Raw genomic sequence first — 57,671 nt, 5'->3', positions numbered from 1 at the left:
TTGTTGCACAAATTCACGCATATTTTTATGTATAATAGCACACAAAATTTCAATTTTCAAAGACTTTTTATGATAACACTGAAGCGATATGATATGTCAAATACTGCCCACAAAGTCGCGTGGAACGCCTTTAATGCGGGGGCTAAGAATGGAATCTTTATGTTTGATAGGGATTTTATGGACTATCATTCGCACAGATTTAAAGATAATTCACTTATGTTTTATGAAAATGAAAAGCTAATCGCCTTACTCCCTTTGAATCTAAAAATAGTTTCAAAAAGTAACAATATAGAATCTAGTATGAGTAAAAATGAAACTTTTATAGAATCTAAAAATGTTACAAATAGTAATAATATAGAATCTAATATGTATAAAAATGTAACACAAAATCTAAATAACTTAAAAGATTCTAAACTTTCAAAAGATATAACTTTACAAGGAGAAAAATTACAGAATCTAGATTCTAAAGATTCTATAAATTCTAAAGAAAATTCACAAGATTCACAGAATCTAGATTCTAAAAGAAATTTAGCACAGGAATCGCAAAAGACAACAAAGATTTTATACTCGCATGAGGGCTTGAGCTTTGGTGGTTTCATTATAGATTCTAATATGAGACAGGCTAAGATGCTTGAGTGTTTTACGCTTTTAAAAGAATATATGTTTAGCCAAAATATCGACAAATTAGTCTATAAAGCCCTGCCTTATATCTATCATAAAAGCCCTGCGGATGAGGATATTTACGCACTTTTTCGAAATGATGCTAGGGTTTTTCGTGTGGATTGTTCTAGTGTGATAGGGCTAGATTCTAAGTTTAAGATGAATGAGCTGCGAAAGCGATGTGTGAAAAAAGCTATAAAAAATGATATAAAAATTATAGAATCTAATGATTTTCCTAACTTTGTAAATTTGCTAAATGATGTCTTGCAAACGCGTCATAACACAAATGCCGTGCATAATGCAAGTGAGCTATCCTTGCTAAAGTCGCGTTTCGAGCGTAACATTCGCCTTTTTATTGCTACTTTTGGTAACACTATGATTGCTGCAACGTTACTTTTTGAGTATGAAAAAATGGTGCATACGCAGTATTTATGTGCGAATGCGGTGGGGCGCGAACTTGGTGGGCTTGATTTATTATTAAAAACGCTTATTGATTCTTATTTAGGTAGCAAAATGTATTTTGATTTTGGTATATCAAATGAGAATAATGGGCTGTTTTTAAACGAAGGTTTGATTGCCCAAAAAGAAAGCTTTGGTGGGCGAACTATCGCTTATAACACGTTTGAAATGCTAGTTAGCAATACATACGGGGGGGGGGGGGTAAAGCCCTTTTTTTATTATTTATTTTTATTTTTCTTACTACAAAAAGTTATAAATTTTATAATTTTATCTTACAAAAAGCTACATTTTATAGAATATATACAATTCACACAGGGAGAAAAATATGATTACCCTGCGTGAATATAAAGCTGAAAATAAAGCAACTTGGAATGCTTTTAATAAAGTGGCTAAGAATGGAATCTTTATGTTTGATAGGGATTTTATGGACTATCATTCGCACAAATTTGTTGATAATTCGCTTATGTTTTATGAAAATGAAAAGCTAATTGCTTTACTACCATTGAATCTAAAAATAGTTTCAAAAAGTAACAATATAGAATCTAATGTGAGTAAAAATGAAACAAAGATTCTAGATTCTAATTTTAAAGATTCTAAACTTTCGCAAACTTTACAGAATCTAAATTCTACCCAAAAGATTCTATACTCCCATGAGGGCTTAACCTTTGGTGGTTTTATCACTGATAAAAATATGAAACAGCACAAAATGCTTGAGTGTTTTGCACTTTTAAAAGAATATATGAAAGAGCAAAATATTGATAAACTAATCTACAAAGCCCTGCCCTACATTTATCATAGCATCCCGGCGGATGAGGATATTTACGCACTTTTTCGCAATAATGCGCGGATTTATCGCATAGATTGCACTAGCACGATTTTGTTATCGCAGACTTTACCACTTAGTAAGGGTAGAAAAGCGCAAATTTCTAGGGCAAAACAAAGTGGCATAAAGGTTACTAAAAGTAACGATTTAGAATCTTTTTGTAAGCTATTGTGTGAAGTTTTGAAACATTATCATAACGCTACGCCTACGCATTCTTTGGCTGAATTGCAGCTTTTATGCGGTCGTTTTGAAAATGAAATAGCTTTATATTCCGCGACTTTGCAAGGGCAGATGATTGCAGCAGCGCTAATTTTTAATTATAGCAATTTAGCTCATACGCAGTATTTGTGTGCGAATGCGATGGGGCGCGAGCTTGGTGGGCTTGATTTATTGCTAAAGAGCCTTATTGATTCTTATTTAGGTAGCAAAATGTATTTTGATTTTGGTATATCAAATGAGAATAATGGGCTGTTTTTAAACGAGGGTTTGATTGCTCAAAAGGAGAGTTTTGGGGCTCGAAGTGTAGCGCATTATTTTTATGAAATGTTACTAGATTCTACAAATGAAAATCATAGCGTTACTTATAGTAACAATCTAAGCAATACATACGGGGGGGGGGGTAAGCTCCCTTTTTATTTTTTACAAAGATTCTATATATCCGCCTTTTTTATGGAATCTAAATGTTTTATGGAAATTAAACAAACAAGATTCTACAAAGCCACTTTTATGGAATCTAAACAAACAAGATTCTATAAAAATACTTTTCTTTTTGAATCTAAAAAGCCAAGATTCTATAAATTCTCAAAAATCACAAAAAGTTCTAAATTTTATAACTTACAGATTTTCAAAAGTTCAACCATTACAGAATCTAGATTCTGCAAAATGGGCGGTGTAGCATGAAAAAAACTACGCTACTTAAAAGCCCTAAAAATATAGAATCAAAACTAGATTCTAAAAAATCTATTAATATAGAATCTAAGGCTAGAAATGATAAAAGCACAATTTTTATTCATAATCTAAGCGATGTGCAGAGTGAAAATATCGGTGAAAATACGCGTATATGGCAGTTTTGCGTTGTTTTAAAGGGGGCAAAAATAGGGAAAAATTGTAACATTTGCTCGCATTGTTTTATCGAAAATGATGTCAAAATCGGCAATAATGTAACGATAAAATGCGGTGTGCAGATTTGGGATAAAATTAGCATTGAGGACAATGTTTTTATCGGTCCAAATGTAACTTTTTGTAACGATAAGTATCCAAAATCTAAGCTACACGATGTCGATTTCCTAAAAATTACCATTAAAAAAGGTGCGTCCATCGGTGCAAATGCGACCATTTTACCAAATGTAACAATCGGTGAAAACGCAATGATAGCCGCTGGTAGCATTATCACAAAGGATGTAGCGCCAAACACAATTGTGAAAAATAAAGTAGAAATTATAGAATCTAAAAGTGAAAATCTTAATGTTTTAAGTGTGCGACAAAGTGAAACCTTAGAATCTAAATTCAGTAAAACTAGCAATTTAGATTCTAAAGAAAAAAATAAAAATAGCCTAAATCACACAGAATCTCGAGTGGAATCTAAAGGAAAAGATTCTATAAATAAAGTAAAAAATACTTTAAAAGATTCTAAAACCATGCAAAATGATTCTCACAATATTGATATAATAAGAAAAGACTTTACCCCCCCCCCCCCCCCGTTAGTATCACACTTGTTATTTTTTTATTATACCTTTATAGAATCCAAGTCGCTTTTTATAAACAAAAAAGCAAAAAGGTTGGCTTATGAATAATCTTTTTGCTAAAAAAGCTACTATTTTTAAAACTTTGCCGCTTCTGGGAAATAACATTATTATGCGTTTAGTAGAAACTAGCGATGCGGAGTTTATCTTAGAAATGCGGCTAGATTCTAAGAAAAATCGCTATATTTCAAAGGTTGAAAATGACTTGGAAAAGCAGATTTTATGGCTAAAAGAGTATAAAAAACGCGAGAGCAAATGCGAAGAATTTTACTTTATTATAGAATCTAAAAGTGCTGAAAATAGCGATAATAGCAAGGTTTCAAAGAGTGAAAATATAGAATCTAAAAATGCTAATCTTATACAAAAAGGTGAGATTTTTAACACTAACGCAGATTCTAAAAAAATTATGAATTTTGAAACTAGAGAAAAATTAGGGTTAGTTAGAATCTATGATTTTAAGCTCGATTCATTTTGCTGGGGGAGCTGGATTATTAAGGATAGCGCGCCCAAACTAGCCGCTATTGAATCTGCGATGCAGGTTTATATTTTTGCCTTTGAGATTTTGGGCTTTAAAAATTCTCACTTTGACGTGCGAAATGATAATATTTCGGTGATAAATTTTCACAAACGCCTGTTTAATGCGACCATCACGCATACTGACAGCCTAAATACATATTTTACTTTTAGTTATAATGATTTTTTGGAATCTAAGAAAAAATACGCTAGATTTTTACCAAAAGTAACACAAGAAGATTCTAAATGTATAGAATCTACACATTCTAATAATGCTAGTAATACAAATGGGGGGGGGGGGGTAAATACCCTAAGTAATAAAAATACCATAAAAGTTATAAATTTTGAAACTTTTGTAGAATCTAGATTCTATCCACTTATCAAAAAAGGGCGGTGGGTGGGCGATAGGCACTCACAAGACAAACTTATAGAATCTAGATTCAATATTTTAAGCCCAAAAGTTATAAATTTTGAAACTTTTGTAGAATCTAGATTCTTTATCCTATCGCCCAGCCAACACCCTATTTTAATAAAAAAATCTAACACAATGTCAAAGGAAATCGCATGATTAAACTTTGCATTGCTGGGAAAAATGACATTGCGGTAAATGCACTGCACCACATTTTAAAGCATTATTTTAACGCAAATGAAGTAGCAGTGGTTACAAATAAGAGTGATAATGGAGAAAATTCTTGGCAAAAATCGCTAAAGTTAGCTGCAAAAAATGCAAATGTGGCTGAAATTAATTTACAAGATAGTTATAAAATTCCTAACTTAATATTTATTTCCCTTGAATTTGATAAAATTATAAAAACTGAAAGTTTTAGTAGCAAAAAGTTATACAACATTCATTTTTCAAATCTCCCAAAATATAAAGGCGTTTTTACCTCAATTATGCCTATTTTATGCGGTGAAAGTGTGGCTGGGACGACCTTGCACAAGATTAATGATGGTATTGATACAGGCGAAATTATCGCGCAAAATCTTTTTAAAATCGATATAAATGACACGGCGCGTGATTTGTATTTTAAATATCTTACATATTCTTACGAACTTTTTAAAGAAAATATTAGTAATATCATAACTAATAATATTACAAGTTATCCACAAGATTCTATAAACTCTAGCTATTTTAGCAGAAAAGATATAGATTTAAGCAATATTACTATAAATTTTAATAAGACAAGTTTTGAAATTCATAACAATATTCGCGCCTTTATTTTTAAAGAGTATCAATTACCAGAACTTAATAACATAAAAATTATAGAATCTAGACTTACAAATGAATTTATCGGCTATAAAAAATTTATAGAATCTAAAACGCATTTTATAATCTCTGGCATCGATGGCTATAAGATTCTAGCCAAAAAGTTAAATGTAAGTCACTTTTCGTAACTTTTCATTAAAAAACAAACAAAATTCATAACACTTAAACTGCATTTTATCAAAATATGATTATAATAAGAAATTATACACAAAAGGGCGAAAATGGATTATATGGCGTTGCATCCGTATTTTGGGGCGTTTGTTATGTTTGTGCTGACACTTGTGGCGTTTGTGGCGACTTTTTGGCTGCAGCGATTTGTGTCGCGAAAGTTGGCGTTTAAGAAAAGCGACAAGCTAAAGGGCGCGCCTTATGAGTGCGGTCCTATCCCCATAAAACAGGCAAATAGGATTAGCCATCAGTTTTATGTGATTGCGGTGCTTTTTGTGCTTTTTGATGTGGAAATCATTTTTATGATTCCATGGGCGATTGAGTATCGAAATCTAGGGTTGCTGGGCTTTTTTGAGATGCTGACTTTTATTATTTTGCTTGTGGTTGGCTTCTTTTTTGCGTGGAAAAGAGGCGCGTTAAAATGGCAGGAAGTGAAAAGAAATACAAATTAATCTACACTTGAATAATCACAAAATTATTTAATTATGTTTGTTTAAAGTATCTAGGTATGTGTTTATCTAAAATTATTGTCCGCACGATAAATAATGTGGAATCAGGATTTTAAGTGTGGATAGAATCTAAAACCCAAAGATGTATTGAATTGTGACTATATGCGACGTGTTCTTTGGCTCATAGATTCCATTTGTGGTTGGGCTTATCACGCTATTTACACGTGCCGCAGGTGAGTCGCCTATACTCCAAAATTCATACACTAAACGAAGCGAATTTATAGAATCTGCCTTATTTTTATGCGTATAGCCAAGATATGCCTTTAGCCCGTAGCCTTGCCTTTGCAGCACATTTAAGTCGCCACTTAGCCCATAAGCATTCCCATAACTTAGATGATGCCCTAGCAAAAATAAATTATATGAAAACATAGAATCTATGCTCCATTTATCATTGATTTTGACTTGAGATTCTAAACTAAAAGGAATGGATAAATACCCTTGCAGTCGCTCTAAGGGCGTGCTATCCGTGCGTGATAGAAAGTAGCTAAAGCCACTTTGCAAAAATAAACTAGCATTTTGCACCCCAAATGCGCCCAAAATATCAAAACCCAAAGTAAGATTAAAATGATAATATGAGTTAAAAAATATGCTATAAACCCTTGTTTTATTATCACTTTCATAGAAATTCCCACCTGTGTAAAGCCCTAAAGCCACATTCGCATCAAGGCTAGATTCTATCTTTACATTATGCGTGATAAGTCCAAGCTCTCCATTTACATTAAAAAGTATAGAATCTATCCGCATGATAAAGGCGTCATTTTGCCAACTTTTAAACTCATTATAGTTGTAATATCCGCTGCCAACCCCGATACTTTTATAGAATCCACTCTTTAGTAGCGATTTAGATTCTATAACATTTGCAAAAAATAATATGATTAAAAATAAAGCCTTTTTCATCACGCAACCCCCTTAAAACCCAACGCCAAATTGCAATCCGCCATACACCATATTAAAGGCTGGATAACGCGCATTTGCCCTAGCATCAGGGATAATCACATCGCCATCAATCGCACTCGCATTCACTATCGGCGTATTTTTACTTTGCGAACTCATATAGCGATATGTAAAAATGCCCTTTATAAACGCATTAGCGCGCACTCCTAGCTTATATCGCGCCCCGATACTACCCCGCAGTAAAAAGCCATGAGTAGCATTGCTAAAATCAAATAGCTTTAATTTTGGCGTAGTGCTACCATTTAAGCCCATAAACTGCGTTGTGCCAAGCGTATAGCCAACCGCCGCGCTATACTCAAATCGCAGATTTTTATTCATTTTCTTACTACCTTCATATTCTAGGTAAAAATCAAGCATAGAGATAGCCGCACTAAAGGGTGCAATGCCACTTGCATGGATAAACATATCGCTATCTAAGCCAAGATTTATATACCTTGAATGCACATAGTTTTTATCAAACATTGAAAGATTTATCCCCACTTTTGATGTGCTAGGCACACGAATGGCAAGCGCGCGAGTAAATGTGAAATCTCGCGTCAAAGCATTATCAATGCCGATAGGATAGCTACCTTTTATATTTAAAGGAGTCGCGCCAAAACCTAGCCCAAACTCATATTTATACTCATCATCATAGATATAGCCAAGATTTAAAAAAAACATACTCTCAACGCCGCTTACATTACTCGTTTTTGTCGTGATAGTCGTGGTATTTCCTGTGTTATTTATGGTATTATGATTTATCGCGGTAACATTTATACTCATATCAACAAAAAAGCCATTTTTTCTGTCATCGTTATTTTCTTTTGCCGCATGAAGTGTTTGTAGATTTAGTAGTATTAAAAAAGATATCAAAATCTTTTCTAGCCTTAAATATTTTTTGAATTGTAAAGTCTTATTTAGTATTAGAATTTTATGTAATTGCCCACGTTTCATATTTCACCCCTTTTAAACGTCTTCATTATAAAATAAGATTATGAATTTATTTTGTAATTTATATCAAATTTATTATAATTACAAAACTTTTTAATCTTTAAAACTTAAGGCGAAAAATGGACTCTTATGAATACAGCGAATTACTAAAAGAGCTAAAAACAAAATGTGAAAACATTGAAAAGATTATAAATCCTGATGCGTTAAAGCAGAAATTACAGAATCTAGATTCTATAAGTAAGGGCGAAAACTTTTGGGAAAATAAGGACGCGGGTAAGATTCTAAAGCAAAAGCGAAGTATAGAATCTAGACTATCAAGCTTTAACAACGCTTTAAACGCACTAAACGACAGCGAAGAATTATTCGAAATGGCACAAAGCGAAAACGACAATGAATGTATAGAATCTTTATTTGCCGAAGCTGGTGTGCTAAAAAAAACCATCACAAAAGCCGAGCTAGAGGTAATGCTAAATGGTGAGAATGACGGCGCAAACGCTATTATTACCATTCAGCCAGGCGCTGGTGGAACTGAGAGCAATGACTGGGCTGGTATGCTATATCGAATGTATTTGCGTTGGAGTGAGCGGCGGGGCTTTAAGGTCGAGCTGCTTGACTTGCAAGATGGCGAGGAGGCAGGGCTAAAGGGCGCGGCGTTTATCATAAAGGGCGAGAATGCCTATGGTTACGCCAAGGTTGAGAGTGGCGTGCATCGCCTTGTGCGGATTTCGCCCTTTGATGCGAATGCCAAGCGGCACACGAGCTTTGCTAGCGTGCAGGTGAGCCCTGAGCTAGACGATGACATCGACATTAGCATTGATGAAAAGGACATCCGCATCGATACCTATCGCAGCAGTGGTGCGGGCGGGCAGCATGTCAATAAGACTGAATCTGCCATTCGCATAACGCACACGCCCACAGGCATAGTCGTGCAGTGTCAAAATGATAGAAGTCAGCATAAAAACAAAGCCACCGCGATGAAAATGCTGAAATCTAAGCTATATGAGTTAGAACGTTCTAAAATGGATGCGGCGGCTGCTAGTGCAGATTCTAAAACTCAAATCGGCTGGGGACATCAAATTCGAAGCTATGTGCTTGCACCATATCAGCAGGTAAAAGACTTGCGAAGCAATTACGCTAGTAGCGATACTAGCGGGATTTTAGATGGCGACTTAGATTCTATGATAGAATCTGTGATGATTTGGCAGGGTAGTAGAGAGTAGGGCAGATTATAAATGTGTTTGATGTATTGCGATAAGTTTAGTTTTCAATATCTTTTAGTGATTTCAACTCGATCATTATACATTTATTTTCTACTACTAAGATATTGTTAGATTCTAGAATCTCTTTTGCGTGATTATTTTCTATGCCTAGTTGCATCCAAAAAATCCTTATTTTGTGTTTAGATTTTAGAATCTCTTTTGCAATGTCAATGCAGTATTGCGATTTGCGAAATACCACTACGCAATCTATTTGTTTAGATTCTAAAAGTGTGCTTAAAGTATGAAAAATAGGCACTTTTCCTATGCTTTTACCCTTTGGATAAATCGCAAAAACATTAAATCCATGATTAAAAAGATACATCCCAACCTTATGGCTATCTTTTGTAGAATCCGGGCTAAAACCTACAACAGCAATATTTTTTATCTCATTGTTAAGAAATAAGTTTTTTATTTTTTTATTCATTTTTTTATTTATCTCACAAATAATCTTACTAAAAACTATTCAACACTAATATTTTCTATGCTAAAATTTAGGCTTTTTTCGCCCAAAAATACAGCAATTTTTTCACTATCACAAGGGATAGAATCCCCGAACGTGCAAGGTTTTGCCACCATTTTTACACTCTTTTTAAAGGGCAGATTAATATCATAAATTTTCATCGCATTATCGCTTATAAATTTTTGTAGATTTTCTAGCCGATTATGCTTTGCAAAAAGGGTGCAAAGCCCTTGCAGCAGGGTCGGGGCGGAGAAAATCCCAGCCGCACCAGCAAGTTTTGCACTAATCGTGTGCGGCGCAGAGTCCGAGCCAAAGCTAAATTTCTCGCTCCCACTTAGCGCGGTTTTCAAAATCGCATCGCGGTCAAGTGCCGTTTTTACCACAGGTTTGCAAAAATTAAACGCATTTAGCTTGCCACCGATAACATCATCAAGGGTCAAAAGCATGTGGTGCAGGGTAATCGTGCCATACAAATTCGCATAAGAGCCCACCGCCTCGATACTTCGCCTATCGCTCAAATGCTCGATTATGATTTTAAGGCGCGGAAAAGTGCGCGCAAGGTGCGTAAAAATCTTTAAAAACTCTTTTTCGCGGTTTAAACTAAAGCCATTGCTCTCGCCATGAATACTTAGGATAAGGCTAAGTTTTTCCGCAGATTCTAACAATTTTAAGAACTTTTGACTTAGAATCTCGCTTAAGCCATCTTTGGAATTTGTAGTTGAACCTTTTGGATAAAGTTTTAGAATCTTAATGCCATTTTTTTTGGCTTCTATTAGCGTTTTAGAATCTAAATTATCGCTAATGTAAAGGCTCATTAGCGGGGTAAAGGGAGTTATTTTTTTATTTTTAGAATCTGTATTTAGTGGGTGTTTAGAATCTTTTTTGTGTTGAAAATTCGCAGGGGAATTCTGCCTTAAATATTCATTTGAATCTAATGGAGAATTTCCCTGCGAATTTTTAGATTCTATATTTTGTAATTTTTTATTATCTTTAGTTATAGAAATAGTAGTTTTTAACCCATTTTCCCCATTTAGATTCCACGTTTTACTTTTAAAATAAGAATCACTTAAATCTAAAATCTCATTTTGATAATCAATTACAGAATCGATATTGAAAAGCGGCGGATTAAGATTTGGCATAGCAAGAGCCGCACTAAAAGGCAAGGCAGTGTAAGGCAGCACGGCATTAAGCATAGAATCTTGCCGCAAATGCAGGTGCATATCAAGCGGATTAATAAGCGTAATTTCATCCATAAAAAGTCCTAAAATAAAGCAAAAATAAAAAAAATTATAGCATAAAATAACGCATTCTGCTTGAAAGATTCTAAATCATAGAATAATCTAAGAGACCATATAAATCATTTTATCATACTTTTATGTCGCATAAAACCTATCATAATGATAGCGCATATTAAAGTGCAATTTTGCGGGGCGATAACAAAAAGCGCCCTTATAAAACCTGTCACAAAATGCACGATATACGCGTAATACTCCCTATATTTATCCCAACTATTATTGCTTTTCTCATCAAATAAATCCTTAACAAAATTACCATACACACATGAAAAATTTATCTCAAACCACCTTAATATACTATCGCTTAAAATCGCGCCAATTCCAGCATTTACCCTGTGATAATCCTTTCGCTGCAAGCCCTTTTTTATATCTCCACTGATATTAAAAATGTGTGTTATAAAATTTAGATTCCCTTCAAAAATATTGTTATTCTTAAATACGCTCAAGCGATAAAATATAGCCCAAATATGAACGTTCATTTATTAAAGTATCATTAGTAATAAACATTAAATCTTTATCATTTTGTGCATTATTTAGAGAATCAAGGTCATACATATTTTATCCTTATATTGTGTAAAATTTAGATTCTATCACAGCACAAAAAAACCATTAGTTTAAATCTATCATAGAATCTAAAACGCCCTATTTCTAAGCCTTTAATTAGATTCTAAAAATATATGCAAAAATGTTGTTGTTTTTCGTAAGATTATTATTTAAATGTAAGAAATTCGCTTAAAACAAAAAACAAAAGGGAAAATCCCCTATGCTTTAAAGGAAGATAATGTGAAAGAATGTTCTTAAAACTTAACCCAAACTTACCAAAGGAAATTTAACTAACCTTTGTAATTAAGAACAATAATCATGTAAATGATTACGAATAAAATTCTACCACAACAAACCTTAAACTAACTTTAAATTTAATAATAATTCTTAGAAATTTTAAAAAAGACAAATTATATGTTTTATCATACAGCAACGAACTTCAACCATTGACATCTCTACTATATAGTCATAAAGTTTAAATAAAATAAGTTCAAATGAAGTTTATTTCACCTTTTCAATATACTCGCCGGTTTCGGTATTTATGCGGATTGTTTCGCCCTCTAATACGTGGAAAGGAATCTGCACTACCGCGCCTGTCTCTAAAGTCGCTGGTTTCTTGCCACTGCTTGAAGTATCGCCCTTAAAGTTTGGCGGTGTTTCAGTGATTTTCAGCTCGACAATTTGCGGCACATTCACACTTATCGCCTTGTCATTGTGAAAAAGCACATTCACATTCATAGAATCTAATAGCCACTTTGCCGCGTCACCCACTTGATTTTCATCCAAGCCCACTTGCTCATAACTCTCATTATCCATAAATTGATAAAACTCGCCGTCATTATAAAGGTATTGCATTCCCTTTTCCACGATATTTGGTGTCTCGCATTTATCACCAGCATGGAAAGTTTTCTCAATCACTTTTCCATCCAAAAAACTCTTTATTTTCACACGCACAAACGCCGGTCCCTTGCCAGGTTTGACATGCTGATACTCTGTGATTCTATAAGGAATGCCATCAATTTCAATCTTTAAGCCCTTTTTCAAATCGCCCATCTCAATCGTCATAAAAATCCTTAAAATATATAAAAGTGGCGCGCCCGAAAGGATTCGAACCTTTGACCTACGGCTTAGAAGGCCGTTGCTCTATCCAGCTGAGCTACGAGCGCAAAAGTCTTGCTAAGTTTTAATTATAAAATTCAAAAGTAGATTCTATAAAATGGCGCGCCCGAGAGGACTTGAACCCCTAACCCTCAGATCCGAAGTCTGATGCTCTATCCAATTGAGCTACAAACGCAAAATTACAAATATCATAACTTTTAGAATCTAAAATTATAGAATCTAGAATGGGGTGGATGATGGGTCTCGAACCCACGACCCTCAGAGCCACAACCTGATGCTCTAACCAACTGAGCTACACCCACCAAAAAATAAAAAACTTTTGCGATAATAACGCATTTAAAATGGTCGGGGCGAAAGGATTCGAACCTTCGACCCCTTGGTCCCAAACCAAGTACTCTAACCAGACTGAGCTACGCCCCGACACAAAAATTTAAAAAAGATTGAATTATAGCTTAAAAAAAAAATTATGTCAATAAAAACAAACCTAATCACCTACACGAGCGCGTTAAATCGCTTGTAGGTAGCAAGTTATTCGCCACGACACCGCAGATAAATTTCCGCACTTCATCGCTGCTGATTACGACATTTTTACGCTTTGGCTCATAGGTGGTGTAAAGGAAGCCCACAAACGCCCCGCTTGAGTTAAAAAGCGGCATTCCATGCACGGCGCTGTGCTGCTGAATCTTAGCAATACTAGAACTTCTATACGCTAAAGTATTATTTTCCGTAACATAAGGGAAAAGCACAGAATCATTTCGCCCCAAAATCGTCCCCTTTAAAGTGCCAAGCCGAATGGGCGTGAAATAATGCAGATTAATGCGCTGATGATAGAAGCTCTCAGGACGCGTGTTGCAATAAATATCGGTGTAATTTTCCGCCCTTAAAAGCGAGAGCTTGTTATCGGTCGCACGCAGCCGCAACATCGCAAAACACATCAAAGATGGCGAAGTATCATCCTGCATTTTCGCGGTCACACTCCGCAGATATGCGCCCTCTTCAGTCATCAAGTCCGCCGCAGCAAGCGTGTAGCCATCCTTAATCAAGATTCCATAGCCCTGCTTTTGCACGCCATTATCAAAAAGCGCGGTAAGCAGCACAATCGAGTAAAGGAAACTGCCCTTTTTACGAGAAAAATTCCCACTTGGCAGGAAAGCATTTTGCGCCTTTACACTCTCATTATCCGTGCTTTTATTTATATCGCTAAAGGTGCTTACATTACCCTGATTTGTAGGCTTTGTAGCGTTTGTGTTACCTTTTGAAACACCAGAATTTATACCACTATTTATTCCGCTAGAAATACCGCCTGTAACGCCTTTAGAATCTCCGCTAGATTCTATCTTAGCAGGATTACTAGGGATATTGCAATTCCCATACAAATCATTGCAGTCAAAGTCCGTTGTATCCGCACTTGCGACATTCAAAAGCGAGTAAAAAAATAGCATAAAAATAAGTAAAAATCTCATAAAATCAACCTATAAAATAAAACCAAAATTATATCATTTAATATTGAAAAAATGGCTTAATTTTGTTAGAATCTACATTTTTTTAAGCACAAATTAAGGGGCAAAAATGGAAGAATTAAAGACTTTTAGCTTACCAGAAAGCGAACTAGAAAAGCTAAAATACGCGGTAATCACGACAAATAAAGGCGTAATCAACATTGAGCTATACCCAAAAGATGCGCCACAAGCGGTAAGCAACTTTGCAAGTTTGGCACAAAGCGGATTTTATAACGGCTTAAATTTCCACCGCGTAATCGCAGGATTTATGGCACAAGGCGGCGACCCAAAGGGCGATGGCACGGGCGGTCCGGGATATAGAATCAAGTGCGAAGTAGAAAATAATCCGCACAAACATCTGCGTGGCACACTCTCAATGGCACACGCAGGACGCGATACAGGTGGCTCGCAGTTTTTTATTTGTTTCGCCCCACAGCCGCACTTAGATGGGCAGCACACGGCGTTTGGACGCATTCCTGTGTGGGATAGGAATAGTTTGAAAGTGCTAGATTCCATAAAACAGGGCGATAAGATTGAAAAGATTGAGATAAAAGAAGAGATTGAGAGAAGTTAAGATGCTTCAAGTGTGTTTGCAAACGACTTTTTAAATTCCGTATTTTTATTTTCAATTTCTTGTAACTTTAAAAGCTTAAAATAATTTCTTTAATTTATAATGTAGCACTATTATGATAATTTATATTACTATAGATTAAATTATTGACTTTATAACACTACTTAGATAACATTACAAAGTTACAAAATTTAATATATTTCAAAAGGTAAGATTATGTTATTATTAATTTTAAGGAATTTTTTTTATAGTTTTTGTATGATTATGATTTTTGCTGGTTGCGGTAGTTTTTCTAGCGTAGCAAATAATGTCTCAAAAGATTCTAAACAAGCCTTAGATTCTATCAAAACAAAGCCATTTTCTATCACAAAAAATGATAAAAATTCGCAAGAAATTAGCTATGAAAATTTCATAAATGAGATTGCAAAGTATGATATTGTCGTGATTGGCGAGCAGCATGATAGCCTAAATCAGCACATAGCTCAAGCCAAAATCATAGAATCTTTGCAACAAAAACGCCACATAAATGTCGTGTATGAAATGATTAGCACTGAGAAGCAAGGAGTGCTAAATGCTGCGAAAAAAAATAAAAACCTGCCTAAAAACAAGCTAAAAAATGCCATTGAGTGGGACAAAAAATGGGATTATGATATGTATAAATATCCGCTTGAGGCGACTTTTTATAGCGATGCTGGGCTTTTTGGTGGGAATTTATCACGCGATGAAATCAATATGTTTTTTGCCCAAAATATTGCGCCGATTAGTGGCAAGGTTTCAAACACACAAAGTGTTAAAGAGCGGCTAAAAGAGCTCATAGCAAAGGCTCATGATACCGATATAAACGACCCAAAAAATAGCGAAATGCTTGATATTTTAGTCGAGATTCAGCAGTATAAGGATAGACGAATGGCTGATGTGCTAGTGCATGTATCAGGTAGCGATTTTGCGGAGTATTTGCAAAATAATAAAGTTATAGAATCTAGTAGTTTAGATAAAAAAGATTCTAAAAATAATAATATAGAATCTAGTGAAGTTACACAAGATTCTATGCTTATGTCCAATCCTGAGAGTGTGCTTTTGGCTGGGCAATATCACGCTTTTAAGACTTTGGGTGTGCCACTACACATAATTGATTTTAATAAAAATAAAAAAGTTGTGGTTGTGATTTTAAGCACAAAGGGCGATAAAGTCGCGAAAAAAGAATATGACTATCTAATAAACTTTGATACAAAGTGAAAATATACAAAAATAAAATTTATTGTGATTAAAAAAATATGAAATTATATTTTGACCCCTACAAACACCCCTTTGTGCTAGGCATTTTCACGCGTGGATTTACCGCTACAGCGCGTCTCAGTGCCAAAGCAAACGCCTTGAAACTCGCCTCAATTATATGGTGCAGATTTTTCCCTCGTTTTAACACCAAATGCACGCTAAAACCAGCATTTATCACAAGTGCGCGGAAAAACTCCTCGACTAGCTCCACATCAAAATCGCCCACTTTCCCACTAAAACCCCCCGCCGCCGCACTCATATCTTGCAGCAAAAACGCCCGATTACTAATGTCAATATCGCACTCCACATTCGCCTCATCCATCACCACCGCGCCATTGCCAAATCGCTCGATGCCGCCCACAGGGAAAATCGCCCTATGCAGCCCCTGCCCAATCACAATGCCGCAATCCTCGACACTATGATGAAAATCCACAAACAAATCGCCCTTGCAACTTAGCTCCATATCAATTAGCGCGTGCTTTGAAAACGCCTCAAGCATGTGATTAAAAAAGCCAATGCCTGTGTCAATGCGACTTTTGCCCTCGCCATAAAGATTTAGTTTCAAGCTAATTTGCGTCTCTTTCGTATCGCGCTCTATCGTTATTTCTTCCATTTTTCACCTTTAATTTAAAATATAATCAAAATAAATTTAGGTATTTTTGACTAATTCTAGCAAGATTAACTAAATCTTTGTTTTGATAAATACCATTTTGTTATTTAAATTTAAAAAAATACTCTTAAATATAATTAAAACAATAAATATTTAAAAAAGTGATATTGCTTAGAATTAATTTAATTTTTTATTTAAATTTATTATATTTTGTATAATGATTTTTGTGCCGTTTGGTTGGGAGTTTTCTATTAGATTCTGTGAGATAGATTCTATATTTAGGCTTAAGATTTGGGATAGAATCTGTTGGACGTCTTGAGTATTTAGGGCATCTTGTGGGATTAAAAGGGCTAGATTTTTATCACTCAAAATCTTGGCGTTAAAAAACTGATGATTTTTCGCGGCGAATGGATAGGGGATAAAAAGCGTGGGCAAGCCATTACTAGCAAGCTCAAAAAGGCTAGAAGCACCCGCGCGAGAAATGGCAAAATCCGCCATATTCATAACTTGCGGCATAATATCGCAAAAATCAAAAAGACAAATATCGTAATTTTGTAAGTTTTTAGAATCTAAAGTTATAGATTCTGTAGTTTCTTTAGAATCTTCTTGCGAATTTTGCAAGTTAGATTCTATATTTTTAGAATCTTGGCTCTTAGATTCTATACTTTCATTTAAAAAGTTAGTATTTTTAGAACTTTCAATATTAGAATCTTTAGAATCTAAGTTAGGATTTTTAGAACTTTTTTGCGTTTTTATAGAATCTAAATTGCAAACTTTAAACCCCAAAGATTTGTAAGATTGCAAAACCTTTTCATATTCTAATTTTCCACTTTGATGCAAGATTTTAATATTTTTTTCACGCAAAAGTGGCGCAAGTTTTAGGGCAAAATCATTGATAGCACGCGCCCCTTGCGAGCCACCTAGAAATAAAATCGTGTGAATTTTGCTACGCACACGAGCGCTTTTAAAAAAAACTTCACTTACAGGATAGGGCGTAAAAGTAGCGTTAGGAAATGGAAAACTGCTAAAAAAACGCAGTGCAAAGGGCTTTAGCAGCTTATTAAGCGAGCCCATACAGGCGTTTTGCTCGTGGATAAAAAAAGGCGTTTTTGTGAAAATCGCAGCAAAAGAAGCCGCCGCCGCACTAAAGCCACCCACGCTAATACAGGCGTTTATTTTTTTTTCTTTCATAATTTGAGCCGCCTTTTTTGCTTCGCTTAGATTGTGAAAAAGCGACTTAAATTTACCTAAAAAAGCTTGATTGACAACGGGCGTAGATTCCAAAAAAACGCATTCATTAAAGGGCGTATTTTGCGTGGTTTTCTTAGAATCTAAACTCTTAGAATCTTGCGTAAAATTCACATCAAACCACTGCCTATCCTGCCCCCTTGTGCTACCGATATAAAGCGTGTAAATGCCCGCTTTAGCACACTCTAAGCCTAACGCCCTAGCAATAGCCAAATGCCCGCCCGTGCCACCACCTGTGATAACCAAACGCATAAAAGTCCTTTGAAAATTTTGCATTATTATAATGAGAATGTATAGATTCTAAACATTGCGTAAATATTTTTATAAATTTTATGTGCACTAAAATATGCACGAAATACCCACGTATAAATAGTTTTAAGTCTTTAAAAGCAAAAATTTGCAATATACAAAATCCTAAAAAAATGATAAAATACATAGTTTTAAAAAGGGAAGATAATAAGAAAATATAGAATCTAGATTCTATAATCCATAACTTATAGCGTGAAAAGTAAGGACAATGCAATGAGTGAAAAAAAGATGACTATAACTATTGAAGGGCAAGAATACGCGGCAAATGATGGCGATACGATTTTAGATGTGGCAAGACGAAATGGCGTGCAAATTCCTACGATTTGCTATCTTAGCGGTTGTAGCCCGACTTTAGCGTGTAAAATGTGTATGGTTGAGGTTAATGGCAAGCGCGCATATAGTTGCAACGCTAAGGTTAAGGATAAAATGGATGTTATAGTCCATAATGACGCGCTAGATAGCGATAGAAACGATATAATGACTACATATTGTGTCAATCATCCGCTAGAGTGTGGCGTGTGTGATAAAAGTGGCGAGTGCGAGCTGCAGGACTTTACGCTTTATACTGCGGTAGATACGCAAAAGTGGGGGCTAAAAGAAGCAGAGAAAAAGAGCTATTCTTTTGCGCAAAGCTTTTATGACCCAGCGTTGTGTATAATGTGTGAGCGTTGCGCTACCACTTGTAAGGATAATATCGGTGAGAATAATTTGAAAGCCGGAAAAGCCACGCTTTATTCGCCGGATAACTATAAAGATTCTATGTCTAAAGACCCATTTTCAGTATGGCAAAAGCGGCAAAAGGGCTTAATTGAATTTATCGGTAAATATGAGTGCAAAGACTGCGGTGAGTGCATTTCAGCGTGTCCTGTGGGCGCGATGACTTATAAGGATTTTACATATACTAGCAATGCTTGGGAGCTTGAAAAGATTTATAGCACTTGCACGCATTGTGCTGGTGGGTGTGAGCTAATTTACAATGTGAAACATTTGGATGTAAAGGGCGATTTGCGTAAGGTGTATCGCGTGCAAAATGACTATCTTTACAATCCTATTTGCGGGGCTGGGCGATTTGCCTTTGATAATGTAAGCGTTGGAACGCGTAATCTCTCTTCGGTTATTGCAGCGTTTAAACGCGCAGATTCTATACTTTTGGGCGGTAGTGTGAGTAATGAGGAGGCGTTTATTACGCAGTTAATTGCAAAGCATTTAGGGATACCGATTTATAATACGGAGGCGAAATTTTATCAAGTGTTTCAACACGCATTTTTAAGGGGTAGTGCGTGGTTTGGGTTAGAGTCTTTAGAATCTTCTTTGGAATCTTCGTTAGAATCTGGTAGCGTGGCTTCGGCAGATTCTAAAGATTCTGTAGATTCTAGCGGTGCGGCAGATTCTAAGTTTTTAGGTGAAATAAACTCGCCCTTTGCAACTTTTAACGATGTGAAAACAGGGCAAAATATTATCGCGCTAAATGCGTATTTTAAATACGATTCACCATCCATTCGCTATAAAGTTAATAATAATTTAAAAATGCAAAAAGGCACGAATTTGCTAACTTTTGGAATCTTTAAGGACTCGCTATTGCAAGGCTTAGGCAAAAGTGTAACGCAAATCGTTGGTAATCCGCAAAATATAAGCGTAATGGGAATCTTAGGGCTAATTTTTGCAAATGATTTAATCGATGAGTTTGAATCTAGCTTCCCAGGTTGTTTAGATATGATGTTAAAGCCGCATAATAGCGACATTCAGGGCTTTGTGATAAAAGAAGATTCTAAAGATTTTATAGAATCTAAGTCGCAAGATTCTAATATGGAATCTAATGCTGAAACCACGCAAGATTCTAACGTAGAATCTAAGCCAGAATCTAAACCAGATTCTAAAGAAAATGCCGAGCCAGTCGATAACCTAAGCCCTTATAATATAGAATCTATGTTGCAAAATCTAAATATTGACAAGTTAGATTCTATAAAACTTGCCAAAAAGGGCGGCGTTTTGCTAATTTCATTTAACACAATCCATGAGTTTATCAATAGCGATTTACTCCAAAATATCAGCATTGCAAATCCTAAATTGAAGCAAGATTCAAGCGATAACGCCCTAAATATCGCAAATGCGATAAGTAGCACGATTGCTGAGTCTCTTACAAATGAGCTAAATAATGAGATTATGGATTATGAGGCGCGCATTCAAATACTTGCATATTTACTAGCTTTTCTATGTCAAAAGTTAGAATTAAAGCTACTTTACATTCCAAAAGAGAGCAATATTTTAGGCATTGCAAATATTTGTGATTTGCAAAATCCTTATTTGATTGCGTCTCATTTAAGCGTTGGTGTGCGTTCTTTGGCTGGTGATTTTAGATTAGATTCTAATGTGCGAACGATTAAGCCGCATTTTGCACTGCCTACCCCAGCCCAGCTTGAAGGGACAACTACAAATATGGAACATCGCGTTTTAAAGCTAAATCCAAATATTCCTTTTTTAGATTCGAACTTAGAATCTGCCTTTGATTTAAGCGATATAGCGCGTGAATTAGGCGTTTTTGAGACTAACGATTCGCTTGATAACACTGATTTTCTAGGCGATTTTAGCGAATTAATTAGCGAATTTGTAAGTAAAGATTTTAAATTTAAACCTTTGCATTTTTTAGATTTAAACGAAAAATTTACACGCGGTGGCGAAGATATTCGTGGGTATAATATGGTTATAAATAATGAAATTTTTTCGAATTTAAATTCGCTAGATTTGAAGTTTAATATTAACTTAGATTCTAAAAATGCTAATAATATAGAATCTAAATTTGAATTTTTAGCCTTAAAGCTAGATAATCAAAATCAATTTAATATGCTAACTAAAGCTAGTAATAACTTGCAAAGCAAGGTTGGAATCTACGCAAATAAGGCACTTTTAGAGCGGCTAGATTGCAAGGATGGCGATATTATTATGCTAGAAAATCAAAAGGGCAGCGTAGAGTCGCCTATTTTTCTTGACAATGATTTAGATAGCGATATTTTCTTAGTTTCACCGCTAATTGATAATGAAAGCATATTTTTTAGTGAAATTTGCGTGCGTGTAAATGCACTCAAAGTCGCACAAAACTCATTAGAGAGTGAAAAAATAGGGTAAAATTATGTGGAAATTGCTAGAGAATATAGGCTTAGGGCTTTTTGTCAATGCGACTTATTCGCTATTAATGAATTTTGAAATAAATAAATCGGTAATTGCGACTTTACTGCTTAGTATAGGCATTATGTCAATAGCAATATTTTTTGAAAGGAGAACAAAATGAATTTGACAGCGTGGGACATTACAGCCATTATTTCAGGCGTGATTTTTACTTGTATGTTTGTGAAGTTTATCGTTACTATAAGGGAAGATTCTAAGAAAAAATTAGAATCTAAAAAGGAAACAAAATGATAGAATCTAATCTTACAGCATGGTGGATTACCGTAGGGATAACGATAGCTTTAACGATATTTGCAGGAATAAATGTTTTAATCGCAATAAAAAAAGATTCTAAAAAGGAAACAAAATGACAGAATCTAATAGAGTTAAATATGTGAAATGGAATCTAGATTCTAGTATTTTGCGTGTAGTTTGCAAAAACCTTTTTCCCTGCGACGTGAGACTAACCTCATCGGTTGTCGCAACTAGCAGGGAAAAAGTTTTTGTAAAATCCAAACGGAAGACGAATCTTATGCAAGGGAGATATTGATGGACGCATTTATTATTGAAACGATTATAAAAGTGCTAGTAGTCGTGCTAGTTTTTTCTTTTTTAGGTGGTTTTGCCACTTACATCGAGCGAAAAGTGCTAGGCTATTTCCAACGCCGCTTAGGTCCTAGCTATGTTGGTCCTTTTGGGCTTTTGCAGTTTGGCGCGGACGCTATAAAGCTTTTTACAAAAGAAGATATGCTGCCAAAGGGCGCAAATAAGCTAATTTTTGCCCTAGCGCCTGTGGTCGCTTTGGTTAGTGCGATGACATCAATGGTTGCCATTCCTTTTTTGCCCGAGTTTGAAATTGCCGGCTACAAGGTCACGCCCATTATTAGCGACATAAATGTAGGCATTTTATTTTTTATTTCCGTTGGCGCGGTTGGAATCTATGCTCCACTTTTAGCCGGGCTATCTAGCAATAGCAAGTATAGCCTAATCGGCGGCAGCCGCGCATGTATCCAAGTGCTAAGCTTTGAAGTCGTAAGCGGCTTATCAATCCTAGCGCCCATAATGCTCGTTGGCTCACTCTCACTAATCGCGATGAATGATTATCAAAGTGGCAGCATTTTAAATTGGCTTGTGTTTAAACAGCCCTTAGCTTTCGTGCTTTTCCTAATCGCAGGATATGCCGAGCTAAACCGCACGCCCTTTGATTTGCTAGAGCACGAAGCCGAAATCGTAGCCGGCTACTGCACCGAGTATAGCGGACTAAAATGGGGTATGTTTTTTATCGCGGAATACGCGCACATGTTTGCCTTTAGCTTTGTGGTTAGCCTTATCTTTTTGGGCGGCTTTAATCCTATATCATTTTTTGGGCTTTTTGAGATTGCTGGCGGACTTGCTATCATTTTGAAAGTGTGCTTTTTTATTTTCTTATTTATGTGGGTAAGGGCGACCTTGCCGCACATTCGCCCAGACCAGCTAATGAATATGTGCTGGAAAAATTTAATGCCACTTGCTTTGCTAAATGTATTGATAACAGGCATAGTATTATTATAAATTTTGTAACTTTAAAGGAGAAAAAATGGAAAATGTGAAAGAAAATTCTAAAAACGTAGAATCCGCAAGTCATGTTGAGCCGCAAGGCGAAACATCTAATATAGAATCTAAAACCCAAGATTCTAACATTCAAACCGCAAGTCATGTTGAGCGTAGCGAAACATCTACTGCCGAAAATAAAACAGATTCTATAGAATCTAAAACTCAAGATTCTAACGTGGAATCTAACATAGATTCTATAGAATCTAAAACCATAGAATCCGTCCCACAAATAAAAAAACAAAAGCCCGACTACGTATTTTATTCAATGGAAAAGCCCCCGCAATCTGCCTTTGAAAACTTTAAACAAAGCATAAAATTTAGCTTAGGAATGGACTTAGTCAAAGGCATGGGCTTAACAATCAAGGAATTTTTTAGCAAACCAGTCACGATAAATTACCCATTTGAAGCCCAGCCACTTAGCCCAAGGTATCGCGCCGTGCATAATTTGCAGCGTTTGCTAGATTCAGGAAATGAGCGATGTATCGGCTGTGGCTTGTGTGAGAAAATCTGCACTAGCAATTGCATTAGAATCTTAACGCACGAAGGAAGCGATGGACGCAAGAAAATTGATAGCTATACTATCAACTTAGGGCGTTGCATTTATTGTGGCTTGTGTGCGGAAGTATGCCCTGAACTTGCCATTGTTATGGGACCACGCTTTGAAAATGCAAGCGAGCAAAGGGCGCATTTTGGCTTGAAAGAAGACTTTTTAAAACCAAAAGAAGAGGCTATAAATCACACCCAGCAAGAGTTTCAAGGCTTTGGCAGCCCCCGCCCCAGTGCCGACTCCGCCATAAAACAAACCCCCCAAGACTATTAAACTTTATAAAACAATATATTACAATCTATTCACTTATCCAAATACTTCTCATCGCAAAAGGAGTTTGCGTGGATGTTGTTAAAGGCGTTTTTGAGTGATTTGAATAAAAGTGGGTTTTTGCCTTCCAAATCTTTTAATAACGCTTTGGTCTCTTCGCGTGCGCGTGGGCGTTTGTCTTCGGGCAGCCAGTTTATGGGGCAGTTGCAATCAGGGGCAATATAAATTCCATTACTTGCGATGTAGTCGATTATTTGCCTTTCACGCACAAAAATTAGTGGGCGAATGACTTGCAAACCATTTTCTGCACGATATTTTGGCGGCATGGAACGCAGCGAGCCATTATAAGTAAGATTCATAAAAAAGCTCTCGGCAGCATCGTCTAAATGATGTGCTAGTGCGACCTTGTTAAAGCCCTGCTGCAAAGCGATTTGATACAGCTCACCACGTCGCATACGCGAGCAAAATGAGCAATAAATACTGCCCTGCTTTTTGTGATTTTCCAAAATCTTAAAAATTTCCGTGCGATTAAGCGTATATGGAATGCGAAAAAAGTCGCAATACTCGAAAATATACTCATACTCGCCGCCACGACCATAATCAATCGTCATCGCGTGATACTCGAATTTAAATGGCGCATGTTGCTTAATGTGAGCCAAAATGCGCGCCAGCAGCATAGAATCTTTCCCACCGCTTAAGCCCAGCAAGATTCTATCGCCATTTTCTATTAGATTATATTTTGCGTTTGTGCGTCCCACGATGTTTAGAATCTTTTTGCTAACTTGCGGAGTTTTGTTTTTATTTATAAATGGATGATGCGAATTTTTGGGTGTAGATTCTAAAGTAGATTCTAAATTAGATTCCAAAACAGATTCTATCATTTATTTAACCTTAAATATAGAATCTAGCCGCCCAAGTATTGGCGGAGTTGGCGACCGATTCGTGGGTGTTTTAGCTTTTTTATCGCGCTAGATTCTATTTGACGCACTCGCTCTCTAGTTACATTTAATGCCTTGCCGATTTCTTCTAGCGTTCTATCACTTTCATCATCAAGTAAGCCAAAACGCATTTTGATTACCGCTTTTTCCCTTTCATTTAGCTGGTCTAGCACGCCATCTATTTGATGTCGCAAGTCCTCTTTAAGCATCGCATCCATAGAACTCATAGAATCTTTATCCTCCACAAAATCGCCAAACTTGCCATCATCATCATTGCCAATCGGCGCTTCAAGGCTTATAGGCTCTTTTGTGATTTTTATCACATTTTTGACCTTATCCACGCTCAAACCTACTTGCTTTGCAATAGATTCTACATCTAGCTCCTCGCCTTTTTCTTGCGCGTGTTTTCGCATTAAGTTTTTTATTTTATTGATTGTATCAATCATATGAATAGGGATTCTAATAGTCCTTGCCTGGTCAGCGATAGCCCGACTAATCGCCTGTTTTATCCACCAAGTCGCATAGGTAGAAAACTTATAATCCTTGCGATACTCAAACTTATCGACCGCTTTCATAAGCCCGATATTGCCCTCTTGTATCAAGTCCAAAAATGGCAGCCCGCGATTTGTATAACGTTTTGCAATGCTAACCACAAGCCGCAAGTTACTTCGGCTCATCTTAGTTTTTGCCTCATCGCTTATTGTTTTTCCACGTTTTATTTGCTCTAAAATTTCTTTTAGCTTTTCAGGCTCGATATTAAAGCCTTTTTTACTTGCTTCACGCGTTTTAAATAGCCTTTGAATCTCCACATAGGTGCTAACCATCGTATTTTCAGGCACTTCAGCAATTATCTCTTCGCGGGTCATTTTTGTGATACGTTTTAGCATATCTTTATGATTTTGCATTAGCGTATCATTGAAAAGATTCAAGCGATATTCAAGCCGCTTCAATTCACGCTCAAAGCTATCTTTGCCCTTTAGATTCAGTGTGTTTTCCATAGCTTTTGTTAGCTCGTTTATCAACTTGCTCGTTGGTCCTAAGAAAAGCAGACGTTGCTTTAAAATATTTTTTTTATGAGCTAGCATTAACGTGTGTAGTAGCTCTTCGTTTTCATCGCGTTTCACGCCCTTTTTTTCATCCTCTAAGTCTTTTTCAATCATCCTTAGCCAGTCTTCTTTTGCGTCATACAGGGCTTGAAAGCTCTCTAGCACTTTTTCAATTCGCACTTCATCAGCTTTTGTATTTTTCTTTGACTTAGGTTTAGAATCTTCGCTATCAGTATCCTCTTCAAACTCAACCTCAATATCAATTTCATCCACACTTTCATCATCATCCTTATCACCCTCAAAGCTTTTAAAAAGCTCTTTTACACGGCGTTCGCGATTAATCAAAGCATCCTTATAATCATAAATAAAATCAATCAAATATGGCACAGAGCAAATCGCATCGATAATAATGTCTTCACCACGTTCCATATCCTTGCTAATGATTACCTCATCCTCTTTATTAAGCAATGGAATCTGCCCCATCTCACGCAAATACATTCGCACAGGACTATCACTCCTGCTCCATTCTAGCAACTCTTTTTCACGTTGAAAGTCAAAATCTTCGCTCAAATACTCCTCAATATTTTTTTGCTTTTCAATTTCGGCTTCTTTTTTATCCTTTTCATTAAGATTTTTCGCCATTTCACTAGAACTTATAAGCCGCTTTTTTTGGCTTTTGCAAAGGCTTTTTATCTTATTTACCATTGCCATTGTAGGCTCTTCATCAATTGCTTGGGCTAGAATCTCATAGCTTATGCACTCATCTTTAGTGGTTTTAAAAAGATATTCAATGCGCTCCATAGCATTCTTTGGCTCTTTTAGAATCTCTTTTTTTGCTACTTCTTTTTTGGTGACTTCTTTTTTAGTCGCGCTCTTAGAATCTTTTGTGCTTTGAGAAGTTTTAGATTCTGTAACTTTTTGTGGCTTTTTATTCGTTGGACCTTTTACTGAATATTTTGGCTTTGTGCTTTTAGGACGCGCTTTTGTCGTCTCTTTAGCCTTAGTGGTTTTAGAATCTTTAGTTTTAGATTCTATAACTTTTGTGCTAGTTTTCTTAGCATTTTTAGATTCTATACTTTTAGAATCTTTAGCATTCTTAGAATCTGCCCCCTTAGATTCAGCAAATAAGTTTTTTTCTTTAGAATCTTTCACATTTGTTTTTTTAGTCGCCATAGCTTTCCCCTTAACATTAAAATCGTTTAATATATCGTAAAAAATACAATTTTTATTTAATTACAAATTAGATTCTATAAATTTCTTGCTAAAATTGACATTTTTAATCTTTTAAGGACAAAAAATGGAAGAAAAAGGCAGCCACTGGATAACCATATCTGATATGATGTCTGGGATTATGATGATTTTTATGCTGATTGCGATTGCCTTTATGGTGACATTAGAGCAGGATAAAAAGCAGCTAGAAGTCGCAAATGACAAAATGCGCGAACTTGCTCAAAACTATCAAAACCTGCAGCAAGAGCTTTATAAGGATTTGATGAAAGAATTTGGCGGGGATTTGAATGCGTGGAATGCCTTTATTGACGAAGATACAACGATTAGATTCCAAAAGCAAGATATTTTATTTGATGTGGGTCAAAAAAAAGTTAAGGAGCGATTTGCGCGTATTTTAGATGATTTTTTCCCGCGATTTATAAAGATTCTAAATGGGGAAAAATACCGCGATTTTATCGAGGAAATACGCATTGAAGGGCATACATCAAAGGACTGGGAAGGCTCGCAGTCACTTGAACGTCGTTACTTAGGAAACGCCGAACTTAGCCAAGAGAGAGCCTTTGAAGTGCTAAAATACTGCTTTTCACTGCCAAGTATCGCGGATAAAAGAGAGTGGCTAATCACTTTGTTACGCGCAAATGGCGTAAGTTTTGCCAAACCCTTAGCCACAGATGAGCTATCACGTAGAGTGGAATTTCAAGCGACATTCAAGGCAAACGAACAGATTCTAAAAATCTTACAAGCCAGCGAGTGAGAGAAATCACGATATTTAAAATAGAATTTATGTGTTTTTAAATTTGTAACTTTAAAATCTAGAATTACGAAATGAAAATATTTTTATAATCTCCATTTTCCCTGCAATGTCGGCTTTTTTAGGCTAGATTCTAAGCGGCTTAGATATTCAATCTTGCTAATTTCTTTTACGCCAAGGCTTTGCAAATGCGGATTTTGCACTTGCGCGTCTATAAAATCAAAGTTGTGTGCTTTGCAAAATTCCACCAAATAAAAAAAAGCAACCTTGCTAGCATCGCTAACTTTCGCAAACATCGACTCACCCATAAACACGCCCCCAAGGCTAACACCATAAAGCCCGCCAACTAGCTCACCGCCTTGATAAATCTCAAAACTATGTCCCAACCCTAGCTTATGCAGCCGCGTATAAGATTCTATAAAATAATCGCTAATCCACGTGCTATTCTCATTTTTACGCTTAATTTCCTTGCAATTTTGCATTACAAGGGCAAAATTAGTATCAATTTTTAGGGAAAAGTTTTTATTTTTTATACTTTTTTTAAGCGACTTTGTAAGGCGAAAATCATTTAGCTCTAAAATCGCACGCGGGTTAGGACTATACCACACAATCGGGCTATCCTGCCAGGGAAATATACCATTACTATACGCCAAAAGTAGCCGCTCCACACTCAAATCACCACCAAGTGCAAGAGGTCTAAAGCCATCAACGTTAAAAGGGGAAGGAAAATACAAACTTTCATCTAGCAATCGTATCATTACATAAAGTTATCAAATTTAATTAAGTGTTTCAAATTGCGAAGTGTGCAAATACGCACCCTTTGCCGTGCCTATATCATTTGGAGTCCATAAAATTAGCACTTTTACCGCTATTTAGATTGCTAAAAAACGCACTTAGCCTATCAGCAAATTTTTCGCCCTTCGCACTCGCCAAAGCCTTGTCTAGCCCTAGAATCTGGCTTAAATACTCATTTATATAAGTGCTATCAATGCGTAAAATGCGCACTTTGCTAAAGCTATCAGGTGGGATAGAATCCACAATCTTGCCATTTGGAGCATCCCTAAGATTTACCGCGTCTTTTGCGATTAGTCTCACAGGTTGCAGGGCTAGATTTTGCGCGTTGTAATAGCCTAGATTCTCACGATTTTCACTTAACTTTTTAATAAATTTTATACTCGCCACACGCAGCAAAATCTCGTCACCACCGCAGTCGCTACCCCCAGTATAAAGCCCCCACGCACTAAAATCCGCTCCGCTATCACTTAAAGGCGTGATTTCCACCTCAAAACTCGCACTTCCAGCAAAGCCATCAAGCAGCCATTTTGGCACATTTTTCCGCACAATTTCGGCATTTTTAGCCGAAAGGGCAATCTGCGTTTGGCTAATTGCAGCATTAGAATCTGCCCTAAAATCCGCCCTTGAGCCCTTAAAATCGCACTCATTTTCCCCATCAATCTTATAATTATTGCTAAGTGTCAGCACACCCTTTAGCGTGAAATGCTTTAAAATCGCATAATTACAGCTTTTCTCGCCATCGCCTAGCACACACATATAGTGCCAAGTTTCGCTACCGCCATTTTTTGTAGTCTTTAGCCAAAGTGGCTTAAAATTGCCCTTATCACGCACTTTTGCACTTAAAAAATCTATAAATTCTTGCTCATTTTCACGCATTTTTTGCTGTTTTTCAGCCTGACTTTTCCCACTCATATCATTGTCATAAAAGCCAACTTGCCCCGCATTTAAAACGCCAAAAGTTATAAAAAATGTAACTTGCAAGGCAAGAAAGATTCTAAAAAAACGATTTATTTTTGCTAAAAAATTCACCATAAGATTACCTAAAAATTATAAAATTTGAAACTTTGTAATTATAGTAAAAAATTGTTAAGATTCTAAGGATTTTTATGCGACTTGATAAATTTCTTGTTTTGCGTTTTGATTTTTCGCGTCAAAAGGCTAGTGAGCTTATAAAAAATGGCTGTGTTTTGGTGGATAATCGCCCTATTTTTAAGCCTTCTTTTGAGACAGATTCTACATTTAATATTGAGATTAAAAAAGATATGTTTATAGATTCTAAGATTTACTGCTCTCGCGCGGCTTTTAAGCTATCTAAGTTTTTGCAAAATAATGAATTAAATGGGCAGATTTTCCTAGATTCTAAGGCTAACTTTATAGAATCTAAACTTAGTGAATCTATAATAAAATATATAAAAAATTCTATAATTAATAATATAAAAAATAATATAGTTATAGATGTGGGCGCTAGCAGTGGCGGCTTTACTCAAGTGCTTTTAAGCAAGGGCGCAAACCTTGTGATAGCCCAAGATGTCGGGGATAATCAGCTAGATTCTACGCTTAGGGAAAATCATAAGGTGATAAGTGTGGAAAATATGGATATTAGGGATTTTGTGGCTACTTTTTTAAAAGGTAAAATGACGGATGTAACATTTGTTACTTCCTTGCAAAAGTGCCTAAATTACGAGCTTTCAGGCGATATTAAAAAAATATTAGAATCTAAAAAAGAATTTGCATTTTTGAGCTGTGATATTAGCTTTATATCACTAAGAAAAGTTATAGATTCTCTAACTTTTTTAAGCAAAAACTTATTGTTACTTTTTAAGCCACAATTTGAAGTAGGAATTGAAGCAAAACGCAATAAAAAAGGCGTCCTCAAAGATTCTAAAATCATAAAAGAATCCCTAAATTCTTTTTTAGATTTACTAAAACAAAAGGGCGCAAACTCCCTATTTATCGAAGAATCGCTACTCAAAGGCAAGGAAGGAAACAAGGAATTTTTTATTTACGCAAGATTCTAATATGGGTAATAAAAAGGATAATGAAAGATGAAAATATTAAAGTTATATAATTTGTAACTCAGCAACCAATTCATCATAAATTACCCTAAAAGTAGCGGTAAAAATATTTTTTAGCTCGTTGTAAAAGGATTGATTTTTAAGATTTTTAGGGGCAAAAATTGATGAAATCAGCAAGGAGTGGCATAAATGCAAAGTGCTGCCCTCTAGCAAAATAATGCCTTTGCGGTTTTTTTCTATGCTAATTAGCGAGTGCAAAATAGATTCTATATTATCGATTTTATCATAAATTTCTTTTAGATTTATACTTTTAGATTCTATAACTTTTTGCTCTTTTAAATTATTATTTTTAGAATCTAGAATTTCTTCAACTTTCAAAATATAATCTTTTATAATCTGCATAATTTCGCCCTTTTTCACATCCAAAGTAGCCTTTTTAAAATTGCTTTTTATCATAGCAATCCCAGCATTTTTATCAATATTTTTTAGGCTAAAATCGCTCTCATTTAAGCTTAAAGTATGCTTAAATTTCGCGCCAAAACCAAGATTTATCACATGATTTGTCTTATAAAAAGCAATCGCAAACTCCACATTTTTCGCACTCAAATAAAACAAATCATTGCTAAAAACCTCCAAATTTTTATTACCCGCAACCTTAAAGCAATCACGCGGAATCTTGTCACTTTCATCGCCATAATAGCTATGTTTCGCGTGCTTGCTAAAGCCCTTAATATAGCCGCAATCAAGCCCGCACAATATCACATCACTACCCAAAATCGCACTTAGTGCCACACCTGCATTTCCTACAAATGGTGCGGAAAATTCTAGGGTAAAATGAGACTTTTTTTGTCCTATTTTTGTGTTTTCGCTCTCTTTAGAATCTTTTAAAATTTTAGAATCTTCGTATTTTTTAGAATCTAAATTTGCAACTGATTCTATAGAATCTATTTTATTTTGAGTGTCACTCTTAGAATCTAGCATAGAATTTTGTTTCATTTTTTCACACTTTAAATTATCATCTGTTACTTTACTTAACACTTTTTTATCTTCGCTAATATTTTTAGTCTCAAGATACGCACTCGCACTCCCACCACGCATAAACGCAAAAGATTCCACACTCAAATTTACCGCATCACAATTTGTCATCTGCCCGAAAATAAGGGGAATATCGTCCAAATTCTCCTGCCTCAAAACATCTCCAAGATAGCTAATTCGCTCAATTTCAATTTGAAAATCTGGCTTAATTCCGTGATGTCTCAGCACTTTCAAAGCAGTCCCGCAGCTAAAAATTATCATTTTATCCGCATTTTTTTTAATAAAATCAAGGTTTAAATCAAGGCTAGGACCATTGCCAACCACGCAAATAGGGGCATTACACCGCTTGATATTAGAATCTAAAAGATGGCAATTTTTTAGATTCACCAAAGCATTTTTAAAGCCTATCATTTCATCCTCAAAACTCCCCCAACCACGCAAAATAGCCGCTCGCTCCTTAGCGATAAATTCTTGCAAAAGTGTTACATTTTTACTCTCATATTGCTTAAGTGAAATTGAAGTGAGTGAAAAAGTAACACGTATTTTGCGAATAAGACTTGAAATAATATCAGTATTTACTTGAGAAATCATAATTAATGTGCTATTTTTGACAAAATCACTGCCACAACGCGAAAAAAGTAGCGAAAAATCAAGGAAATAAAGCGAGATTCTAAACAAATCAATATCATCCTCATAAATAATTAGCGAGTGAAAATGATAGCCTTGCTCTAATAAATCCTGCAAAAAAATCCCACCCAAAAGCCCATAAATGCAAGTAAGCGGCAAAAATTTAGAATCAGCGTAACTTTCTGTAATATTATTGATATACTCTTGTTTCAAATCGTAACATTTTTGGTTACTAGATTCTATGTTAGATTTCGTGTTAGAATCTAAATTTATAGAATCTTTCATACTAACTTTTTGCTTTAAAAAATTAGGAATATTAGAATTATCAACTTTTATAGAATCTTTAATACCATATTCCATAATATTTTTAGAATCTAATTGCAAATTTTCTAATTTATTAAAATCTATACTACTAGATTCTATAACTTTTTTAATACAATTTTTATACATATCGTTACAATATTTAGCAGTAATTTTTAGCTTAGATTCATCAGTAAAATTATGGCTTAAATCAGCATTGCAGCTTAAGTGCATTTTCCACTTAGCATTTTTGCTAGGCGTTTTTGCCAAGTCCTTATGAGCGGCTAACATAGCGTATTGTTTTTTTTTATTTTCGCTATTTTTATTAGAATTTACGCCTTTAGATTCTATAAAATGTGTAGAATCTTCACACTCAATAAGCGGATAAAACAAAGTATTATTTTGCAAATTTATAATGTTAAATCCATGCACGTCAATATGCAGATTATATCGCAGTGCAGGGCTTTGGAGCGCCCTAAAAAGCTTCTCATTATTAACCCTAAAAAACTCCATATTTTTATAAAAATTAATCTGTAATTGCTCATTTGTGTATTTCATTTTTTTTCTTTAAGATTTTACAATGCCTACTCAAACTCATTATACGCATCGCAGGCATCCGAGTTGCCCAAATCACAGGATTTGCTATATAGCTCTTTTGCCTTTTTTAGATTCAAAGTCGCGCCAACGCCCGTGCGGTAGTATCCAGCGAGTTTATAGCACGCCAAAGCATTCTTAAAATCGCACGAACGCGTCAAAAGGCTAAAGCCCTGCTTGGCATTTTTCTTAATCCCTTTGCCGCTTTCATACAGATTCCACGCCTCAAAACACGCGGTCGCATTATTGCCATTACAAGCGATTTGCCGCGCATTTAGGGCTTTTTGGCGTTGATTATGTGCTAGGTAAATATTCGCATACGCGCGACACACCTCAGTGCTATTTAGATTGCAATGAGTCGAGTTTTTATCCGCAAGGCTCAAAGCCTCGCTACACGCAGCCTTATCGCCACTCTTGCACTTTGCTAGTAGGTTTTTAAAACGCTCATCAAGGCTAAATGCCGTCATCTTGCTCTTGCTTAGCTCAAGCTGCTCGTTTAGTTCAGGCACATCATCATGCACGCCTGTAATCTCATCCACACGCAACTCATCCAAAGTATCCCAAGTCTTTTTAGCGCTTTGCGTAGTCGTATTTGAAATTGTAGAATCAGGACCTATGCGTATCACCTCGACATCCGCGGCAAAAAGAGTGGCAAATCCAAATATCAAAAACACAAATAAATTTTTCAAAACACACCTCGAAAACTTAGAATCTTTTAAAATCTTGGAATTATATCACATTTGATATATTTCTTTAATCAAAAAATAACATATATTTTTATTGTGTTTGACTAACAAATATGATTTAAAGATTGTTTTACCCACTTAGCAATTTTTGCAAAAACTTACAGACTAAAAATAGCAAAAATTTATTGCATATTTGGTTGTCAAGCGAAAATTTATAAATAAAACGGAAGTCCTAAAAGTGGATTGTTTGCGTTTTCAGTGCCTTGAAATCTTATTTTATAATTAAGACTTATGATTCAATAAATTTGGTGGATTTTAGATTCTATAGAATCTTATTTATACTCGCGTAGGAAATCAAGGAGGATTTGCGTGGTGATGCCACAAGATTCTATCCACACGCGCTCTTTTGTGCTGTGCGGGGAGTGAATGCTAGGTCCTATGCTTAAAGCCGTGATATTTTGGCAGTTCATTTTAGCAAATTGTGAAAGCAAAATGCCACATTCAAGTCCAGCGTGAAGCTCCACAATTTTGGGGCTCAAACCGACATCACGCACATATTTTTGCATATTTTTATAAAGCAGTTTTAGGGCGAGATTTTGCGAGTTTTTATCATTAAAATTCGCGGAATCTTTGGTATTTTGCGAATTAGATTTACTAGATATTTCGCTTCGCTCAATATGACTATTTTGCCCATTTTTGTCCGCAAAATCACCCACCTCGCCATAAAATTTCTCATAGCTAAAAGCCGCGTCCTTTTCCCACGGCGCGTAGTATTCGCCCACTTGCGTTTTAACATCTAGCAAAAGTTTGCAGTTGCAAAGTGCGTGTTTCAGGGCTTCTAAGTTAGAATCTAAAAGCGTCCTAGTGTTCGCACGTCCCATAAATGCGAGATTTAGCACGCCATCATCAAAGCAAATCTGTGATAGATTTAACGAGCTTTGCACCACGCCCTCGCTTGATTCTAACACGCCGATTTTAATGCTAGAAATAAAGTCAAAAAGCGTGCCAAAGCCCACAGCGCAAGGCTTTTTGTGCATAAAAGTCTCATTTAGCGGCTTAATATCACGCCCACTCACACTCTCATTTTTGCTAATCTCAAAAAACTCGCTGTGTGCGGCATTTATGAGCGTATCAAGGCTATTTTCACTCGCAAAAATGATTTTGCAATTTGCAGGAATCGAGTTGCGTTTTTCGCCACCTTGAATGTGAATTATTTTAATTTCGTAGTTACTATATTCAGTAATTTTTGCTAAAAAAGTTAGTGATTTTATAATTGCATTTTGAAAATTCGGCGACTTATTATTTATATCAATGCCGCTATGCCCACCCACAAAATTTTTCGCCTTTAGCGTGTAATAATGGCAGCCATGCGGCAGATTTTGCGCGTGAAATCGCCCGCTAAAAGTGAAATCAAAGCCGCCCGCACACCCGATTGTAATCTCGCCCAAACGCTCGCTATCAAGGTTAATCAAAAGTCGCGAATGTATCGGCAGGCTAAGGTTTTTCGCACCTATCATTCCTATTTCTTCATCGTTTGTGAAAAGAAATTCGGCGTCAATTTTTTGCTGCATAAAATAGAGCATAATCGCCATTCCTATGCCATTATCCGCCCCAAGGCTAGAATCTTGCGCCTTAAGCCAAGTTTGCTTTATAATATTAGAATCTTTAGAACTTTTTTTGGTATTAGATTCTATATTTTGTAGTTTTTCTGTATATTTAGTTTTAGATTCTGTAAGTTTAGAATCTTTAAAATTAGATTCTATAATTTCAGTAAATTTAATTAATTTCGGTGACATTCCTTTTGCAATTTCACCCACGCACACCATATCATAATGACTTTGAAAACAAACCTTAGGAATATTAGAATTTTTAGAATCTAAACTTTTAGATTCTATAACTTTAGAATCTTTTTTAGAACTTTTAGATTCTATATTTTGGAATTTTTCTATATCTTTAGTTTTAGATTCTATATTTTTAGAATCTTGCATGTTAGATTCTATAACTTTTTCATTGTTAAAATTAGAATCTTTAGAATCTAGCAAATTTTTAGATTCCATATTTCCTAACTTTTTATCATTTAAACTAGCCAAAATATTATTCGCATTATCGAGTTTTACATGATAACCACAAGATTTCGCAAACTCGATTAAATACTCTTTCATAGCCGCCGTATCGCCACTCCCATGCGGTATCGAGCAAAGCTTATAAAAAATCTCCAAAATGCAATCACTAAGCCTTTTCACATCAAAATCTTTAGAATCCATAAACCATCCTTACAAAATCTTTGCAAAATCACAAAAACAATATATGATTATACTATGTATTCTTACTTTTTCCACCACTTTTACATTTTGCGTTCTATAAAAAAATTTGTGGATAAAAGTGATTTAAGCAACAAGATTCTAAAAAAATTTTTTAATATGATAAATTAAAATTTGGATTGTTTAAATCACTAATTTTATGTTTTTAGGCTTTTAGCTTTTTAAACTTTTCTGGCGCTCCAAGTGCGGGTTGTGTATTTTATGTCAAATTCGCTAGGAAGCACTTTTGCCATTTCATTTGTGATTGTATCAAAGAGTTTTACGCCCTCACTTGTGGCTAGGTCCCAGTAGGGATTTTTCACGCTTTTCCACGCCTTGATATAATTTTCAATATTCTGGTGAAAATAAAAATCTTCCTCGCTATATACGATACAATCAAACAAGTTTTTATTTTTTTCCAAAATCTCGCGTTGGTCCTCCCTACGAACGCCACGAGTATAATTTGGCACGAATTTAAAAATGCACTCTTCAGCCAAGTTTTGCAATTTATCATTCAAATCGCGATGATTCCAAAGGCAGCTAAAATATCCGCCCTTTTTAAGCAGCCTGTGCGTCTCACGCAACGCCTCATTTCTATCCATCACGCCAAAGCTTGAGCCAAATGTCACCCATTCAAATTCCTCGCTTCCTAAGGTAGAATCTAGCCCCGTAGCACGCACCCATTCAATCTTTTGCCCTTTTGTGCGCTCAATCCCTATTTCACGCATCGCATCATTTGGCTCGACAGCCACGACATCTAGCCCACGCTCTAGTAGCATAATGCTAAGATTTCCACTGCCTGCGCCTATGTCAGCGACCTTTAAAGATTCTATATTTTGTTTAGAATCTCGGCTCAAACTCCCTTTTACAAGGGCGGTTAGCATATCAATCGTCCCATTTGCGTAATTTGGACGATACTCATAAAACTTCGCGTGTTTTGTGTAGTCCCATTTTTGCTCGACTAAGTTTTTCATTGTTTATCCTTTTTAGTTATCAAAAAGGCAAACAAACTGAAAAGTAATTTGTTTATATTATGAGAATCTAGATTCTATAAAACAAATCAAAATGTGCGGATTCTAAAAACTATAAAGATTCTAAAAGTTACAAATTTCATAACTTTTATAGAATCTAATTAGCCCAAAGCCCACCCTTTTATGATGGATAAACTTTTAAAACCCGCACATTTCCTAGCCAAAATCTACACTTTTTTCCTAGCCGTCCATGCACGGATTTTATAAGGCATAATAATATTATCGCCCAAATGCGAAATCTTAGATTCTATCATTTCTAGAATCTGCTGCCACTTTGCCTCCCCAGCTTGCGCCTGAATGTCATTTACCGAGTGCCACGCACCCATATACCTATCCTTACTCATCACCTCAGTGTAATCACACTCCATAAAAAAGCAGTCCGTGAAATCGCCCGTAGATACGAGAATCTCATCCCACTTTTTCACATTTTGTATCGCGCTACTCACTCGTTCAATCTGCGGAGCAATAGATTTAATCTCCTTTTCAATCTCATCAAAAAGGCTGCCTTCCGCGATATGCCGCGAATTGTAAATGGCGGTAAAATAAGAATTTTTGCGAGTTAGATTCTGCAAATGCAATGAATGTGGGGATAAATTTTGTGAAATATTTGAATTTTTTGAGTGTTTTGAATCTAGATTCTGTGGATGTTTCGCATTTTGTGCATCTAAATGAGAATTGACGCTGTTCTCTCTCTCTCTCTCTCTCTCTCTCTCTCGTTATCACAAACGTGTGAAGACTCTCCTGAATCTAGCACACGTGCAAACTCCGGCAGCGACTTTTTATAATCAGTCCAGTGAAAACTAGCCGCCATAATAAGCCAGTCATACGCGCTAGATTCTAACCCTGTAGCTTCGCCACTACCCACACGCCACTCAATTGGCAGTCCTTGCGTATATTTCTTGCCCTCTTCACGCATAGCATCATTTGGCTCAACAGCGGTAACTTTTAGCCCAAAATCCCCAGCCAAAATCTTAGTAAATTTCCCCGTGCCAGCGCCCACTTCGGCTATTCGTAGCTTTTCACGCGGCAGCCCTTTATCATTTATACAACGCAAAAGCATCTCAATAATTAACGCGCTATACGCAGGTCGATTATGATAATGCTTCGCTAACTTTGTAAAATCACCTTGCTTCATATTTTTCCTTTGAAATTAGATTCTAAAAAATCCTATAAAAAATCATCATCAATTTCGATGATATCGCGACCATCAAAGTAGAATTTGTCCGTATTGCCACCTAGCCATTTTTTATCGCTGTCTGTCTCGCTACGTAAATACACGGTTTGTGGTTGTATGCCACTTGCACGGACATGTTTTGAGCATTTTTGCAACATATTCTCGCCATTTTCTGGAAAACAAAATACGCCAATCCCACCGATTAATTGAAAATTTCTATCTAAAACCTGCATTTTTCTACCCTCTTTAATGATTTTAAAATCTTTATTCTACAATAAACATAAAAATAATTCAATATTATTTCATTTACATAAATTTATTTAGAATCTAGATTCTAAAAAGATTCTACAAAAGGCAAAAGAAGAATGGCGCGGATTACAAGTGAGAGCATTGAGCGACTTAAAGGTAATATCGATATAGTTGAGCTTATCTCAAGCTACATTGATGTCAAAAAGGCTGGACGCGATTATGTCGCCCTTTGCCCATTCCACGATGAGAAAACGCCTAGCTTTAGCATTAGCGCGACAAAGGGAATGTATCACTGCTTTGGGTGTGGGGCTAGTGGGAGCGGCATTACTTTTGTTATGGAGTATGAGCATTTGGAATTTGTCCCTGCGGTTGAAAAAATTGCTAAAATGTTTAATGTGCAGCTTAATTATGAAGCAGGTAGCACGCCTATTATTAAAAGTGAGATAATGCCCGCCATTGCGAATTTTTATCATAATAATTTGTTTAAACATCAAGAGATTTTAGCCTATCTAAAACAAAGAAAAATTAGCCTAGATTCTATAAAAAAGTTTGAAATCGGCTATTCTGGTAAAAGTTTTGAAACCCTTGCCTTTTTGGATAAAAATAATTTTACACATAAAGAAGCCATAGAATATGGAATCTTAGGCGAAAAAGAGAGCCAAAACTATGCGTGGTTTAGGGAGCGAGTGATGTTTCCTATTTATAATAAAAATGGCGTGATTGTAGGCTTTGGCGGGCGTATTGTCGAGCCTAAGGAGAATGTGGGAAAGTATATTAATTCGCGTCAAAGCAAGATTTTTAATAAATCAAATATTTTATATGGCTACAATTTCGCTAAAATCGCGGTAGGCAAGGAAAATACGATAATAATTTGTGAAGGATATTTGGATGTTATAATGCTACATCAGGCAGGATTCTATAACGCTGTGGCAACACTTGGCACGGGCTTTACACAAGGGCATTTAAATATGCTAAGTCGTGAAAAGCCACGCGTTTTAATGTGCTTTGATGGGGATAATGCTGGGATTGCTGCGGCTTTGCGTGCGGCTAAAATGTTGTCACAAGCTAGTTTTGATGGGGGCGTGGTATTGTTGAATGATGCTAAAGACCCTGCTGATATGGTAGCTTTGGGTAAAATAGCGGAGTTTAAAATCGCTTTAAATAACGCAAAAAGTTTTGTAGAATTTGTCCTAGAGCAAATAATTTCAAACTTTAACATTAGCAATCCTATGCAAAAAGAAGCCGCACTGAACGCGGTTTTGGAGTTTTATCACACGCTAACTCCTATCGTGCAGGATGCGTATAAAAGGCGTTTAGCGCAATTACTTGATATAGATTCTAAACATATTAAAGTTTCTGGTGGTGTGAAAGTCGCGGCTAGGACGCAGTTTTCGCATTCTTTAAGGCAAGATTCTAACAATTTTGCCGAAGAAACGATACTAATAAATATGCTAGAAAATAAGGAGCATTTTTTCTTTGCCCTAGATTATTTGAGTGAGAAATATTTTCGGCTTTACGCTGATGAATTTAGCCTTATAACGCAAGGAAAGAGCGAAGATTCTAAGATTTATGCCCTGCGATTTAAAAGCAATGCGCATTTATTAAATAATGAAGATTTTAGAGAGCAGGTGCGACTTTTTATCCTGCAATACGCACAAAATGCACTGCGTGATATAACGCAAGATTCTAATCTTAATGCGGAAGCTAAACTAGCTTTAATCACGCAGATGAAACATAATATCTTACGCCTACAAAACGGGGAGATTTTGAGTGTGTGAATGCTTTGTTGATTTTGTTTGATTAAATAAAATAATCTAGATTCTATGATAGAATTTTATTTTGTTTTTAAAGGATGGGTATGAGTTTTGGGCTTTTGGCTAATATTTTTGGCACACTTTGCGTGCTGGAGTTTTTTTATATTTTGTATTTGGAGACTTTTGCTACTAGCTCACATGCGACTAGTCGCGTTTTTAAGATACCGCAAGAAAAATTGAGTGAAAAAAATCTAAATATTTTGTTTAAAAATCAAGGCGTGTATAATGGTTTGCTTGGCGTGTGGCTTTTGTATGGAATCTATATGAGTGATAATAGCTTTGAAATCACGTTTGGTGCGTTAATTTTTATTATTATCGTGGCATTAGTTGGGGCTATTACAAGTGATAAAATGATATTGTTAAAGCAGGGTGGCTTGGCAATTTTGGCACTTATTTGCTTACTAGCTGATAAATTTTTATAGGATATATTGTGAATTTTATGGATGATAAAGATTTTAAAAATTTAGATTCTGTATATTCGCTTAAGTTGGATGAGTTAGAATCTGTTTTAATGCCGCAATTTCCGCCCTTTAGGGCAAAGCAAATTTTCCACTGGCTATATGTGAAATATGCTACAAATTTAAGTGAAATGAAAAATTTGCCAAAGGATTTAATTGCTTTTTTAGAATCTAATTTCACCTTAAAGGGTGGTCGGGTGGGAATAGATAAAAAAGATAAAAATATAGATTCTAAATTTAATAATAATAGAAACGATAAAATTATAGAATCTAGATTCAATAATTCTTTAGAATCTAATAACCTATCGCCCACCCACCGCCCTACGTTATTGACCATCACGCCCATAAAAGTGGAGATTAGCAGCGATGGCACGAAAAAATATCTATTTCAAACGAGCGATAACCTTACCTTTGAATCTGTGTTTTTGAAAATGAAAGATAAGACGCGCGATAAAGCGGGAAAGATTATTAAGGGCGAAAAATACACATTTTGCCTTAGCTCTCAAGTGGGCTGCAGCGTGGGCTGTGCGTTTTGCTCCACAGCAAAGGGCGGCTTTGTGCGAAATCTAAGTAGTGGCGAAATAGTCCAGCAAGTCCTGCTGCTAAAAAAAGATAATAATTTAGATGCAAATAAAAGCGTAAATCTCGTATTTATGGGCATGGGCGAACCGCTTTTAAACCTAAAAAATGTGGCAAATGCAATAAAGATTCTAAGTTGCAAGGATGGGCTAAATATCGCGCCACGTAGGCAGACTATTTCTACAAGCGGCATCGCCCCGCAGATTGAAAAGCTAGGAGCTATGGAGCTAGGCGTGCAAATCGCACTCTCACTTCACGCTGTAAATGATAATCTGCGAAGTGAGCTAATCCCGATGAATCGCGTCTATAACATCGCTAAAGTGCTAGAGTCGCTGAAAAAATTTCCGCTTAAAAGTCGCAATAGAATCTTGTTTGAATATCTTGTTTTGAAAGGTAAAAATGATGATTTGGACTCGGCGAAAGCGTTGGTGAAACTGCTAAATGGCTTTAAGGCAAAGGTGAATTTGATACCTTTTAATCCGCATGAAAATAGCGAATTTGAAAGGCCAGATTCTAAAAGTTTGGAAGCTTTTGCAAGTTTTCTTTGCGAACGTGGAATCACTGCTACGATTAGGGAGAGCAAAGGGCTAGATATAAGTGCGGCGTGCGGACAATTGCGTGAAAAGACACTGAAAAATAAATAGTTGTAATATTATATTTTTTGTTATTACACCTTTTTAACTATTATTTTTACGCAATATTGAGAATCTAACGAAAATTTTGCTATTATTTCACACATATTTCACGCAAAATAAATGCGAAATAAACGCAAATTTAGTAGAATCAACGCACAAAAAGGAGAAAAAATGAGCATTGCACTAATCAAAAAAGAAATTGAAAACAACATAAAAGCTACGCAAATAGCGTTAGATACGCTAGCCCCGATTATCAATGATGTCGCAAAAACTATCATAAAAACGCTAAAAGAGGGCAAAAAAATCCTAATTTGTGGGAATGGCGGGAGTGCGGCGGATAGTCAGCATTTTGCAGCCGAGCTTACAGGTCGCTACAAACGCGAACGCAAGGGCTTGAAAGCGATTTCGCTTACCACTGATACGAGCGCGCTTACGGCTATCGGCAATGATTATGGCTATGATGTGGTGTTTAGTAGGCAAGCGGAGGCGCTGCTAGATAGTGGCGATATTTTGTTTGGAATCTCAACAAGCGGCAATTCTAAGAATATCATAAACGCCCTAGAGTGCGCAAATAAGCTTGGTTGCATTACGATTTCGCTTAGCGGACGCGATGGTGGCAAGATGAAAAGCGTGTGCGATTACAACATTATCGCGCCAAGTGATGATACGCCGCGCATTCAAGAAATTCACATTTTGTGTATTCATATTATTTGCGAATTAGTCGAAAAGGCGTTTGCGGAGAATAAAGATTAAATTGTTTGTTGCCTTAAAATTTTCTTATAACGCAAGGATTTGTTTTTCTTGTGCGTTGATTTGGAGTTTTTTGGCTTTGGTATAAAGATTGAAAGCTTCTTCGCCCACGCCGATTACAGCGGGCAGGGCTAATTCACTTGCACGTATTGCCATGTGAGAGTTTGCCCCGCCATAGCAAGTGATGAAACCGGCGATATTTTTAGTGAAAATGTAGTCATAGCCTGGGTCAGCGGATTTTATTAACACGATTTTTCCGCTTAAATCTTTGCTAGATTCTAAGGCGACTTTTGCCGTGATACTTTTTTGCGTGATAAAATTTGCCATATTTCTAGTGGCAAAAAAGTGGAAAATCTGGCTTTTTTCACACAAAAGTTCAGGGAGTTTTACCGCGTTTGTTAGCTCATATTCTTGTTTATTTGCCGCTATTTGCTCTAAAAAACGCACTTTTGGGCTTTGCGAAAAAAGATTCGCATACAAGATTCTAATATCTTGAATATCAAGGTGTGCCATATCTTCTTTAGAAATATCGTAATGTGCTCCAAGCTGCCCTATAACGACAATGGCATAACTTAAAAGTTTGCTAAATTTAAATTTTGCATACTCACGCCCTTCAATCGCCTTTTTAAAAAAAGAAAAAAGCCCATCAGCTGTAATAAGTAAGCCGTTTTCACGCAGTAAATTATCTAGTTTTTTAAGACGTTTAGAATCTAGTTTGAAAGGTTTTTTAGAATCTAGATTCTGTAAATTTTTAGTAGGTTTAGATTCTATAGAATCTATCGACCCTTTTATTACATTAGAATCTATCTCAAAATAAGACTCAAAAGCTTCATCATATCTAGGGCTTAAAATATTATAAGTCCCAGCGCGTAAATGCCCAAACTCCCTTAAAAAAGCCGCCTTATTTTTAGAATCTAAGTGAGAAATTTTAAGTGAAAGATTTTTAGAAATAGTATGCAAAGAGTTTAAAAATGCGTTTTTTTCATCCACACTAAGAAAGCCGATTTCAACAAGCGAATTTAAAAGCTGCATAGCCACAAATCCAGCCCTTGCCACACCAGCAAAGGGCAGTGTGCCATATCTTTTGCACTCTTCAAGCAACCAGTAAATTTTATCATAAGGCGACAAGTTAGAATCTTTCAAACTAGCAAACTTAGAATCTAGCCTTGCGACACGTTCCATATCGCGTTTATAAAGCCCATTTTGCTCATTTAAAATGCTATTTGTAAGCTCCAAAAGACTAAACTCAAGCCGCTTAATCTCATTATCATTAAAGCCGTGATTTTGCAAACGTTTTAGCTTAGCAGCCGCGTTTAAATCATAGCATGAAAAGACAATCTCAAACTCGACTTTATCGTGCAAATTAGGGTTTTTAGCAAGGGTATTAATGTAGTAATTGACAAGTTTTTCGGCGATTTTAGAATCTAGCTTTTTTGGGATAAAAGAGTTGAAACTTAGCCGCACATCAATGTAGGGAATGCCTAAAAAGGAGTGCATAAGCGGATGGCTACGCAAATCTTTATAGCCGTAATTATCACGCTGATACGCCCAAATACTATCAGTGATTATTTCTTTATAAAGGCTAAATGCAAGTCGCTTTGGTCGCAGCCCTATAATCTCGGCTGGATTCCAATCAGGCATCACGCCAAAGATTGCCCTATCGCCTAGAATATGCGGACGCTTTGTTTGCAGGGAATTAAAACGTTTATAAAGGCGAAAAAGTGCATCGGCTGGGAGTTTGTCAAATAGATTTTGTTTATTCTTAGTCACAATAGAGCGCACTTGTAAAAGGTAAAGGGTTTTGGTAGCGTGGGCGGTGTTTTTAATAATAGGGTGGTGGGTGGGCGATAGGCTTTTAGATTCTATGTTTTCTTTAGAATCTATATTGATAATGTGCTTAGTGGATTTTTTAGATTCTATATTATTAATAATAGGGTGGTTGGCGGCGTTTAGGATAGAATCTTGGCTTTTAGATTCTATATTAATAGTGCGTTGGGCGGATTTTTTAGAATCTACACTACTAAAAGGGTGGTGGGTAAGCGTTTGGTTTTTAGAATCTACATTGTTAATAATAGGGTGGTGGGCGGACATTTGGGTTTTAGAATCTAGATTCTGTTTTTTCTTAGAATCTTTAGAATCTTTGCAATTTAGATTCTGTGATTTTTTAGAATCTTTTTTAGAATCTTGGCTTTTAGATTCTATAAAATTAGAATCTTTAGTCTCCACAAACGCAAATTCAATATCCAAAAAATGATTTTTATAAATAGATTCTAACTCTTTAATTAAATTTATAACTTGCTTCATCTCGGCTATATCGCTAGATTCTATAAAATCTATACTACTAAAAGGGTGGCGGACAGGCGTTTGGTTTTTAGATTCTATATTATTAATAATAGGGCGGTGGGTGGGCGATAGGTTTTTAGAATCTTTTTTAGAATCTTTTAAATTAGATTCTATATTAGTGGGGCGGCAGGCTATGTCATTGCGAAAATTTACATTAGCAAATTCGTGGCAATCTACATTTGTTTTTTTAGAATCTAAATGCGGCAATTCCCCCACATTCCTATACTCAAAATAACTAATAATATCATTTGAACTCCCGCTTGTAACGCTGTCATGAGAGCCGCTTTTATCATACTGCACGCAAAAGTAAGGCGAGAGATTATCCTTATCCACGCTAAAGGCAACGCCACACATTGTGATATTTTCAAGCATTTCTTGTATAAGGATAGAATCTGTCTTGCTAGGCATAGAATCTGCGACTTTTTTAATCGCTTCACAAATCGCTTTAGAATCACTAGAATCCACATTTGCAATACTAAGAAAAGCCCCCGCATTTGACTTTTCAGCCGAATCTTCACTGCTTGAACTTGAGCGAATTATTAATTTCTTAGCCTTTAGCTTTGCAATAGAATCTAAAACGCGTTCTTTAGATTCCATAAATTCCTTAAAATTTGTAATAAAAAGTGGCGCAATCTTCGCACTCTTTAACCCCAACCTTGATAAATTAAGCAAATTCAGCGCCTTAGATTCCAACTTCATTTCAAGTCCTTTTATAAAAAAGCAATATTATATAAAAATTACATGCAGATTTAATAACATTAACATAGAATCATTACTATTTTACAAGCACAAAAAGGAGCAAAACATGAACATCCACGAGTATCAAGGTAAGCAGATTCTAAAAAAATATGGCGTAAATGTCCCGCGTGGGCGAATAGCGCACAATGGCTATGAAGCAAGAGCGATTGCAAATGAAGTCGGTGGCAATGTATGGGCGATAAAGGCGCAAGTCTTAGCAGGCGGTCGCGGCAAGGGCGGCGGCGTAAAAATCGCCAAAAATATGGACGAGGTGTTGCAATACACAGATTCCATTCTAGGAATGACAATCGTAACGAAGCAAACAGGACCAAAAGGCAAAAAAGTAATGCAAGTCTATGTCGAGCAAGGGCTAAACATCAAAAAGGAATACTACATCGCTTTGGTGCTTGATAGAACGCTTGAGATGCCCATATTTATCGCAAGTAGCGAGGGTGGGATGGAAATCGAAGAAATCGCCACAAAAAGCCCAGAAAAGATTATCAAAGTCCCCATTGACCCGACAATTGGCTTTTGTCCGTTTCACTCGCTTGAGCTAGCACTTGGCTTAGGGCTTGATAAAACGCAGCAAAAGGGCTTTCACGCCTTTGCAAACGCGCTTTATAATGTCTTTATCAACGAGGATGCCGAGCAAGTGGAGATTAACCCTATGATTTTGAGCGCAGAGGGCGAGTTTGTCGCGCTTGATGCCAAGCTTGCCTTTGATAATAACGCGCTTTTTCGCCATCCTGACATCGGCATTATGCGTGATTTTACGGCTGAAGAGCCTAGCGAGATTGAGGCGAGCCAAAGCAGCCTAAACTACATTAAGCTAGAGGGAAATGTCGGCTGTATGGTAAATGGCGCGGGGCTTGCGATGGCGACTATGGATATTATCAAATATGAGGGTGGTGAGCCAGCAAACTTCCTTGATGTAGGGGGCGGGGCGAATGCTAAAAGCGTGGCAAAAGGCTTTGAGATAATCTTGCGTGATAGCAATGTAAGGGCGATTTTTGTGAATATTTTTGGTGGCATCGTGCAGTGCGATAGGGTCGCGGAGGGCATAATTGAAGCGACTAAAATCACAAAGGTAAATGTCCCTGTAATCGTGCGACTTGATGGGACAAATGCTGCTAAAGCGCGCGAGATTCTAAAAAATGCAAATATTCCAAATCTAATACCTGCCACAGACCTACGAGATGGCGCTAAAAAGGCGGTAGCCGCCGCAAAAGAGTCTAAAACCGCATAGAATCTAAATATTTATTTTGGTAAGTAAATATTATGAATCATTTGTATAAATACTTATAATTCTAAGATTAGAATCTGTTAAGATTCTAAGCCCTTAGTAAAATTTAAACGATTTGTGCGTTCTCCCTCTTGCTCTTTGTAAAGCACGGCGCACGCTTTTGCTAGTTCGCGAATTTTTAGTATAAAATCCTGCCTTTGAGCCACTGATATAGCACGACGTGCGTCCAAAACATTAAAAAAATGGCTGCTTAGCATTGTGTAATCATACGCAGGCAAGGGCAGCCCCGCATCCACGCACCGAGACGCCTCAAGCTGCATATTATAAAAACTATCAAAAAGAAACTTTGTAACCGCGACCTCAAAATTGTATTTTGAAAACTCGTATTCGCCCTGCAAATGCACATCCGCATAAGTCATACAATCATTCCATTTAATCTCAAAAATGTTCTCCACGCCCTGAATATACATCGCCAGGCGCTCAATGCCATAGGTAATCTCCACGCTAACGCTCTCGCAGGGAATGCCGCCCACTTGCTGAAAGTAAGTAAATTGCGTCACCTCCATACCATCCAGCCACACTTCCCAGCCTAGCCCCCACGCACCAAGGGTTGGCGACTCCCAGTTATCCTCGACAAATCGCACATCATGCTTGCTTAAATCTAAGCCAAGTGCCTCCAAACTCTGCAAATATAAGTCCTGAATGTTGCTAGGCGAAGGCTTTACAAGCACCTGAAACTGATAGTAGCTGCCTAGCCTATTTGGATTTTCGCCATATCTGCCATCTGTGGGGCGTCTTGATGGCGCTACATAAGCTACTGCCCAGGGCGTTTTATCTAGGCTTCTTAGCAATGTGGCAGGGTGGAAAGTCCCAGCGCCAGCAGGAATATCATAAGGCTGCAAAATCACGCATCCGCTGTCATTTCCTAGGCTATCTTTGAATTTTGCATTAGCCCAAAAGCTCTGCAAATTTAGTATGATTTGTGAGAAAGTTAGCATGGTTTTTGTCCTTTTATAAAGGTTTTTTGAAAGTAGATTCTATAAAGCAGATTCTATCAATAATATTTTAATTTTATATTAAAATACTGCATTTTAAGAATAATCAATAAAACTTCCAAATTTCATAACTATACATTACTTCAAAATAACAAATATTAGTAAAAATATTAATTTTATTTATGTATAATGTAATGTATAAAATTTTTATATTAAAGGATATTTATGGAATCTAATAGACGAATATTTTTAAAACAAGGCTCAATTTTAACCTTAGGATTATTTGGTTTATTAAACAATTTACAAGGCGCAAATGATGTAAAAATCGGCTACTTGCCTATCACTGACCACTTAGTAATTATCGCAAATGCCCTGCCAGATTCTAAGCAAAAATTTACACATTTAAAATTCGCATCTTGGGCTGATATAGCACAGGCGTTTAGCTCTGGGGCGATTGATGGGGCGTTTTTGCTTGCTCCTTTGGCGTTAAAAATCCATGCACAAGGCGTGAAAATTAAAGCCTTAATGGCAGCACATAGAAACGGCAGTGCCTTAGTTGTTTCAAGCAAGGGAAATATTGATAATGTATCTAAGCTTAAGGGGTCAAAGATTGCTATTCCATCGAGATTTTCGATACATTACATACTTTTATGTGAGCTTTTAGCGAAAAATAATATTGATTTAAAAGACGTAAAGCTAATTGATATGTCGCCAACTGAGATGGTAGCCCAGCTTGCCACAGGGGGTATTGATGCTTTTATAGTCGCCGAGCCTTTTGCTATTCAGGCACAAACTATCGGCGTTGGCAGGGTTTTAATCCTTAGCAAAGATATTCGGGCAAATCATATTTGCTGCCTATTTTGTGCTAGTGAGAATCTTTATAGCGATAAGAATCTAGCGACTAATCTTGTCTCAAGCTTTGTAAATGCAGCAAATTTTATTACAAATAATCCTAGCAAAGCAAGCGAAATTTCTAAGCAATTTTTAGGGCAAAAGCCTGAAATTATCGATGCTTTATTAAAGCAAAAAGATAGAGTAATTTATAAACATTTAAAATTACAACAAGATGAGGTAGCCTTAATTGCCAAAAATGCAAAAGATTTGAATCTAGGCAATTTTAACGTAGATAATTTTATAGATTCTAGCTTTTTAGATAGTGTGTATAAGGGGTAATTTGGACTTTGTTTTTTTTATGTTAAATTTATATGTTTTGTTTTAATACTAAGATTATTTATTGTTTTAATTCACAAAAACCACCACAGAATCTAAAATTTTTCTGCTAAGATTCTAAACATAAAAGTTATATTCAAAATAAAGGCTGTAAATAAGAATGACAACCAAAGAGGAAATGTATAACACCATTACGCCAAAGGCAAAAAATATCAAAAATATTGTGATTTTCGCCCTTGTGATAGCCGTGATAATTGCCCTAATCGCATATTTTTCCCTGCGAGATACCGACAAAATCACATACAAAACCACAAAGCCTACAAAGGGCAACATAACGCAAACAATTTCTGCCACAGGCACACTCTCGCCGACAAATGAAGTCGAGGTCGGTAGCCAGATTTCAGGCACGATTTATCGCCTTTATGTCGATGTCAATGACGCGGTAAAAAAAGGTCAAGTGTTGGCTGAAATTAACCCAAATAAGCTAAATCAAACTTTGGCAGGATTTGAGGCGCAGTTGCAGAGTGCTAAGGCGAATTTGGAATCTTCTAAGGTTACTTTGGAGCAGAAAAAATGGACTTACGAGCAGCAGCAAAAGCTATATGAGGCAACAGGCGGACGCAGCCCTAGCCAGCTTGACTTGCAAAATGCGAAAATGGAGTATTTGGCACAACAAGCCGATATAAAAATAAAGCAAGCAAGTCTAAATCAGATTCAAACAAGCCTTTCTGCAAGTAAGATTGATTTGCAAAATAGCATTATAAAAAGCCCGATTGATGGCATTATTTTGGAGCGTAGCATTAGCCTTGGGCAAACCGTGGCGGCGAATTTTCAAACGCCAACACTTTTCAAACTTGCCGAAAATCTAAAAGAAATGAACCTTGTGGTAAATATCTCAGAATCTGACATCGGCAAGGTGCGCGAGGGGCAGGAGGCGAGTTTTAGCGTGGATGCGTATCCAAATAAAGAGTTTCACGCAAAGGTTGATAGGGTCAATTTCGCCAGCACCACGACTGATAACATCACTAGCTATGAGACAAAAATTTATGTTGATAATGAGAATTTGCTACTGAAACCGGGGATGAATGCGACTGCAAGTATCAAGGTGGCAAGTGATAAGGATGCGATGCTAGTGCCGATAGCGGCGATATTTTATAGTCCTGAATCTAGTGGCTCTGGCGGCTCTAAAGGTTCTAAAGGTGCGAAAAATAGCTCAAATCCTTTGATGGTAGGACCCCCGCCCCGCCCAAAACGCGATAAAGTAGCCGCCGCTCAAAGCACAGATTCTATGCAAGAAGGGCAAGTGTGGGTGCTAGAAAATAACACTCCACGCGCGATTAAGGTTAATATCGGCATATCAGATTCTAAAATGGTGGCGGTAAAATCAAGCGAACTCACTTATGACAGCGAGATTATTGTGGAGTGATAGAATCTAGATTTTATAAATCAAAACCATTATTTTACCTTTAAAATGAAATGAAAGTATAAACGCAGATTCTATAAAATTACTTATTTTTTGAAAATATACTTAGAATCTTTTTTGGATGGCGGATGTAGTAGCGAAGGGAACGTTTATAGAAATATTCTAATTTTTCTAACTTTTTGGTTGCTTCAGTTAGCTGATAATCTTTCCATTCATAGCCCTCATAATGCACTAAGTGCATGGGATTTTCCACCATTTTTAAGCCCTTAGATTCTAATAATTCACGCTTAGATTTATGTGCGAAAAGCAGGACATTTTGGCGATAATAACAGGCTATTTTTTTATTTTCCCACACTTTATTGCGAAAATCAAAGCATACAAAGTCAAATTCCTTAAAATATTTTGCCCAGTAGCTAGGTGGCTGCTCATTAAAATGATTTGTCCCACCTTGAAAAGGAATAGCTGCATAAAATAGCACAATATCGCTCAAACTTGTTAAAAGTGAGACAAAATTCCTAGCATATTCTTTATGCAAATGCTCGGCTACTTCTAAACTTTCCGCTAAATCAAACTTTTTAGCACCGCTCTCAATTTCTATTTGCTTTAGAATCTGCCTAAAATCCTGCGTTAAATCTACTTTCCTATAAAACTTTTTATCAATATAAAAAAGGCTAGAATCCACATCATTGCCATCAATGCCAAAGATTTTTAATTTTTGCAATTTAGATTCTATATTTTTATCATTTGGATTCTTAGAATCTTGTAAATAATCCTTTGGTATATTCTCATCTATAAAATCTTGCGTTTTGCCTAAAGGGCTATCACCCCCCCCCCCGTAGAAACAGCACTATTATTACTCATACATTTCCACGCCTTAAGCCAAGTGCCAACGCCACAGCCCACATCTATCACGCTATTAATGTGCGGTAAATACCCTTTAATCTCATCTAGCATAGCCTTAGCAGATTCATAGCTAGAATCTTTTTGTCCTTTGTAAAATTCTTCATCATAAACTGACATATTTTCTCCTTAAACTAAGATAAATTTTTTAATATTTTTCCCCACACATCTTTTCAAACTCTTTGTAATATTGCCAAGTATCTACAATGTGCGGATAGTTTTTTTTAAAATAGGCTAATTCTTTGTCAAATAAATTCTTTATTTCAGCTCTTAAAGTTTCATTAGATTCTAAATATTCTAATATTTGTGGCTCTCTTATTATATTTTTTTGTATTTCTTTGATTCTAGATTCTAGGGCTTGTATATATCCACGCAAATAGATTCCACAGGCTTCATACAATTTTTCATTATTTTTTAGAATCTTAATATCATTTTTGCTAATATAGATATAAAGGCTAGTTCTATCTATTATAATTTTTTGACTAAAAAATTCGCTAGTAATATCAATCACATTTGGTGTGTTTTTAAAATCATCATAAAGCCCGATGTGAATATCAAGGTTCTCTGCTTCTCTAATAGTCTTATTTATGGAATCTAAAGGCTTTAGATTCCATTCATTTAGCCCCAAAGATTCTAAACCTTGTCGCCCAGCCTTGCCTTGTAAAAATAAATTAGGAATATCATAACTATTTGCGTGTAAAGTTACAGGCATATATGGCGCTACATCGCCCCATTTTTTATCAATATAATATTGCAAATCCTCACATGCTTTAAAGCCAAAATGCTCCCCAACTCTGCAAAAAGTCCTATACGCACTCTGCGGCAAAAAATCATTAAAATCCGCCACATAAATATCATCAACTAGCCCCAAATTTTTAAGCCTATTAAATACACTACTAAACACAATATAAGTATTTATCGCTTCCACATATTTATTTGTCAATGTGCTTAATTGCGGCGTTTTCGTGTTAAACCAGTATATAAAATCCACAAAAATATTCTTGTAATCACAGGTTAGATTGAAGCGATTGCTAAGCGGATTTTCAGCTCTTAAGTTTTGTATCAGCTCAAGCCTTAGATGATTTACACCCACGCGATAACGGCTAATTGGGTCACGCACGATATAATATAGCCTTGCTGGTTTGTTGATTAAAAACATAGTTTTTCTTGTTTTTTCGGTGAAATTTAGCGCATTATACTCGCCCTTATGACTTAGGAGCAGCTCATAACTAGCAATATATTTATCAATATCTTGCATCCAGCATTCTGTCGTATTGATATTTGATTTTTTCATCCAAAAAATCGTTACATCACTAGCACTCGCCCCATTTGTAAGGAAAATAAATTCATAATTATTTGGCAAAGGAATGTTTAAACACCATGCAATTTTTGGAGGCAATTTCTCATAATTTATAGAATCTGGGTTAGTTAGCGGCGGAAAAGGATGATTTTTATCGATATATTTTTCCTTAAAATCTTTAGAATCTAAAAAAGATTCTATATTTTTTGGGTTTAGAATCTTTAGAACATAAAGAAAGGAGCTTAAAAATGTGTAGGTTTTAGAATCTTTAGATTCTATATTTTGCTTAGAATCTTTAAAGGCTGGGAGCAATTCCTTTAACGCCTTTTTTATATTTTTATGATTTAAATCGCTAAATTTTTCCGCTAAATCTCTTTTTTCTAGAATCTTTTTTATTTTCTTAATTTTAAAGCGAAGGATTACCCCCCCCCCCCCCCCCCGTATATATCGCTAGCAGTGCAATTCTTTTTATTTTAAATGTAAATTTTGCAAATGTTTTTTCTAATTTCATATTTAATCCTTTTAAAATATCGCATTGTAGCATAAAATATACAATTTTCCTTTTTAGATTCTAAGTTCGAAGATGGCGCGGCATGGTGGTGGATAGCCTTCTATTGTTTTATTATTATTTTTAGAATTTTTAATACTTTTAGATTCTATATTTTCTAACTTTTTAGAATCTTGTAAAGTAGATTCTATATTTTGGAAATTTTTAGAATCTTTATTATAAATATTAGAATTTTTAGATTTTAAAGTTTCAAAATTTAGAAAGTCGCCAAGACTTTTATTTGGGATAAAATCTGTGCTTCGTTGCTCATTATTTGTCGTGTATGTGAAACTAATAAGTTTGCAAGTTGTAAAACCAGCGTGAAATGCGAGATTTTGCAAGGCTTTAGGGCTAAAAATATAATACACATTTTTCATTCCAGCATAAGTTGGGTAAGGGCAAAGTGTAATTTCGCTACTTTTATTAATTATAAGCGTTTCAATTAGTAACAATCCATCTTTTTTTAAGCTTTTTTTAAGTAACTTTAAGGATTCTAAAGGCTCTTGACGATGATATAAAACGCCCATACATAGAATCAAATCAAACTTTTTGTTTAATAAAGTAACATCTTGGATACCTAAAAGTCTAAAATGTATATTTTGGTAACTAATCGATTGCATACTATCGCTTAAAAGTCGCTTTAAAAATAAAAATTGTAAGAAAAAAATAGCAATGGGGTCAATGCCAACTATGCTTTTAGGTATATTATTAAATTCATTATTTTTAGATTCTAATATTCTAGATTCTATAAGTTTAGAATCTTGCAAGTTAGATTCTATATTATTATGAGGCAAGCTTAAATCAATCATATAGTAGCCATTATTGCAACCTACATCTAGGATTTCTTTACCTTGCAAGTCAAAGTTTAGAATCTTTAAGGTATTTAAGATTAAATTAAGCTTTATATCACTTTTCCATTCGGTATCAATGTGGAAAGTTTCGATATTTTCAATGTTTGCAGGGCTTTTAGATTCTTTTACGCACTTATTTAACACCCACCCCCCTAGCCCCCCTTCGCAAGGGAGAGGGGAATTTTGCATAGAATCTGCATTTATAAAATGAATAAAAAAAGGTCCCTTACGCCAAGGTTTTAGAGCATAAATTAGATTTATAATATTATTCTTAGAATCTTTAGAATCTAGGAAAATATGAATGCCATTTTGTAGTTTATTTTGAGAAATAGATTCTAAAAAAATGTTATTATTTTGAGAATCTTGACAATTAGATTCTATATTTTCTGCTTTAGTGTTACAATTAGTAACCCACCCCCCAACCCCCCTCCGCAAGGGAGGGGGGCTAGAAATATCATTCTTATGGCAAAATGAAAAAGGATTTTGTGTAGAATCTAAACATTTTAAAGAATCTTCACGATTAGATTCTATATTTTCTTTAAATTCATACTTTTGATTAGATTCCTTTATTCGCTCACGCTCACTCGCAATGATATTAAAAAATTGTGTAGAATCTAAACACTTTATAGAATCCTTTGTTACAGAAATATACATTATAAATTTAGAATCTAGATTCAATATATCTTCCAAAATGCCACGATATTTTTCAATACAAAAAATTCTAAATTCTTTATCACTAAAATCTTTAAATATTTCAAATTCCCTAAGTTTATCAATTAAATCTTGCATATTTTAGAATCTATATGAAAACGCCACATCTAAGCCAAAATAACTTGCCGCACTACTAAAATTTAGACTTGGATTATACGCATCCCCGCCAAATGCAATCTTATAAAACGCACTAATCCCAGCACTCATTTTTTCACCCATCACAAAATTCCCACACCATAATTAAGCGAGATTCTATGCTTATAAGGCATATTAAACCGCAACGTGCCGCTATCTACGCTCATTACAAACTCATTGCTAGATAGAATCTGATTCTCATAATGAATGCCAAATAATAACACAATGCTATTATCACGCAAATGCACGCGATTTTCAAGCCCTGTCAAAATATTCAAAGCATAAAGCCCTTGCGTTTTCACACTTGCACTCAATGCCTTTAAATCACCATTTTCCTTAAAATTCCCAAGCATTAAAATAGCGTTAGTTACGCCAAGATAAGGTTTCAAAGAGGCATTTGCAAAGTTAAAGCGATAGCCAAGGCTAGAATCTAGCGCAATTTGTGTGAAATTACCTTGCGTTTTAGTCACATAAATATCGCTAGAAGCACTATCCACGCCAGAAATTTGCCGCCTTGCATTCATAAAAGACATCAAAAAATACCCACCCAAATCAAGCTCAAAACTACGTTTATACCCAAAAATGATTCTATCAAACGCACTCAAAGCAAGGTTATGACTAACATTGAAATTGCCGCTTTTAGCGGAGTTTTGGGACGTGCGATTAAAAGTTGTGCTTTGCATTTCATTTGATGAAAAGGCGTAGCCTAGCTGGAATGAAAGCGTATGACTTTGTATAATATTGTGCGCACCGATATTTACGCCACCTATACCACCTACACCCACGCTGCCACCGGCAAGACCCAAGCCTAAAGCAGAAACGCCGATATGCCAACCAGCACGTGAATGAAGATTCTGTCGCAGGGCTTCATTTAGCATATTTGTCTTTATAGAATCTAGGACGCTAATGGGCGTAGCGATGTAATTTGAGTAGATTCCACTCATTATATTTTGCGTAGTGTTACGAAGTGTAACAGAATCTTGCATAGTGAAAATGTTACCATATTGCGAATTTAGCGCATTTAAAATCGAGCTACGATTAGAATCTAGCGTATTTGTAAAGTTTGTAATAGCATTTTTATTCGTATTTATCGTTACTTGCCAAGTATTTGTGTTAAAAGTTGTGCTAGAAAACTCGTTATTTCCATTGATAATACTAAAATTTTGTCCTTGTATCACGCCTGTCGCAGTGCCGTTAATAAGCGTATAGCTACCATCACTTGCCCCTGCCATATTGATTACCACATTTCCATTTGTAGAATCTAGATTACCTATAAGTTCGCCCATCTTGCCATTTAAAAAGCCAAAAGTTAGGCTAGAGCCTTGTGCGTTTGTAACACCGCCATTGACACGAAGCGTCCCGCCGTTGATAATTATGCTAGAATTGATAGGATTATACACATTTGTATCATTTTGAAACATATCGCCGCCGTGCATAGATATAAGTTTGCCACTTATGGTAACACTTCCGCCATTAATAGTGAGATTCCCCCCACCGCCAAAGCCTGGGTCATAAGTATTAAACCCACCAGCGACATTACCGCTAGTATCAGTATCAGCCTGTCCGCCGTTATAAAAGTCGCCATTTATCGTAATTGAGCCACCGTTATTTGTAAAGTTTGAGGCTGTATTCTGCCCGTATCTAATATTTCGCCCGATATTTTGCACTTTGCCACTTAGTGTAACCTCGCCGTTATTATTAGTTAGAGTGCTTTGGATTCTAATCACTTTAGATTCTATACTAAGCTTAGAATCTTGTAATAATGTAACACTTCCATTATGTATAAAAAATAAAGCGTTACTAAAAGTAGCACTAGAACCACGATTTAGATTCAAACTTGTATTTGCAGCGAAGTGAATCTTAGAATCACCACCATAATCGCTACCTTGCGCATTTATGCTATTCCCACTTGAAATAACGCTAAGAGTCCCGCCATCTCCTACATTAATACTATTTTTCTCAACGCTAAATGTGTGAATGCTAAGGATGCCAACTTGCACGTTACTACCCACACTAAGCCCACCAGAATACCAAGTAGTCGTATTATCTTGCACTTGCAAGGAATACTGCGAGTTCGCCGCACCACTAATGCTAAGACTAGGATTGCGATTATATCCTATCGTAGTCCCCGCAAAATTGCCCTTAGTAGAAGTGATTGTATCATTTCTTAAACCCCCATTCAAAGTAATATTACTAGGCATATTAGAATCTTGGAAATCCTGCGTATAAAGGCTTTCAATCCCCAAAAAACAAAACAATAAAAAAACCACAAAACTTTTTTGCATACTCGCAAACTTCTCCATATCAAACAATAATAATCAAAAAATATTTTTAATTTGAGATTCTAGCTTAAAATTCAATAAAATACTTATGAATTATGAAATATTTTATTATATGTTGAATAAACATTATTTTGCTATAATTTTCAGGTTTTTATCCTAAATTTGCAATATTTATTCAAAAAGGACACAATATGAGAATTTTTATAATATTTCTTGCTATTTTTATAAATTTTATATCTGC

The 57,671-nt window shown here is 35.9% G+C and carries 51 protein-coding genes, 4 tRNA genes and 5 pseudogenes (1 of these 60 only partly in view); 26 read left to right on the top strand and 34 right to left on the bottom strand.

Going from position 1 to position 57,671, the window contains the following annotated elements:
• The first annotated feature begins 69 nt into the window (after window positions 1–69).
• From LS64_RS12755 to LS64_RS04445, 6 genes and pseudogenes are all read left to right on the top strand, one after another.
• Window positions 70–1,461 carry a hypothetical protein gene (locus LS64_RS12755; protein ID WP_193554423.1) on the top strand — a complete coding sequence of 464 codons (1,392 nt, stop codon included), beginning with the start codon at window positions 70–72 and terminating at the stop codon, window positions 1,459–1,461.
• Window positions 1,445–2,842, top strand: coding sequence for a GNAT family N-acetyltransferase (locus LS64_RS04465; protein WP_118988435.1), 1,398 nt, complete (start codon window positions 1,445–1,447; stop codon window positions 2,840–2,842). The genes LS64_RS12755 and LS64_RS04465 overlap by 17 nt, the downstream gene beginning before the upstream one ends.
• 107 nt (window positions 2,843–2,949) lie before the next feature.
• Window positions 2,950–3,375 (top strand): annotated as a pseudogene (locus LS64_RS04460) (acyltransferase); the annotation flags it as partial.
• Window positions 3,376–3,727: 352 nt separating this feature from the next.
• Window positions 3,728–4,765, top strand: a complete 1,038-nt coding sequence (locus tag LS64_RS12750) for a GNAT family N-acetyltransferase (RefSeq protein WP_193554422.1) — start codon at window positions 3,728–3,730, stop codon at window positions 4,763–4,765.
• A complete protein-coding gene (locus LS64_RS04450; RefSeq protein WP_034571858.1) occupies window positions 4,762–5,592 on the top strand; it encodes a formyltransferase family protein in 831 nt (276 codons plus the stop codon). Before LS64_RS12750 ends, LS64_RS04450 begins: the two co-directional genes overlap by 4 nt.
• A 93-nt stretch (window positions 5,593–5,685) precedes the next feature.
• Complete coding sequence (locus tag LS64_RS04445) at window positions 5,686–6,084, top strand: NAD(P)H-quinone oxidoreductase subunit 3 (RefSeq protein ID WP_034571861.1); 399 nt, start codon at window positions 5,686–5,688, stop codon at window positions 6,082–6,084.
• Between the two features lie 126 nt (window positions 6,085–6,210).
• On the opposite strand, the gene LS64_RS04440 is transcribed toward LS64_RS04445, so the two are convergent.
• On the bottom strand, window positions 6,211–7,038 hold the full coding sequence (locus LS64_RS04440; protein ID WP_034571864.1) for a hypothetical protein: 828 nt from the start codon (window positions 7,036–7,038) through the stop codon (window positions 6,211–6,213).
• A gap of 12 nt (window positions 7,039–7,050) precedes the next feature.
• On the bottom strand, window positions 7,051–8,028 hold the full coding sequence (locus LS64_RS04435) for a hypothetical protein (RefSeq protein ID WP_034571867.1): 978 nt from the start codon (window positions 8,026–8,028) through the stop codon (window positions 7,051–7,053).
• Between the two features lie 116 nt (window positions 8,029–8,144).
• On the opposite strand from LS64_RS04435, the gene prfB reads away from it, so the two are divergent.
• Entirely contained in the window at window positions 8,145–9,245 is a 1,101-nt protein-coding gene (prfB, locus tag LS64_RS04430) for a peptide chain release factor 2 (protein ID WP_034571870.1), read from the top strand.
• Between the two features lie 37 nt (window positions 9,246–9,282).
• Here prfB and LS64_RS04425 read toward each other — a convergent pair whose 3' ends face one another.
• The 10 genes from LS64_RS04425 to LS64_RS04385 form a co-directional block, all read right to left on the bottom strand.
• Window positions 9,283–9,708, bottom strand: coding sequence for a CoA-binding protein (locus tag LS64_RS04425; RefSeq protein WP_034571873.1), 426 nt, complete (start codon window positions 9,706–9,708; stop codon window positions 9,283–9,285).
• Between the two features lie 35 nt (window positions 9,709–9,743).
• The gene (locus tag LS64_RS04420) at window positions 9,744–10,997 is read right to left on the bottom strand and encodes an amidohydrolase family protein (protein WP_052062481.1); all 1,254 of its coding nucleotides are present in this window, start codon (window positions 10,995–10,997) and stop codon (window positions 9,744–9,746) included.
• A 104-nt stretch (window positions 10,998–11,101) separates the two neighbouring features.
• Complete coding sequence (locus LS64_RS04415) at window positions 11,102–11,485, bottom strand: hypothetical protein (protein WP_034571876.1); 384 nt, start codon at window positions 11,483–11,485, stop codon at window positions 11,102–11,104.
• On the bottom strand, window positions 11,472–11,594 hold the full coding sequence (locus LS64_RS13575; RefSeq protein WP_272916599.1) for a hypothetical protein: 123 nt from the start codon (window positions 11,592–11,594) through the stop codon (window positions 11,472–11,474). The genes LS64_RS04415 and LS64_RS13575 overlap by 14 nt, the downstream gene beginning before the upstream one ends.
• 489 nt (window positions 11,595–12,083) lie before the next feature.
• Window positions 12,084–12,647 carry an elongation factor P gene (efp, locus tag LS64_RS04410; protein WP_034574366.1) on the bottom strand — a complete coding sequence of 188 codons (564 nt, stop codon included), beginning with the start codon at window positions 12,645–12,647 and terminating at the stop codon, window positions 12,084–12,086.
• 24 nt (window positions 12,648–12,671) lie between these two features.
• Window positions 12,672–12,748 (bottom strand) — tRNA-Arg (locus tag LS64_RS04405).
• A 51-nt stretch (window positions 12,749–12,799) separates the two neighbouring features.
• A tRNA-Arg gene (locus tag LS64_RS04400) sits at window positions 12,800–12,876 on the bottom strand.
• 50 nt (window positions 12,877–12,926) lie between these two features.
• Window positions 12,927–13,003: transfer RNA gene (locus LS64_RS04395), tRNA-His, on the bottom strand.
• Between the two features lie 40 nt (window positions 13,004–13,043).
• A tRNA-Pro gene (locus LS64_RS04390) sits at window positions 13,044–13,121 on the bottom strand.
• 68 nt (window positions 13,122–13,189) lie between these two features.
• On the bottom strand, window positions 13,190–14,164 hold the full coding sequence (locus LS64_RS04385) for a hypothetical protein (protein ID WP_034571878.1): 975 nt from the start codon (window positions 14,162–14,164) through the stop codon (window positions 13,190–13,192).
• 106 nt (window positions 14,165–14,270) lie between these two features.
• On the opposite strand from LS64_RS04385, the gene LS64_RS04380 reads away from it, so the two are divergent.
• Both LS64_RS04380 and LS64_RS04375 read left to right on the top strand, forming a co-directional pair.
• Window positions 14,271–14,774 carry a peptidylprolyl isomerase gene (locus LS64_RS04380; RefSeq protein ID WP_034571881.1) on the top strand — a complete coding sequence of 168 codons (504 nt, stop codon included), beginning with the start codon at window positions 14,271–14,273 and terminating at the stop codon, window positions 14,772–14,774.
• A gap of 213 nt (window positions 14,775–14,987) precedes the next feature.
• Window positions 14,988–16,007: a ChaN family lipoprotein gene (locus LS64_RS04375; RefSeq protein ID WP_034571885.1), complete on the top strand. Its 1,020-nt coding sequence runs from the start codon at window positions 14,988–14,990 to the stop codon at window positions 16,005–16,007.
• A gap of 58 nt (window positions 16,008–16,065) precedes the next feature.
• On the opposite strand, the gene hisB is transcribed toward LS64_RS04375, so the two are convergent.
• Window positions 16,066–16,659, bottom strand: coding sequence for an imidazoleglycerol-phosphate dehydratase HisB (hisB, locus tag LS64_RS04370; protein WP_034571887.1), 594 nt, complete (start codon window positions 16,657–16,659; stop codon window positions 16,066–16,068).
• A gap of 174 nt (window positions 16,660–16,833) precedes the next feature.
• Window positions 16,834–18,156, bottom strand: coding sequence for a glycosyltransferase (locus LS64_RS13130; protein WP_034571888.1), 1,323 nt, complete (start codon window positions 18,154–18,156; stop codon window positions 16,834–16,836).
• A gap of 270 nt (window positions 18,157–18,426) precedes the next feature.
• Here LS64_RS13130 and LS64_RS13125 point away from each other — a divergent pair, with 270 nt between their 5' ends.
• The 7 genes and pseudogenes from LS64_RS13125 to nuoI form a co-directional block, all read left to right on the top strand.
• Complete coding sequence (locus LS64_RS13125; protein WP_052062482.1) at window positions 18,427–21,336, top strand: 2Fe-2S iron-sulfur cluster-binding protein; 2,910 nt, start codon at window positions 18,427–18,429, stop codon at window positions 21,334–21,336.
• A 4-nt stretch (window positions 21,337–21,340) separates the two neighbouring features.
• The gene (locus LS64_RS12745; RefSeq protein WP_193554421.1) at window positions 21,341–21,499 is read left to right on the top strand and encodes a hypothetical protein; all 159 of its coding nucleotides are present in this window, start codon (window positions 21,341–21,343) and stop codon (window positions 21,497–21,499) included.
• Window positions 21,496–21,627 carry a hypothetical protein gene (locus LS64_RS13570; protein ID WP_272916600.1) on the top strand — a complete coding sequence of 44 codons (132 nt, stop codon included), beginning with the start codon at window positions 21,496–21,498 and terminating at the stop codon, window positions 21,625–21,627. The genes LS64_RS12745 and LS64_RS13570 overlap by 4 nt, the downstream gene beginning before the upstream one ends.
• Entirely contained in the window at window positions 21,624–21,746 is a 123-nt protein-coding gene (locus tag LS64_RS13565) for a hypothetical protein (protein WP_272916601.1), read from the top strand. The genes LS64_RS13570 and LS64_RS13565 overlap by 4 nt, the downstream gene beginning before the upstream one ends.
• The gene (locus LS64_RS04355) at window positions 21,743–21,925 is read left to right on the top strand and encodes a hypothetical protein (RefSeq protein ID WP_034571890.1); all 183 of its coding nucleotides are present in this window, start codon (window positions 21,743–21,745) and stop codon (window positions 21,923–21,925) included. The genes LS64_RS13565 and LS64_RS04355 overlap by 4 nt, the downstream gene beginning before the upstream one ends.
• On the top strand, window positions 21,925–22,926 hold the full coding sequence (gene nuoH, locus LS64_RS04350; RefSeq protein ID WP_034571892.1) for an NADH-quinone oxidoreductase subunit NuoH: 1,002 nt from the start codon (window positions 21,925–21,927) through the stop codon (window positions 22,924–22,926). Before LS64_RS04355 ends, nuoH begins: the two co-directional genes overlap by 1 nt.
• Window positions 22,927–23,197: 271 nt before the next feature.
• Window positions 23,198–23,785: pseudogene (nuoI, locus tag LS64_RS04345) on the top strand (NADH-quinone oxidoreductase subunit NuoI); the annotation flags it as partial.
• 32 nt (window positions 23,786–23,817) lie between these two features.
• Here nuoI and LS64_RS04340 read toward each other — a convergent pair.
• Window positions 23,818–24,666, bottom strand: a complete 849-nt coding sequence (locus LS64_RS04340) for a tRNA 2-thiocytidine biosynthesis TtcA family protein (RefSeq protein WP_081948321.1) — start codon at window positions 24,664–24,666, stop codon at window positions 23,818–23,820.
• 23 nt (window positions 24,667–24,689) lie between these two features.
• Window positions 24,690–26,942, bottom strand: coding sequence for an RNA polymerase sigma factor RpoD (gene rpoD, locus LS64_RS04335; protein ID WP_202391517.1), 2,253 nt, complete (start codon window positions 26,940–26,942; stop codon window positions 24,690–24,692).
• 124 nt (window positions 26,943–27,066) lie between these two features.
• Between rpoD and LS64_RS04330 the strand changes: the two genes are divergently transcribed.
• Window positions 27,067–27,753, top strand: coding sequence for an OmpA family protein (locus LS64_RS04330; protein WP_034571894.1), 687 nt, complete (start codon window positions 27,067–27,069; stop codon window positions 27,751–27,753).
• An 83-nt stretch (window positions 27,754–27,836) separates the two neighbouring features.
• On the opposite strand, the gene aat is transcribed toward LS64_RS04330, so the two are convergent.
• Together aat and LS64_RS04320 are read right to left on the bottom strand one after the other, a co-directional pair.
• The gene (gene aat, locus LS64_RS04325; RefSeq protein ID WP_034571896.1) at window positions 27,837–28,508 is read right to left on the bottom strand and encodes a leucyl/phenylalanyl-tRNA--protein transferase; all 672 of its coding nucleotides are present in this window, start codon (window positions 28,506–28,508) and stop codon (window positions 27,837–27,839) included.
• A gap of 76 nt (window positions 28,509–28,584) precedes the next feature.
• The gene (locus LS64_RS04320; protein ID WP_034571898.1) at window positions 28,585–29,577 is read right to left on the bottom strand and encodes a hypothetical protein; all 993 of its coding nucleotides are present in this window, start codon (window positions 29,575–29,577) and stop codon (window positions 28,585–28,587) included.
• Window positions 29,578–29,651: 74 nt separating this feature from the next.
• Between LS64_RS04320 and LS64_RS04315 the strand changes: the two genes are divergently transcribed.
• Complete coding sequence (locus tag LS64_RS04315) at window positions 29,652–30,563, top strand: SAM-dependent methyltransferase (RefSeq protein ID WP_034571900.1); 912 nt, start codon at window positions 29,652–29,654, stop codon at window positions 30,561–30,563.
• Between the two features lie 42 nt (window positions 30,564–30,605).
• Here LS64_RS04315 and LS64_RS04310 read toward each other — a convergent pair whose 3' ends face one another.
• The 8 genes and pseudogenes from LS64_RS04310 to LS64_RS04280 all read right to left on the bottom strand — a co-directional run bounded on the left by LS64_RS04310 (window position 30,606) and on the right by LS64_RS04280 (window position 38,540).
• On the bottom strand, window positions 30,606–33,080 hold the full coding sequence (locus tag LS64_RS04310; RefSeq protein WP_052062483.1) for a 6-hydroxymethylpterin diphosphokinase MptE-like protein: 2,475 nt from the start codon (window positions 33,078–33,080) through the stop codon (window positions 30,606–30,608).
• 26 nt (window positions 33,081–33,106) lie between these two features.
• Window positions 33,107–33,805, bottom strand: coding sequence for a tetratricopeptide repeat protein (locus tag LS64_RS04305; RefSeq protein ID WP_052062484.1), 699 nt, complete (start codon window positions 33,803–33,805; stop codon window positions 33,107–33,109).
• 329 nt (window positions 33,806–34,134) lie between these two features.
• Window positions 34,135–35,319 carry a peptidase dimerization domain-containing protein gene (locus LS64_RS13930; protein ID WP_419880001.1) on the bottom strand — a complete coding sequence of 395 codons (1,185 nt, stop codon included), beginning with the start codon at window positions 35,317–35,319 and terminating at the stop codon, window positions 34,135–34,137.
• 234 nt (window positions 35,320–35,553) lie between these two features.
• Window positions 35,554–35,658, bottom strand: a pseudogene (locus tag LS64_RS13925) (hypothetical protein); the annotation flags it as partial.
• Window positions 35,659–36,284: 626 nt separating this feature from the next.
• A complete protein-coding gene (locus LS64_RS04295) occupies window positions 36,285–37,076 on the bottom strand; it encodes a class I SAM-dependent methyltransferase (RefSeq protein ID WP_034571902.1) in 792 nt (263 codons plus the stop codon).
• Window positions 37,077–37,300: 224 nt separating this feature from the next.
• Window positions 37,301–37,678 (bottom strand): annotated as a pseudogene (locus tag LS64_RS04290) (class I SAM-dependent methyltransferase); the annotation flags it as partial.
• A gap of 134 nt (window positions 37,679–37,812) precedes the next feature.
• Window positions 37,813–38,268, bottom strand: a pseudogene (locus LS64_RS04285) (class I SAM-dependent methyltransferase); the annotation flags it as partial.
• A gap of 32 nt (window positions 38,269–38,300) precedes the next feature.
• Window positions 38,301–38,540: a hypothetical protein gene (locus LS64_RS04280; protein ID WP_034571904.1), complete on the bottom strand. Its 240-nt coding sequence runs from the start codon at window positions 38,538–38,540 to the stop codon at window positions 38,301–38,303.
• Between the two features lie 132 nt (window positions 38,541–38,672).
• Here LS64_RS04280 and dnaG point away from each other — a divergent pair, with 132 nt between their 5' ends.
• The 4 genes from dnaG (at window position 38,673) to gmhA (ending at window position 42,795) form a co-directional block, all read left to right on the top strand.
• A complete protein-coding gene (dnaG, locus tag LS64_RS04275) occupies window positions 38,673–40,334 on the top strand; it encodes a DNA primase (RefSeq protein ID WP_034571907.1) in 1,662 nt (553 codons plus the stop codon).
• Window positions 40,335–40,414: 80 nt separating this feature from the next.
• The gene (locus tag LS64_RS04270) at window positions 40,415–40,792 is read left to right on the top strand and encodes a DUF1304 domain-containing protein (protein WP_034571908.1); all 378 of its coding nucleotides are present in this window, start codon (window positions 40,415–40,417) and stop codon (window positions 40,790–40,792) included.
• A gap of 17 nt (window positions 40,793–40,809) precedes the next feature.
• The gene (rlmN, locus tag LS64_RS04265) at window positions 40,810–42,051 is read left to right on the top strand and encodes a dual-specificity RNA methyltransferase RlmN (protein WP_237416351.1); all 1,242 of its coding nucleotides are present in this window, start codon (window positions 40,810–40,812) and stop codon (window positions 42,049–42,051) included.
• A gap of 162 nt (window positions 42,052–42,213) precedes the next feature.
• Window positions 42,214–42,795 carry a D-sedoheptulose 7-phosphate isomerase gene (gene gmhA, locus LS64_RS04260; protein WP_118949349.1) on the top strand — a complete coding sequence of 194 codons (582 nt, stop codon included), beginning with the start codon at window positions 42,214–42,216 and terminating at the stop codon, window positions 42,793–42,795.
• A gap of 24 nt (window positions 42,796–42,819) precedes the next feature.
• Here gmhA and LS64_RS04255 read toward each other — a convergent pair whose 3' ends face one another.
• A complete protein-coding gene (locus LS64_RS04255; protein WP_034573280.1) occupies window positions 42,820–45,834 on the bottom strand; it encodes a PEP-utilizing enzyme in 3,015 nt (1,004 codons plus the stop codon).
• Window positions 45,835–45,940: 106 nt separating this feature from the next.
• Between LS64_RS04255 and sucC the strand changes: the two genes are divergently transcribed.
• Window positions 45,941–47,119, top strand: coding sequence for an ADP-forming succinate--CoA ligase subunit beta (sucC, locus tag LS64_RS04250; RefSeq protein ID WP_034573278.1), 1,179 nt, complete (start codon window positions 45,941–45,943; stop codon window positions 47,117–47,119).
• A 77-nt stretch (window positions 47,120–47,196) separates the two neighbouring features.
• On the opposite strand, the gene glyQ is transcribed toward sucC, so the two are convergent.
• Window positions 47,197–48,114 (bottom strand): glycine--tRNA ligase subunit alpha, encoded by a 918-nt coding sequence (gene glyQ / locus LS64_RS04245; RefSeq protein WP_034573276.1) that lies wholly within the window; start codon window positions 48,112–48,114, stop codon window positions 47,197–47,199.
• Window positions 48,115–48,336: 222 nt separating this feature from the next.
• On the opposite strand from glyQ, the gene LS64_RS04240 reads away from it, so the two are divergent.
• Together LS64_RS04240 and LS64_RS04235 are read left to right on the top strand one after the other, a co-directional pair.
• Window positions 48,337–49,284, top strand: coding sequence for an ABC transporter substrate-binding protein (locus LS64_RS04240; protein WP_118949348.1), 948 nt, complete (start codon window positions 48,337–48,339; stop codon window positions 49,282–49,284).
• A 157-nt stretch (window positions 49,285–49,441) separates the two neighbouring features.
• Entirely contained in the window at window positions 49,442–50,707 is a 1,266-nt protein-coding gene (locus LS64_RS04235; RefSeq protein WP_034569730.1) for an efflux RND transporter periplasmic adaptor subunit, read from the top strand.
• 79 nt (window positions 50,708–50,786) lie between these two features.
• On the opposite strand, the gene LS64_RS04230 is transcribed toward LS64_RS04235, so the two are convergent.
• The 6 genes from LS64_RS04230 to LS64_RS04210 form a co-directional block, all read right to left on the bottom strand.
• The gene (locus tag LS64_RS04230) at window positions 50,787–51,425 is read right to left on the bottom strand and encodes a class I SAM-dependent methyltransferase (RefSeq protein ID WP_118962093.1); all 639 of its coding nucleotides are present in this window, start codon (window positions 51,423–51,425) and stop codon (window positions 50,787–50,789) included.
• An 89-nt stretch (window positions 51,426–51,514) separates the two neighbouring features.
• Window positions 51,515–51,724, bottom strand: coding sequence for a hypothetical protein (locus LS64_RS04225; protein ID WP_118962092.1), 210 nt, complete (start codon window positions 51,722–51,724; stop codon window positions 51,515–51,517).
• A 28-nt stretch (window positions 51,725–51,752) separates the two neighbouring features.
• The gene (locus LS64_RS04220; RefSeq protein ID WP_118949346.1) at window positions 51,753–53,216 is read right to left on the bottom strand and encodes a DUF2972 domain-containing protein; all 1,464 of its coding nucleotides are present in this window, start codon (window positions 53,214–53,216) and stop codon (window positions 51,753–51,755) included.
• Window positions 53,217–53,468: 252 nt separating this feature from the next.
• Window positions 53,469–55,091: a DUF1698 domain-containing protein gene (locus tag LS64_RS04215; protein ID WP_052062565.1), complete on the bottom strand. Its 1,623-nt coding sequence runs from the start codon at window positions 55,089–55,091 to the stop codon at window positions 53,469–53,471.
• Between the two features lie 3 nt (window positions 55,092–55,094).
• On the bottom strand, window positions 55,095–55,235 hold the full coding sequence (locus tag LS64_RS12350) for a hypothetical protein (RefSeq protein ID WP_160659376.1): 141 nt from the start codon (window positions 55,233–55,235) through the stop codon (window positions 55,095–55,097).
• On the bottom strand, window positions 55,232–57,433 hold the full coding sequence (locus tag LS64_RS04210) for an autotransporter outer membrane beta-barrel domain-containing protein (protein WP_034572709.1): 2,202 nt from the start codon (window positions 57,431–57,433) through the stop codon (window positions 55,232–55,234). The genes LS64_RS12350 and LS64_RS04210 overlap by 4 nt, the downstream gene beginning before the upstream one ends.
• A 188-nt stretch (window positions 57,434–57,621) precedes the next feature.
• Here LS64_RS04210 and LS64_RS04205 point away from each other — a divergent pair, with 188 nt between their 5' ends.
• Window positions 57,622–57,671, top strand: the start of a protein-coding gene (locus LS64_RS04205; protein ID WP_052062564.1) for a hypothetical protein. Its footprint extends 502 nt past the window's final position; 50 of the gene's 552 nt are visible here — the first part of the coding sequence; it begins with the start codon at window positions 57,622–57,624; its stop codon lies beyond the right edge, outside the window.

Origin of the sequence: Helicobacter saguini, from assembly GCF_000762875.2 — a bacterium.
GTDB classification, from domain to species: Bacteria; Campylobacterota; Campylobacteria; order Campylobacterales; family Helicobacteraceae; genus Helicobacter_A; species Helicobacter_A saguini.
Note: the sequence above shows the minus strand (reverse complement) of the source record. Positions and strands in the feature narration are given on the sequence as shown.

Bases quoted from the DNA above. Each gene is read 5' to 3' on its own strand.
- LS64_RS12755 (WP_193554423.1), top strand. From the start codon at position 70: ATGATAACACTGAAGCGATATGATATGTCAAATACTGCCCACAAAGTC.
- LS64_RS04465 (WP_118988435.1), top strand. From the start codon at position 1,445: ATGATTACCCTGCGTGAATATAAAGCTGAAAATAAAGCAACTTGGAAT.
- LS64_RS12750 (WP_193554422.1), top strand. From the start codon at position 3,728: ATGAATAATCTTTTTGCTAAAAAAGCTACTATTTTTAAAACTTTGCCG.
- LS64_RS04450 (WP_034571858.1), top strand. From the start codon at position 4,762: ATGATTAAACTTTGCATTGCTGGGAAAAATGACATTGCGGTAAATGCA.
- LS64_RS04445 (WP_034571861.1), top strand. From the start codon at position 5,686: ATGGATTATATGGCGTTGCATCCGTATTTTGGGGCGTTTGTTATGTTT.
- LS64_RS04440 (WP_034571864.1), bottom strand. From the start codon at position 7,038: ATGAAAAAGGCTTTATTTTTAATCATATTATTTTTTGCAAATGTTATA.
- LS64_RS04435 (WP_034571867.1), bottom strand. From the start codon at position 8,028: ATGAAACGTGGGCAATTACATAAAATTCTAATACTAAATAAGACTTTA.
- prfB (WP_034571870.1), top strand. From the start codon at position 8,145: ATGGACTCTTATGAATACAGCGAATTACTAAAAGAGCTAAAAACAAAA.
- LS64_RS04425 (WP_034571873.1), bottom strand. From the start codon at position 9,708: ATGAATAAAAAAATAAAAAACTTATTTCTTAACAATGAGATAAAAAAT.
- LS64_RS04420 (WP_052062481.1), bottom strand. From the start codon at position 10,997: ATGGATGAAATTACGCTTATTAATCCGCTTGATATGCACCTGCATTTG.
- LS64_RS13575 (WP_272916599.1), bottom strand. From the start codon at position 11,594: ATGTATGACCTTGATTCTCTAAATAATGCACAAAATGATAAAGATTTA.
- efp (WP_034574366.1), bottom strand. From the start codon at position 12,647: ATGACGATTGAGATGGGCGATTTGAAAAAGGGCTTAAAGATTGAAATT.
- LS64_RS04385 (WP_034571878.1), bottom strand. From the start codon at position 14,164: ATGAGATTTTTACTTATTTTTATGCTATTTTTTTACTCGCTTTTGAAT.
- LS64_RS04380 (WP_034571881.1), top strand. From the start codon at position 14,271: ATGGAAGAATTAAAGACTTTTAGCTTACCAGAAAGCGAACTAGAAAAG.
- LS64_RS04375 (WP_034571885.1), top strand. From the start codon at position 14,988: ATGTTATTATTAATTTTAAGGAATTTTTTTTATAGTTTTTGTATGATT.
- hisB (WP_034571887.1), bottom strand. From the start codon at position 16,659: ATGGAAGAAATAACGATAGAGCGCGATACGAAAGAGACGCAAATTAGC.
- LS64_RS13130 (WP_034571888.1), bottom strand. From the start codon at position 18,156: ATGCGTTTGGTTATCACAGGTGGTGGCACGGGCGGGCATTTGGCTATT.
- LS64_RS13125 (WP_052062482.1), top strand. From the start codon at position 18,427: ATGAGTGAAAAAAAGATGACTATAACTATTGAAGGGCAAGAATACGCG.
- LS64_RS12745 (WP_193554421.1), top strand. From the start codon at position 21,341: ATGTGGAAATTGCTAGAGAATATAGGCTTAGGGCTTTTTGTCAATGCG.
- LS64_RS13570 (WP_272916600.1), top strand. From the start codon at position 21,496: ATGAATTTGACAGCGTGGGACATTACAGCCATTATTTCAGGCGTGATT.
- LS64_RS13565 (WP_272916601.1), top strand. From the start codon at position 21,624: ATGATAGAATCTAATCTTACAGCATGGTGGATTACCGTAGGGATAACG.
- LS64_RS04355 (WP_034571890.1), top strand. From the start codon at position 21,743: ATGACAGAATCTAATAGAGTTAAATATGTGAAATGGAATCTAGATTCT.
- nuoH (WP_034571892.1), top strand. From the start codon at position 21,925: ATGGACGCATTTATTATTGAAACGATTATAAAAGTGCTAGTAGTCGTG.
- LS64_RS04340 (WP_081948321.1), bottom strand. From the start codon at position 24,666: ATGATAGAATCTGTTTTGGAATCTAATTTAGAATCTACTTTAGAATCT.
- rpoD (WP_202391517.1), bottom strand. From the start codon at position 26,942: ATGGCGACTAAAAAAACAAATGTGAAAGATTCTAAAGAAAAAAACTTA.
- LS64_RS04330 (WP_034571894.1), top strand. From the start codon at position 27,067: ATGGAAGAAAAAGGCAGCCACTGGATAACCATATCTGATATGATGTCT.
- aat (WP_034571896.1), bottom strand. From the start codon at position 28,508: ATGATACGATTGCTAGATGAAAGTTTGTATTTTCCTTCCCCTTTTAAC.
- LS64_RS04320 (WP_034571898.1), bottom strand. From the start codon at position 29,577: ATGGTGAATTTTTTAGCAAAAATAAATCGTTTTTTTAGAATCTTTCTT.
- LS64_RS04315 (WP_034571900.1), top strand. From the start codon at position 29,652: ATGCGACTTGATAAATTTCTTGTTTTGCGTTTTGATTTTTCGCGTCAA.
- LS64_RS04310 (WP_052062483.1), bottom strand. From the start codon at position 33,080: ATGAAATACACAAATGAGCAATTACAGATTAATTTTTATAAAAATATG.
- LS64_RS13930 (WP_419880001.1), bottom strand. From the start codon at position 35,319: ATGATAGGTGCGAAAAACCTTAGCCTGCCGATACATTCGCGACTTTTG.
- LS64_RS04295 (WP_034571902.1), bottom strand. From the start codon at position 37,076: ATGAAAAACTTAGTCGAGCAAAAATGGGACTACACAAAACACGCGAAG.
- LS64_RS04280 (WP_034571904.1), bottom strand. From the start codon at position 38,540: ATGCAGGTTTTAGATAGAAATTTTCAATTAATCGGTGGGATTGGCGTA.
- dnaG (WP_034571907.1), top strand. From the start codon at position 38,673: ATGGCGCGGATTACAAGTGAGAGCATTGAGCGACTTAAAGGTAATATC.
- LS64_RS04270 (WP_034571908.1), top strand. From the start codon at position 40,415: ATGAGTTTTGGGCTTTTGGCTAATATTTTTGGCACACTTTGCGTGCTG.
- rlmN (WP_237416351.1), top strand. From the start codon at position 40,810: ATGGATGATAAAGATTTTAAAAATTTAGATTCTGTATATTCGCTTAAG.
- gmhA (WP_118949349.1), top strand. From the start codon at position 42,214: ATGAGCATTGCACTAATCAAAAAAGAAATTGAAAACAACATAAAAGCT.
- LS64_RS04255 (WP_034573280.1), bottom strand. From the start codon at position 45,834: ATGAAGTTGGAATCTAAGGCGCTGAATTTGCTTAATTTATCAAGGTTG.
- sucC (WP_034573278.1), top strand. From the start codon at position 45,941: ATGAACATCCACGAGTATCAAGGTAAGCAGATTCTAAAAAAATATGGC.
- glyQ (WP_034573276.1), bottom strand. From the start codon at position 48,114: ATGCTAACTTTCTCACAAATCATACTAAATTTGCAGAGCTTTTGGGCT.
- LS64_RS04240 (WP_118949348.1), top strand. From the start codon at position 48,337: ATGGAATCTAATAGACGAATATTTTTAAAACAAGGCTCAATTTTAACC.
- LS64_RS04235 (WP_034569730.1), top strand. From the start codon at position 49,442: ATGACAACCAAAGAGGAAATGTATAACACCATTACGCCAAAGGCAAAA.
- LS64_RS04225 (WP_118962092.1), bottom strand. From the start codon at position 51,724: ATGTCAGTTTATGATGAAGAATTTTACAAAGGACAAAAAGATTCTAGC.
- LS64_RS04215 (WP_052062565.1), bottom strand. From the start codon at position 55,091: ATGCAAGATTTAATTGATAAACTTAGGGAATTTGAAATATTTAAAGAT.
- LS64_RS04210 (WP_034572709.1), bottom strand. From the start codon at position 57,433: ATGCAAAAAAGTTTTGTGGTTTTTTTATTGTTTTGTTTTTTGGGGATT.